Raw genomic sequence first — 50,918 nt, forward strand, 5'->3', positions numbered from 1 at the left:
CGGTGGTGAGCGGCGTGGCGGCGTTGCTCGTCGACACGAGGTCGAGCGAACCATCGGCCTTCTTCACGAGCCATGCCCAGCCCGAGCCGAACGTGCCGACCGCGGTCTTCGCAAACTCTTCCTTGAACTTGTCGAACGAACCCCACTTCGCGTTGATCGCGTCAGCGAGCGCGCCGGTCGGTGCACCGCCACCTTGCGGCGAAAGGCTGTTCCAGAAGAACGTGTGATTCCACACCTGAGCCGAATTGTTGAAGATACCGCCCGACGACTTCTTGACGATCTCTTCCAGCGACAGGTTCTCGAACTCCGTGCCCTTGATCAGATTGTTCAGGTTGGTCACATAGGTCTGGTGATGCTTGCCATAGTGAAACTCGAGCGTCTCTTCCGACATGTGCGGAGCGAGCGCGTTTTTCGCAAACGGCAGCGGCGGGAGCGTATGTTCCATGGTGCTTTCCTTCTCTATATCTGTTGTGGGGAGTCTGCGGATGACGCTATCGAGCACTCGATTGTAGGCGAGTTGGAATAACCCCGCAAACGACCGGCCTTTATGTCCGGCATGTCGAACACGCCGTGCGCAAGGCCCTTCGGAAGGGCGCGCATGGCGCGTGCCCGGGTCGTCGGCAGGCAGGACATGACAGGAGATAGGCGCCACGCGCCCACCCGGCAAAACGTCAGAAGCCGTCAGTCAGACGTGCTTGCACGTCGGCGAGCGCGACGTCGGCCGAGCCTTCGGCGAGATGCATCGTCAAACGACGTCCGGGTTTCAGCGACGACGGCGTGCGGATCGCCCGACCGCTTTGCGCATCGAGCACGGCCGCATAGCCGCGCTCGAGCGTGCGCTGCGGACTCAGCACTTCGAGTCGCGCGCCGAGCATGTCGATGCGCGCGACCTGACGTTCATGCTGGCGCGACAGCGCTGCATTCAGGCGTTGCGCCAGCGTGTGGATGCGCGTGCGCTCGGCCGCGAGATCCGGCCGCCAGCGTTGCCAGCGCATCTGCAAGAGCGAGAATCGGGCTCGGGCGTCGCGCACCGGCCGCGCGCCCGCTGACGCGAGCCGCACGCGCAGTTGCTGCAAATGCGTGCGCTGCCGCGCGAGCCGCTCGGCTGGCGACACGAGCCGGCGCGTCAGCCAGTCGAGCTGCTGCGCGCGCCGCTCCATCATGCGGCCGAACCCGCGCGCGAGCGTCGCGTGCCGATGATCGAGTTCGCGCAGCAGCATGACGCGCTGCGGACTCACGAGTTCGGCAGCCCCGGTCGGCGTCGGCGCACGTACATCGGCGGCGAAATCGGCAATCGTGAAATCGGTCTCGTGGCCGACGCCGCTCACCACGGGTATCACGCTTTCCGCAATCGCGCGCGCGAGCACTTCTTCGTTAAAGGCCCACAGATCTTCGATCGAGCCGCCGCCGCGACACACGATCAGCACGTCGACCTCGCGGCGCGCGCCAGCCGTCTCGACCATCGCCGCCAGCTTCGCGCTGACACCCGCGCCCTGCACCGGCGCCGGATAAACGATCACCGGAATATGCGGCGCGCGGCGCGAGAGCGTCGTCAGCACGTCGCGCAATGCGGCCGCCTGCAAGGACGTGACGATACCGATCGCGCGCGGATGCGTCGGCAGCGCGCGTTTGCGCTCGGCGGCGAACAACCCTTCGGCTTCGAGCTGCGCCTTCAACCGCAGAAACGCTTCATACAGACGCCCCTGACCGGTACGGCGCACCGCTTCGACATTTAGTTGCAATTCACCGCGCGGTTCGTACATCGTCACGAGGGCGCGCACTTCGATGCGATCGCCTTCGCGCGGCATGAATTCGGCGTACTGCGCGCGACCACGGAACATCACACAGCGCATCTGCGCCTGCGCGTCCTTGATCGAGAAATACCAGTGACCACTCGCGGCGCGCGTGAAGTTCGACACTTCGCCCGCAACCCAAACGAGTGGAAACGAGCGTTCGAGCATCGTGCCGATCGCGCGATTGAGCGCGGAGACGGGAACGACGACCTCACCGCCTGGTGTGGCCGCCGAAGCAAAAGGATTTTCGGGGTTCATGCGAGGAATAAATAGCGCTGGCCGGACAGACGATAGACCGAGCGACGAGCGGCGTCCAGCCGGAATCGCAGGATTGTTAAAAGTGTCCACATGGCGGGAACCGCCTGACGAATTCCGCCAGAACGCCCGCCAACGCCAATAGATTCCTGGCAGACCCTTGATTTATATGGCGTTTGCATCTCAATAGAGAGCGAGCACTTCGATCCAAAGCGCACGGAATGGCCCTCCCGGACCATCGGATGGCAGGTTCTCCACAAAGTTATCCACAGACTGTGGGCGACCGCACATAGCATGGACCGGCGTCCATCAAGCCCTGCGCGACTTGCCGGCCGGGACGCCCGCGCGCTAGAGTTGCGGGTTCGACGGCATGCCGATCGCGCGGTGCGCCGGGGAGCTGGCCGGCCTGAGGCCGATAAGCACGAGCCCTTTCGCCGCGCGGTTTGCACCTCATTTTTCGACCGTATTCGCATTCGATTGCCCGGAGAACCGCGTTGATGTTGACCCCGCGTAGTGCGCTCGGCACGCAGTCCTTGCCCGCAACCCGCCCATGAGCGAACTCAGCGACCGTCTCGCAGCGCGCCTCGCGCGCGAATGGCAGCAACGCGGCCCGCTCGCCTGGGCGCTGACGCCGCTCGCCTGCGTGTTCGGCGCGGTCGCGGCCGCGCGCCGCGCCGCGTTTTCGCAAGGCTGGCTGAAGTCGGTGCGCGTCGGCGTGCCGGTGGTGGTGGTCGGCAACGTGACGGTGGGGGGCACCGGCAAGACGCCGACCGTCATAGCGCTCGTCGAAGCGTTGCGCACCGCGGGCTTCACGCCTGGCATCGTGTCGCGCGGCTACGGCGCGCGCGTGAGCACGCCGACCCAGGTCACGCCCGGTTCGTCGGCGCGCGTCGGCGGAGATGAGCCGTTGCTGATCGCGCGCCGCACCGGCGCACCCGTATGGGTCTGTCCGGATCGCGTCGCCGCCGCGCAGGCGCTCTGCGCCGCCCATCGCGACGTCGACGTGATCGTCAGCGACGACGGCTTGCAGCACTATCGCCTCGCGCGCGACGTCGAACTCGTCGTGTTCGATCACCGGCTCGGCGGCAACGGCTTCCTGCTGCCGGCCGGGCCACTGCGCGAGCCGTTGTCGCGCCGCCGGGACGCGACGCTGATCAATGATCCGTACGCGCGCACCCTGCCCGCGTGGCCGAACACGTTCGCACTGCAGCTCGCGCCCGCCGACGCGTGGCATCTCGACAATCCCGCGCTGCGCCGCCCGCTCGCGCAATTCGCCGGTCAACGCGTACTGGCCGCGGCCGGCATCGGCGCGCCGGAACGCTTTTTCGCGACAGTGCGCGCGGCCGGCATCACGCCCACGACGCGCGCACTGCCCGACCACTACGCGTTCGAGCGCAATCCGTTCACCGACGTCGACGCCGACGCGATCCTGATTACCGAAAAGGATGCGGTAAAATTGGGGGCCTGGCACGACGCGCGCATCTGGGTAGTCCCGGTCGAAGCCGCGCTTGATCACCGCCTCACTGCATTAGTTGTGGAGAAAGTCCGTGGACGCTCGCCTGCTTGAAATCCTCGTTTGCCCGATCTGCAAGGGCCCGCTCAGCTACGACCGCGCCGCGCAGGAACTGATCTGCAACGCGGACAAGCTCGCCTATCCGATCCGCGACGGCATTCCCGTGATGCTCGTCGACGAAGCGCGGCAGACCGTCGAAGGCACGCCGGTCGATCTGAATCCCGGCTCGGTCGCCTGACCCGGCGCGGCGCTGCACCGCGGCGCCGTGACGTCTCGCTCGCTCGCGGGTCACCGGGCAAAGCTTCGTCAACGCCAATGCCCGCCCGTATGTGCTCCACGATCGATCCGTAGCCGTTTCTGCCGCTCCGGCTTATGTCCGACTCTGCGTGCGCATCGCGCGCGCAGCCCCTTCCTCCGGCCTGATTGCCGCCCGTTCCCGATCCGATGATCCACACCACCCCTCATCCGTTTATCGCTGTCGTGCCGGCCCGTCTGGCGTCGACGCGTCTGCCCAACAAGCCGCTCGCGGACATCGGCGGCAAACCGATGGTCGTGCGCGTCGCGGAGCGCGCGCGCGAATCGGGCGCGCAGCAGGTGCTGGTCGCGTCGGACGCGCAGGAAGTGCTCGACGCGGCGCACGACCACGGCTTCGACGCAGTACTCACGCGCGCCGACCATCCGTCGGGCACCGACCGCCTCGCGGAAGTGGCGACGCGCTTCGGCTGGAGCGACGACACGATCATCGTCAACGTGCAGGGCGACGAGCCGCTGATCGACCCGGCGCTGGTGCGCGGCGTCGCCGCGCATCTGGCAACGACGGACGACTGCGCGATCGCGACGGCCGCCCATCCGATCACCGATCCCGCCGAAATTTTCAATCCGAACGTCGTCAAGGTCGTGCCCGATGCGCGCGGCGTCGCCCTGTATTTCTCGCGCGCGCCGATCCCGTGGGCGCGCGACGCATGGCAGCCGCACTGGCCCAACGTCGCGTCGATGCCGGCGCCGCCCGCGCCCGCCGCCGTATACCGGCACATCGGCCTGTACGCGTACCGCGCGAAATTTCTGCGCACGTACCCGAGCCTCGCGATCTCGCCGATCGAGCAGGTCGAAGCGCTCGAACAGCTGCGCGCGATGTGGCATGGCGAGCGCATCGCGGTACTGGTCACACATGACGTGCCGTTACCGGGCGTCGATACCCCCGCCGATCTCGCGCGCGTACGGGCTTTATTCGGGTCTTGAGGGCGGGAAGCCGTGGCATAATCGAACGGTTATGCGCGCCTCCCAGCGCAGCGACACTCGGGTTATCCCGGTCGCGCCGTGCGGATCTTGCAGCGCCGTCATTTCGACGTGCAGCGCGAGCTAGCCAACGGTAGCCGATGCGGAACTTGCGAGAATCGCCGGGAAGCCTGCTGCGTAAATAAAGAATTCACATAGATCTGGAGATATCCATGCGTTTGATCCTGTTGGGTGCACCGGGTGCTGGCAAAGGCACTCAGGCCAACTTCATCAAGGAAAAGTTCGGCATCCCGCAAATTTCGACCGGCGACATGTTGCGCGCGGCCGTCAAGGCTGGTACGCCGCTCGGCCTCGAAGCAAAGCGCTTCATGGATGCCGGCGAGCTCGTCACGGATGAGCTGATCATCAACCTCGTGAAGGAACGTCTGCAACAGCCGGACTGCGCGAACGGCTACCTGTTCGACGGCTTCCCGCGCACGATTCCGCAAGCCGAAGCAATGAAGCAGGCCGGTGTCGCGATCGACTACGTGCTCGAGATCGACGTGCCGTTCGACGAGATCATCGTGCGTATGAGCGGGCGCCGCTCGCACCCTGCGTCGGGCCGCACGTATCACGTGACGTTCAACCCGCCGAAGGTCGAGGGCATCGACGACGTGACGGGCGAGCCGCTGATCCAGCGCGACGACGACAAGGAAGAAACGGTCAAGAAGCGTCTGGAAGTGTACGAATCGCAAACCAAGCCGCTGATCGAGTACTACAACAGCTGGGCGAAGAACGGCGATGCGTCGAGCTCGGTGAAAGCGCCCCAATATCGCCGCATTTCGGGCCTCGGCAGCGTCGATGAAATTCGCGCCCGTGCGTTCGACGCGCTGAAGTAAGCTGGATTGATCTAAGATTTCCGCTGTTTGCGTTCGACCGAAACCCGCCCACATTGGGCGGGTTTTTTATTGGCTCAGCGCGCCAACCGCAACGGCAAGCGCTGTGCACGGAACGTCCAGCAGAACCGGTTGGTCTTGCATAGCGCTCGCATTTCCGCCGCCCGCGTCGCTTTCCGCAGCGCAGCACAGCCGCTACAATCGATCGTCGAAAAACGCTTCGATCCAGACTGCACTGAACAACCGTAGCGAAGGAGAAGACATGGAAATTCGTGACAACGTGTTCCTGATCACCGGCGGTGCATCAGGGCTCGGCGCTGCCACCGCGCGCCTGCTGGTCGAGCACGGCGGCAAGGTCGTGCTCGCCGACCTGAATCTGGACGCGGGCGAGGCGCTCGCCAAGGAACTCGGCGGCGTATTCGTCAAATGCGACGTGAGCCGCGAAGAGGACGCGCAACGAGCCGTCGAAGCCGCCGCGAAGCTCGGCACGCTGCGCGGGCTCGTGAACTGCGCGGGCGTCGCGCCGGCCGCGAAGACCGTCGGCAAGGATGGCCCTCATTCGCTCGATCTGTTCACGCGCACGATCTCGATCAACCTGATCGGCACGTTCAACATGATCCGGCTCGCCGCCGTGCAGATGTCGAAGAACGAGCCGAACGTCAATGGCGAACGCGGCGTGATCATCAACACCGCATCGGTCGCCGCGTTCGACGGCCAGATCGGCCAGGCGGCCTACTCCGCGTCGAAAGGCGGCGTGGTCGGCATGACGCTGCCGATCGCGCGCGACCTGTCGCGCAACGCGATCCGCGTGATGACGATTGCACCCGGCATCTTCGAAACGCCGATGCTGCTCGGCATGCCGCAGGAAGTGCAGGACGCGCTCGGCGCGATGGTGCCGTTCCCCCCGCGCCTCGGCAAACCGGCCGAATACGCGATGCTCGCCAAGCAGATCTTCGACAATCCGATGCTGAACGGCGAGGTGATCCGGCTGGACGGCGCGATCCGTATGCAGCCGAAGTGAGGCGCGTGGCGATAAAAAAACGCCTGTACATGTGCGACATGTGCAGGCGTTTGCTTTTTATGCAGCGTGAAAAGCGCGGCGCTATTCGCCGCCGTCGTGCCGCGTGCGCTGCCGCAATTCATGCAGTTGCGATTCGACCACGGTGGCATCTTCCGCATCGGGGCGATCCCCAAGGTAGCTTTCGAGGTCCTCGAGCGCGGGCCGCAGATAATCGAGCCGCGCATACGCGAAACCACGATCACGCACTTCCTCGATATTGTCCGGCAGCAGAATGACGAGCCGCTGCTGCACGGCGAGCAGACGTTGCCAACGCTCGGTTTGCAGATAGATCGCCTTCAGGTTGCGCAGCATCCGCGCGACGATCTCGCGACGCGTGGCCGGTTGCAGCAGCATGCGCAACGCGCGGCCGACCGAATCGCCAGCCGACGCGACGTACGGTTCGAGCATCTCGACCATCTGCGCTTCGGACAGCGAATGACCGGTGGTCGGATCGAGCATCACGTCGCCGTCGGGCGTCGTCACGCGCAGCAGGAAGTGGCCCGGAAACGACACCCCGCGCACCGGAACGCCGAATTGCTCGGCCATCTCCAGATAGAGCACCGCGAGTGAAATCGGAATCCCGCGGCGACGTTTGAGTACGACGTTCAGATGACTGTTGTCGGGGTCGTAGTAATCGTTCAGATTGCTCGCGAAACCGAGTTCACGGAAAAAGAACCGATTGAGGATGCCAACCTTCTGACGGATGTCGGCATCGTCTGGCATGCGGCGGCGCAGCCGCAGCACCAGCTCGTCGATCTCGGCGAGCACCGACTGCAGATCGAGGTCGGGATAGGCGTCCTGCGCGAGCGAGAGCGCCGTCTCGGTCAGCGGCAGGCTCTCGTCTTCGGCGACGAGCGTACTGAAATAATCGAGAACCCGCGACATGGTGATCACTTCACTCGCCTTTTGAAATACGCGTACTTGAAGCCCATCAGCCAAAGCATACCGAAATATAGCGCGGCGAACAGTACGAGACACGCACCGAGCAACACCATGCGGCTAACCGGCTGGGTATGCATGCCGACCCAGTCGAAGCTGATTGCAAGCCAGCGCATCACGCCGGCGAGCACTAAGCACGCACCGAGCAACTGCACGAAAAACTTGAGCCAGCCGCTCGACGGCGTATAAATGCCGCGTTTGCGCAGACCGATGAACAGAAGCAACGCATTCACGCAAGCGCCGAGCCCGACGCTCAGCGTGAGGCCCGCGTGCGCGAACACCGGCACGAGCGCGTAGTTGCACAGCTGCGTGACGACCAGCACGCCGATGCCGATCTTCACCGGCGTCTTGATGTCCTGCTTCGCGTAGAAGCCCGGCGCAAGGATCTTGATCAGGATCAGGCCGATCAGGCCAACGCCGTACGCGGCGAGCGCGCGGCTCACCATCACGACCGCGGTGCCGTCGAACTTGCCGTAGTTGAACAGCACCGCCGTCAGCGGCTGGGCGAAAAAGAACAGCGCGATCGCGCTTGGTGCGGCGAGCAGGAACGTGACGCGCAGTCCCCAGTCGAGCAGCGACGAATACTCGTGCGAATCGGCATCGACATGCGCCTTCGACAGGCTCGGAAGCAGGATCGTGCCCAGCGCGACGCCGAGCAGCGCGGTCGGAAACTCCATCAGCCGGTCGGCGTAGTTGATCCACGACACCGCGCCGGGGCCGATGTGCGATGCAATGTTGGTGTTGATGATCAGGCTGATCTGCGCGACCGAGACCGCGAACATCGCCGGCACCATCTTCGCGAGGACCCGCTTTACGCCGCGATGCGCGAGCGCGTGCAGCGGGTTCAGGCCGATGCGCGGCACCATGTCGATCTTCTTGAGGCCCGGCAGCTGCACCGCGAATTGCAGCACGCCACCGATGATCACCGCCCACGCGAGCGCATAGACCGGCGTTTGCAGGCGCGGCGCGAGAAACAGCGCAGAGACGATGAACGAAACGTTCAACAGCACGGGCGCGAATGCGGGCAACGAAAAGTTCCGGTACGTATTCAGCACGCCCGACGCCAGCGACGTCAGCGAAATGAAAATGATGTACGGGAACATGATGCGCGTCATCGTGACCGCGAGCTGGTATGCGTGGCCCTCGCGCGCAAGGCCCGACGCGACGACGAACACGACGCCCGACGCGCCGACCACGCCGATCACCGACAGCACGGCGAGCGCCCACGCGAGCACGGTCGAGGTCGCGTCGACGAGCGCCTTGGTGGCGTCGTGGCCTTGCTGGTTCTTGAACTCGGCGAGGATCGGCACGAAGGCCTGCGAAAACGCGCCTTCGGCGGAAATGCGGCGCAGCAGGTTCGGAATGCGAAAGGCGACGTAGAAAGCGTCGGTGTATTGACTGGCGCCGAACGCACGGGCGATCAGCGTTTCACGGGCCAGTCCGGTCACGCGCGACAGCAGCGTGAAGCCGCTGACCGTCAGCAGGGCTCGGAATAGATTCATGGGGCGCTTATTATACGGGTCCCGCTAATGCGGGCGACGAGCCGGAACGCGATTCGGACCGATTTGCTGCGCGGACGTTCGCCGCAATCGGCTGAAAAGTGCGATTTTTGTCTTTTCAGCGGCTTTCCGTGCTGTGCCAGCACGTCAGCGTCATCATGACGCCGCTCCCCTTACTGTGACGCGGTCGCGCGTTTCCCGTTGTCACGTGCCTGATTTTGTTGCTATAATCGTCGGTTTCGAAGCTTGCTCAGTTTTCGCACGGTCTTCGGACGGGATTCTCAGGTTGGCGCAGCGCCGCCTGTCAATACATCCGAAGCCTTGAAACACGGGCCCGCCTTCGCGTAGTTCGATCGATTTTTTCGACACTTTTGCGCCCTTGGGCAATCGCTTCCAAGGGTTCGGATCGAGAAGCAGCACCTCGCCTCATCGTTGAAGGCCGGGTACTGGAAACAGGAACAGGATAAGGAACCGTCATGGCTAACTCCGCACAAGCACGCAAGCGCGCCCGCCAGGCCGCGAAGGCAAACTCGCACAACTCGGCACTGCGCTCGAAGTTCCGCACGGCTATCAAGGCTGTCCGCAAGGCAATCGACGCAGGCGACCAAGCCAAGGCCGCCGAAATCTTCAAGGCATCGTCGAAGACCATCGACATCATCGCCGACAAGAACATCATTCACAAGAACAAGGCAGCTCGCCACAAGAGCCGCCTCGCTGCAGCCATCAAGGGTCTGCAAGCGCCCGCAGCGCAGTAATTCCGGTCGGCCCGCTTCGGTGGGCTACCTCCTGTTTCCGCTGCACAAGAAGCCCGCTTTGGCGGGCTTTTTTGATTTGGCTTGGTGACCAGCCACAAAAAAACCCGCTGCTTGCGGGTTTTTGTTTTTGCTTTTGCCGATCCGGCCAGCTTGCGTCAGATCGCATGCCGTTTGGCTTCCGGCGCAGGCGCATGCTCGAGTTCCAGTTCGCACGCCTCGGTGACGAGGAGGTCGTTGTCTTTCGCGAAGTTCAGAACGAAATCGAAGGCCATTGGCTCGATGTCGCGCAGCCGCGAATCGAGAATCACGCATTTGAGATCGCCGATCATGGTTGGCCGCACGTACAGCGAGTACTGCATATAGGCGTTCGGCCCCTTCCTCACGCCGGGCCCGAACGACGACATGACGCCCGCGAGCCGCTCCGACCAGTCGCTCGGCCGAAATCTTTTCCCGGTCGACGTAATGCCCTGAATGAAATATTCGATTGGAGCTGCTTCGGCCATGTAGAAATACCTGTGTGACTGCCCAGCGGACTGACGACCAACCGGCGACACCGATTGCACGCTCGAATTCACTGCAAGCGGCATGCACGGCGAGCGCTTGCAGCCACCTGCGACGTGCGTGGGACCTGGCGCTAACGCAACAATGACGAGCCGCACCACGAGAACCGCTGCGGCGAACCGGCTGAACCGCTCTGGCGCCTGTCATGACGGCCACGCCATGACAGACTTTCCGCGCCGCGCCAGCCGCGTTTCTTGATGCGAAACGCCGGCCTGCTGGGCTATGGGATAACCCTTAAATTATAGCGCAGCGGGCCCTTTTCCGCAGCGCACACAAGTGCCCTCCGATGACCTCGCGCAGCCCGACACAACGCCTTCTACTAGCTTTCTAATTACTTTCACAGCCTTCCAGCTGACTCGTCAAACGGGGCGAAATCCTTTATGCTGGATTGAGTTACCACCAAACCGACGGCGGCGCAGTCCGGCAACCCTGCCGGGTGAGACCGCCGTATTTGTTTCATGACCGCCAAGAAAATTCGCCACTACCTGCAGTTCAAGGACTTCTCGCTGGAAGACTACGAGTACGTGCTGGAACGCGCGCGCATCCTGAAACGCAAATTCAAGAACTACGAGACCTATCATCCGCTGCATGACCGCACGCTGGCGATGATCTTTGAAAAGAATTCGACGCGCACGCGCCTGTCGTTCGAAGCCGGCATCTTCCAGTTGGGCGGCCACGCGGTGTTCATGAGCACGCGCGACACGCAGCTCGGCCGCGGCGAGCCGATCGAAGACGCCGCCCAGGTCATCTCGCGCATGGTGGACATCATCATGATCCGCACGTTCGGCCAGGACATCATCCAGCGCTTCGCCGAAAATTCGCGCGTGCCGGTGATCAACGGGCTCACGAACGAGTATCACCCGTGCCAGGTGCTCGCGGACATCTTCACGTACTTCGAACATCGTGGTCCGATCCGCGACAAGACGGTCGCGTGGGTCGGCGACGCAAACAACATGCTGTACACGTGGATCGAAGCCGCGCAGATCATCGGCTTCAAGCTGCGCCTGTCCACGCCGCCCGGCTACAAGCTCGACCGCGCGCTCGTCGCGGCGGAAAGCGCGCCGTTCTACGAGGAGTTCGACGACCCGAACGAAGCCTGCGCGGGCGCCGATCTCGTCACCACCGACGTGTGGACCAGCATGGGCTTCGAGGCCGAGAACGAAGCGCGCAAGAAGGCCTTCGCCGACTGGTGCGTGGACGCCGACATGATGGCGCGCGCGAATCCCGACGCGCTCTTCATGCACTGCCTGCCCGCCCATCGCGGCGAGGAGGTCAGCGCGGAAGTGATCGACGGACCGCAGAGCGTCGTGTGGGATGAAGCGGAAAACCGTCTGCACGTGCAGAAGGCGTTGATGGAATACCTGCTGCTCGGCAAGCTCAATCACTGAGCGGGCCGCTGACCAGGCACTCGCCGGGACTACGGTACAAAAAAAGGCGCCGGGAGGAAACTCCCGGCGCCTTTTTGCATTCGTCGGTGGTGAAACTCAGCGCCGCACGTCAGCGCGCACAGAGCGCACTTCCGCTCAGAGGCAAACCGGCTCCGCCTCCAGCTCCACGCCAAATTGCTCGAACACTTCGTGCTGGATCGCCCGCGCCAGCGCCAGCACTTCCGTGCCGCTCGCGCCACCGCGATTCACCAGCACCAGCGCCTGGCGTTCATGCACGGCGGCCGCGCCCATCGCGCGGCCCTTCCAGCCGCATCGGTCGATCAGCCAGCCGGCCGCCAGCTTGACCCGGCCATCCGCTTGTGCGTACGACACGATTTCCGGCTCGCGGCGCTTCAGCGCCTCGAACTGCGCGGCCTCGATCACCGGATTTTTGAAGAAGCTCCCCGCATTGCCCAGTTCGAGCGGATCGGGCAGCTTCGCGCGCCGCACGGCGACGACCGCATCGAAAATGGCCTGCGCGGTCGGCTGCAGGGCCGCACCATCGGCTTCCAGTTGGCTTGCCGCGGGACCGCGCGCCGCCAGCTCACGGGCGAGATCCGCGTAGCCCGCGCGCGGCTGCCACGCCTTTGGCAAACGGAACGTGACCGACGTGATCACGAAGCGCTCGCGCCCTTCCCGCTTGAAAAAACTGTCGCGATAGCCGAACCGGCATGCATCGGCGTCGAGTTCGACGGCGTTGCCGGTCGCGAGCTCGATCGCCCTCAGCGATGCGAAGCGTTCGCAGATTTCGAGCCCGTACGCGCCGATGTTCTGGATCGGCGCCGCGCCGACCGTGCCCGGTATCAGCGCGAGATTCTCGAGGCCGGGCATGCCTTGGGCCAACGTCCACGCGACGAACTCGTGCCACGGCTCGCCGCCGGCCGCCTCGACATACCACGCATGCTGATCCTCGCGCACCACGCGGCGGCCGCGCAGCGCCACCAGCAGCACGAGCCCGGCGAAGTCGCCGGTCAGCACGACGTTGCTGCCGCCACCGAGCACGAGGCGCGGCAGGCCCGCGACGCGCGGATCGCGCACCGCAGCGGGTAATTGCTCCTCACGCTCGATCAGGCACGCGAACTGCGCGCGCACGTCGAAGCCGAACGTGTTGTGGGCCTTCAGCGAATAGCCGGCCATGAGAGACGCGACGACGGGAGCGGCAAGAGCGGATTGGGGCATCGGAATGGCAACAGGGCAACAACGGGAAGCAACAGCAAACAACGAAAAACGACCAATACCGCGCCTGACTACACGAGCAGCGCCGCGCGGCGGCCTTGGGCAAAAGAGAGCGGCGTCGGTAAAATGACGTCCGGTCCGTGATTATAGCGAGTGCCTCGCGCGCAGCCGTCCGGCCGCGTCGCGCACTGCCGCACTATTGGGAGAATGCAATGCCATCGTTTGACGTCGTCTGCGAAGCGAACATGATCGAAGTCAAGAACGCGATCGAGCAGTCCAACAAGGAAATTTCGACGCGTTTCGACTTCAAGGGGTCCGACGCGCGCGTCGAGCACAAGGAAAACGAAATCACCGCGTACGCCGACGACGACTTCAAGCTCGGCCAGGTGAAGGACGTGCTGCTGTCGAAAATGGCCAAGCGCAACGTCGACGTGCGCTTCCTCGACTACGGCAAGATCGAGAAGATCGGCGGCGACAAGGTCAAGCAGGTCATCAAGATCAAGAAGGGCGTGTCGGGCGATCTGTCGAAGAAAATCGTGCGTCTGGTGAAGGACAGCAAGATCAAGGTTCAGGCGAGCATTCAGGGCGACGCGGTGCGCATCACGGGTGCGAAGCGCGACGATCTGCAAAGCGTGATCGCGATGCTGCGCAAGGACGTGACCGACACGCCCCTCGACTTCAACAACTTCCGCGACTAAGCAGTACGGCGCGCGAGGCTTGCAACGCAACGCGCGGCGCCGCGCCCAAAGTCTTCGAGCCGCTTCGCCTCAGGCCGGGCGATACGGCTCAGCCCACTTCAAAGATCGTTGCCGGCCGCCGGACTGGCGGCCTTCTTTTTGTCGCCGATACGGCTCTCCTGCCCCTTCATCAGCTTCGCGATGTTGCCGCGATGTCGCCACACGAGCAGCAGGCTCATCACCAGAACCGCGAGCGCAACGATGCGCGGCCCGAACAGAAACACGTAGAAAAGCGGCGCGAACAGCGCCGAGCACAGCGCCGCCAGCGACGAATAGCGCGTGAAGAACGCGACGATGATCCAGGTCAGCAAGGTCGCGACGCCGAGCGTCGGGTTGATCGCGAGCAGCACGCCCGCAGCGGTCGCGACACCCTTGCCGCCCTTGAAGCGGAAGAAGACCGGATACAGGTGACCGAGAAACACCGCGAGCGACGCAATCGCGATCGAGCGCTCGTCGAGCCCGTAGCGTGCACCGAATTGCACGACCAGCCACACCGGCAGCCAGCCCTTGAAGGCGTCGCCGATCAGCGTCAGAATCGCGGCCTTCTTGCTGCCGCTGCGCAGCACATTGGTGGCGCCCGGGTTGCCCGAGCCGTACGAGCGCGGGTCGTCGAGACCCATCGCGGCGCTCACGATCACGGCAAACGACAACGAACCGATCAGATAGGCAACGACAGCGACGATCAGGTTTTGCATCTAGGACTCTTATAAGGATCGCGGTCTGACATTCGATACCCCAACCGCAACAGGGTACGCCCGTCGAAACGAGGCGGCGCACATTTTACCGAAGGCGTCCGCGCGAAAAACATTCAGGCAAACGTCAACTCGCCCGTCGGCGTCAGTCCTCGCTCGCGCACTGCACCGGCTTCGCCGCGAGCAGATCCGAGAGCACTTTCGGCTCGATGCTGACGAGAAAACCGCGCCGCCCTCCGTTCAACCAGATTTTGTCCATCTCGAGAATGGTCGACTCGACATACACCGGCATCTGCTTGCGCGTGCCGAACGGCGAGGTGCCGCCGATCAGATAACCCGAATGCCGGTTCGCGACTTCGGGCTTGCACGGCTCGACGCGCTTCGCGCCGATCTGCCGCGCGAGGTTCTTGGTGCTGACGGTGCGATCGCCATGCATCAGCACGATCAACGGCTTCGCGTGCTCGTCTTCCATCACCAGCGTCTTCACGACATGATGCTCGTCGACGCCGAGCTGGCGCGCCGATTCCGCGGTACCGCCATGCTCGACGTAGTCGTAAGGATGTTCGCCGAACGTGACGCCGTGACGGCGCAGCAGTTGCGTGGCGGGGGTTTCGGACACGTGTCTGGATTTGCTCATCGGCGCATTGTAATGGCGAGATTGCACAACGGCTATTTGCCGAACCGGCAATTGTGCGGGTTCGACGCTTGTGGCACGATCGTTCGAAATTATGCCGGCAGGATGCGAAATAGTACGCGCAGAGCTACGAATTTAGTCTTGCAATCAATTGCATGGGACCAGAGGAGACAGCGTTGAACCAGGCTTCATCCATCCGTTCCACAATCGACATCCCCGCGCTGCTCGCCGCCCTACCCGCGCGCATCAGCGACATTCCGGCGCTCGCCGCCGCACGCGATCCGCGGCATGTCGCGCTGATCGAAGATGCGCGCCGCCTGACCAACGAGCAACTGCTAGAGGCCGTCGATGCCGCCGCCGCGCTGCTGCGCGAATGGGGCGTGCGCGGCGGCGATCGCGTGATGATCGTCGCGGAGAACAGCATCGCGCAGGTCGTGCTGCTGTTCGCGACCGCCAGGCTCGACGCGTGGGCGCTGGTATCGAACGCGCGCCTGTCGGCCGCCGAACTCGATTCGATCCGCGCGCATGCACAACCGCGCGTCGTCGCGTATGCGGTCGAAAGCTCGCCCGACGCGCGCCAGCAGGCTGAGCGTCATCGAGCGACACCGGCACCTGCGCTGTCGCCGGACATCGGCGCATGGTCATACGCGTTGGACGGCAGCGTGCAGGCCGAAGCGGTCGAAGCCGCCAGCGACCACCAATGCGCGGCGCTGATCTACACGACCGGCACCACCGGCGCACCGAAGGGCGTGATGCTGTCGCATCGCAATCTGCTGTACATCGCGGCCGTGTCGAGCCGGCTGCGCCAGGTCGGACCTGAAGACGTCGTCTATGCGGTGCTGCCGATCTCGCATGTGTACGGCTTCGCATCGGTATGCCTCGGCAGCCTGCATGCGGGCGCGACGTTGCGGCTCGCGCCGCGCTTCGTGCCGGAAGCGGTGCGCCGCGCCCTCGCCGACGAGCACGTGTCGATCTTCCAGGGCGTGCCGGCGATGCACGCGAAGCTGCTCGAACATCTGCACACGCACGGCCACGCATGGTCCGCGCCGCAACTGCGCTTCGCGTACTCGGGCGGCTCGCCGCTCGACGCCGCGTTGAAGTCGCAGGCAGAAACCGTGTACGGTCTGCCGCTGCACAACGGCTACGGCATGACCGAAAGCAGCCCGACCGTGTCACAGACGATGGTCGACGCACCGCGCGCCGATTGCTCGGTCGGCGAAGTCATTCCGGGCGTCGAAGTGAAGTTCGTCGGACTCGACGGAGTCGAAGCCGCGCCGGGCGAGATCGGCGAGCTGTGGGTGCGCGGCCCGAACGTGATGCTCGGCTACTACCGCAACCCCGAGCAGACCCGCGCGACCGTCACCGAGAATGGCTGGCTGAAGACCGGCGACCTCGCGCGCCGGGACGCGGACGGTGCATTGCATATCGTCGGGCGCAGCAAGGAACTGATCATCCGCTCGGGCTTCAACGTGTATCCGGCCGAGGTCGAGCACGTGCTGAACGCGCATCCGCAGGTCGTGCAGTCGGCGGTGATCGGGCGCGCGGTCGAGGGCAACGAGGAGGTGATCGCGTTCGTCGAGCTGATTGCCGGCGCCGCAGTCGCGCCCGCGGAGTTGATCGCGTGGTGCGGCGAGCGGCTCGCGCCGTATAAGCGGCCTGCCGAGGTGAAGGTGCTCGCGTCGCTGCCGGCCGCATCGACCGGCAAGATTCTCAAGCACCGGTTGCGCGAGTTGGTGTGAAGCGAGCGCAGGCCCGCGCGCTTCACACCGTGCTCAGCCGCGCGGATGATGCTGCGCGTGCAGCGATTTCAGACGTTCTCGCGCGACGTGCGTGTAGATCTGCGTCGTCGAGATATCGGTGTGGCCGAGCAGCAATTGCACGACCCGCAGATCGGCACCGTGATTGAGCAGATGCGTCGCGAACGCATGCCGCAACGTATGCGGCGACAACGGCGCATGCACACCCGCCGCCTGCGCGTGTCGCTTGATGATGTTCCAGAACTGCTGGCGCGTCATGCCTTCGGCGCGTGCCGTCACGAATAGCGCGTCGGCCGCGCGCGGGCCGAGCAGCGCCGGGCGCGCCTCGCGAAGATAGCGCTCGATCCACGCGTGCGCCTCTTCGCCGAACGGCACCAACCGCTCCTTCGAGCCCTTGCCGGTGACGCGCACGACGCCTTCGTTGAGTCCCACCTCGACGGTCTTCAGCGTGACCAGTTCGGTCACGCGCAAGCCGCTCGCGTACATCAGTTCGAGCATCGTGCGATCGCGCAAGCCGAGCGGCGTGCCGAGGTCGGGCGCGCCGAGCAGCGCTTCGACCTGCGCTTCGCTCAAGGTCGACGGAAAACGCGGCGGCTGCTTCGCCGAGCGGATGCGCAACGTGGGATCGGCGGCCGCGCGATGCTCGCGCACCGCCCACGCGTAATAGCGGCGAAACACCGACAGCCGGCGGTTCGCCGAGGTCGCCTTGTCCTTTTGCCGCGCCGCGCTGTAGGCGCTCAGGTCGGCTTCGCTCGCGGTGTCGAGTGACGCATTGCGCGTGTGCGCGAGCCATTCGCAGAACAGGCGCAAGTCGCGGCGATACGCGTCGAGCGTGTTGCGCGACAGGCCGTGTTCGAGCCACAGCGCGTCGCAAAAGGCGTCGATCGATGCGGCGCTGGTCAGCAGCAGCGGCGATACGGCGGCTGTGTCTTCGACGTGTTCAGCGGTATCGGGGGTCGTGCTCATACGTACGGCACACCTTCATGCGCGAGCAGCCAGCGCTTCACGTCGCGAAAGAAGCCATCGCCGCCATCGTGCGCGAAGCCGCCGATGCCGCTCGCACTCACCACGCGGTGACACGGAATCACGATCGGAAAGAAATTCGCGCCGCACGCCTGGCCGACCGCGCGCGGCACGCTGCCGAGCTGCTTCGCGAGTTGTCCGTAAGTCAGCACGACACCGGGCGGGATGTCGCAGATCGCCTGCCACACGCGCCGCTGGAACGCGGTGCCGCACACGGCGAGCGGCAACTCGAACTTCGCGGACGCGCTCTCGAAGTAACGCTCGATCTGCTCGGCCGCCTCGCGTGCGAGCGGCGTCTCGGGCGCGACGTTGCGCGTCGAGTCGGGCAGATAGACGATCTCGCGCACCGCCTCGCCTTCGAGCCGGATGCCGACCTTGCCGAACGGCGCATCGATCACTGCGTTGAACATGATTGCCTGCTCCTCTAGCGTGCCGGATTGCCGGCACCGAATTGCCACGACTTTACGCCGCTTCCAGCGCCCACTCCACATGCTCGCGCACGAGCGCCGACGGATCGTCGGCTCGCTGCTTCAACGCCCGCACGATCGCGTCGCGCGCATCGGCGTCGAGAGCTCCGGGCGCGGCGCGCAATGCGTTGCCCATGCCGACCGCGAGATTGCGCAGCCAGCACTCGTAGCCGATGCGGCGAATCGCGCTGCCCTGCATGCGCGTATCGAACTCCTGCGCGCTCCACGCGAACAGTTCGACCAGCGACGCGCGATCGAGCCCGTGCCGCACATCGAAATCGGCGACCGGCGCGGCCTGCGCGAACTTGTTCCACGGACACACGAGCTGGCAATCATCACAGCCATACACCCGATTGCCGATCAGCGGCCGCAGCTCGAGCGGAATGCTGCCCTTCAGCTCGATCGTCAGATACGAGATGCAGCGCCGCGCGTCGACCTTATACGGCGCGACGATCGCGCCGGTCGGACAGGCGCCGATGCAGCGCGCGCAGCTGCCGCAATGCGAGCCCGGCGTTTCGGGCGCGACCTCGGGCGAGGTTTCGGAGTCGGTCGGCAGCGGGATGTCGACATAGATCTCGCCGAGGAAAAACAGCGAGCCGGCGTCGCGCTGCAAAAGCAAGGTGTGCTTGCCGCGCCAGCCGATGCCGGCCTTCTGCGCGAGTTCGACTTCGAGCACTGGCGCCGAATCGGTGAACACGCGATAGCCGAACGGCCCGGTCGCCGCTTCGATCCGGTCGGCCAGTTGTTGCAGGCGCTGACGCATCACCTTGTGATAGTCGCGGCCGCGCGCATAGATCGATACGACCGCCGTCGATGGGTCCGCGAGCCTCGCATGCTCGGCCGCGCGCCAGTCGCGCGCGCGGGGTGTCGCGCGTGAGACAGGTGGCGTTGCGTCTTGCTGCATGCTTTCAGGGGCGGCTTCATGCGCCCCTTCATACGCACCCTTGGCCACCTCACCTTCCAGCGTCCGCGCAGGCAAATAGGCGATGCGCACGGTGATCACGCGTCGCGTGCCGGCCACAAGCTCGGCGGGCCTCGCGCGTTTCATGCCGTGTTTGGCCATATAATCCATCTCGCCGTGGCAACCCGCTTCGAGCCATGCTGCAAGCGGCGCTTCGGCGGCCGACAGATCGGTATCGCTAATGCCGATCGCCCCGAAACCGAGTTCACGGCCCCACGTCTTGATGTCGAGCGCGAGCGCACGAAGCGCCGCCTCATCGAAACGGGACGTTGCATCAGAAGCTCGCACGGTATCATCGGCCGATGCGGGCGTGCAGGAAACAGGGGACTTCGGACTTCGGTTCATCACGTCATTTTACGAGAATGCCCGTCAATCCCGATCACGCGACCCTACCGTCCGCCCCGGTGCTGCTCGAACGCTCTTTCGCGCTCGCGGACGAAGCCGCGACGCAGACGTTCGGCGCGCGCTTCGCACAGGCGATCGAAAGCGTGCGCGCGGCCTCGCAGCAGGCGCAGTCAGCACAGCCCGGCGCCGCAAGCGACCTCGCATTCCACGGCCTGCAAGTCCAACTCGTCGGCGATCTCGGCGCCGGCAAAACCACGCTCGTGCGCGCGACCTTGCGCGGCCTCGGCCACACCGGCCGCGTGCGCAGTCCGACCTACACGCTCGTCGAACCGTATGTGCTCGCGCGGCCCGCTGGGGAACTCGCGCTCTATCACTTCGATCTGTACAGATTCTCCGATCCGGCCGAATGGGCCGACGCGGGCTTTCGCGAATATTTCGATAGCGGCGCGGTCTGTCTCGTCGAATGGCCGCAACGCGCGGGACCGCTGCTCGGCGTACCGGATCTCGTCTTCTCGCTCGGGCTCGTCGGCAACATGGACGCAAACGCGGACGCACGCGTACTCGTCGCACGCGCTTATAGCGAATCAGGAAAGGCATGTCTCGAAAGATGTTAATCAAACCGTTCCATTCGATCGAATCGGCAGCGGGCGCAACGCATAACTGGCGGCGCCGGCAGATCCTGCGCGCGGGCGCGTCGACGCTGGTGCTCGGCCTCGTCGCGCCGCGTCTCGCGTTTGCGAGCTCGGTGCTCGGCGTGCGCGTGTGGCCCGCGCGCGACTACACGCGCGTGACGATCGAATCCGATCAGCCGCTGCAGAACACGCAGCAACTGCTGCAGGGACCGGACCGGCTCGTCGTCGATCTGAACGGCCTCGATCTCGATCAGGCGCTCAAGGAACTGGTGTCGAAGATCACGCCGAACGATCCGCAGATTTCGTCGGTGCGGGTCGGGCAGTATCAGCCGCACGTGGTGCGCATGGTGTTCGACCTGAAGGGCTCGGTGAAGCCGCAGGTGTTCGCGCTGCCGCCGGTCGGCGCGTACAAGTACCGGCTGGTGTTCGACCTGTATCCCGCTGTCGCGCCCGATCCCCTGATGGACCTGCTCGCGCAGACCGAGCGCAAGCAGCAGGCGCTCAACGAAGAAAACAGCGCGCCCCCCGCGACGCTGTCCGGTCCCAGTACGCCGCCGCCCGTCGACAACAGCGAGGCGTTCTTCGAGCATTACGCGCAGAACGGTGGCGCGGGTAGTGGCGCAGGCAACGGCGCCGCGGGCGTACCTCGTCCGCCCGCGCGTGGCACGCCGGCGCCGTCAGCGCCGGCGATTGCCGGCAGGCAGCCCACACCCTCTGCGCCGTCCGCGCCGCCGAGCGCGATCGCCCGCAACAAGGGTGGCAACGCCAATAGCAACAGCACCGCACGCGGCCTCGACAGCAACAACGACAACCTCGGCGAGAACGGCGACACCTACGCATTCACCACGCCGAAGTCGGGCCGCAGCAACACCGTGCGACTGCTCACCGTCGCGATCGATCCGGGTCACGGCGGCGAAGACCCGGGCGCGATCGGCGGCTCAGGCACCTACGAGAAGCACGTCGCGCTCGACATCGCGAAGAAGCTGCGCGCGAAGATCGACGCGCAGCCGAACATGCGCGCGATGATGACGCGCGACGCCGACTTCTTTGTGCCGCTGAACGTGCGCGTGCAGAAGGCGCGGCGCGTCGGCGCGGACCTGTTCGTGTCGATCCACGCGGACGCGTTCACGACGCCCGAGGCGAAGGGTTCGTCGGTGTTCGCGCTGTCGGAGCACGGCGCGTCGAGCGCGGCCGCGCGCTGGATGGCGAACAAGGAGAACTCGTCGGACCTGATCGGCGGCATCAACATCAAATCCGACGACGCCACCGTGAACCGCGCGCTATTCGACATGTCGACCACCGCGCAGATTCGCGACTCGATGCGCTACGGCAACTTCGTGCTCAAGGAGATCGGCGACATCAACAAGCTGCACAAGGGCTCGGTCGAGCAGGCCGGCTTCGCGGTGCTGAAGGCGCCGGACATTCCGTCGATCCTCGTCGAGACCGCGTTCATCAGCAATCCGGATGAAGAGCACCGCCTGAACGACGACGCGTATCGCGACAAGATGGCCAACGCGATTCTGACCGGCATCAAGCGCTATTTCGCGGCGAATCCGCCGCTCGCGAAGAGCCGCATGACGTGATGTCGGCACGCACTCACCGCCTCCAGCACGTATTGGCGTTGGCTGGAATGATGAAATGCCGGCTCTCGCCGCGTGAAGCCTCTGATGGAGTCGCGCCGACGCCTGGCGAAGATCGGGAGGCCTGATACGGCGCGGTCTTTTTCGCATGAAGAAGCCCCGCGGACGGTCCGGGCACAGGTGCGTCCGGGCCGGTTTTCATTGGGAAGTTGCTTGAGCCGCGCACGCAAGCGTTTGAGCCACGCGGGCAGTTTGCCGTATCAGCGTGTCACGTCCGCCCAAGCCATTTCGCACTGATTGGTGTGGAACGCGCGGATCAAGCTCAGCGCTTCCGGAGCGTGTGCCTGGCTTGCGGGTAGCAGACGCCGCCGTACGCTGCCGCTGGCCCAACAGTTGCTCAGCGCGCCGGCATAAAGCGCTGCACGACCCAGCCGCCGAACACGTTGACCGCGAGCCCCGCCATCACGAGCAATGCGCCCGCCACCTGCATCGCCGACAATTGCTCGCCGAGCAGCAGCGACGCCGACGCGAGTCCGACGATCGGCACCAGCAGCGAGAACGGCGCGACCTGGCTCGCCGGATAGCGCGACAGCAGACGGCTCCACAAGCCATAGCCGACCAGGGTCGCGATAAACGCCAGATAGACGATCGCGAAGATCGACAACGCGCTGATACCGGTCAGCGCGGCGGCGATCTCGCGCGGCCCCTCGAATACGAACGACGCGGCGAAGAACGGCAGCGGCGGAATCAGGCTGCCCCACACGACGAGTCCGACCAGATCGACCGTGCCGACCTTCTTCGTGACGATATTGCCGAGCGCCCACATGCACGCGGCGCACAGCGTCAGCAGGAATCCGACCAGCGACATCGTGTGGCCGCCTTGCAGACCGATCACCGCGAGCCCCGCCGCGGCGATCAGCAGACCCGCGACATTCGGCAATCGGAAGCGTTCGTGCAGAAACAGCGCCGCGAAAATCAGCGTGAAAAACGCCTGCGCCTGCAGTACCAGCGACGCGAGCCCCGCCGGCATGCCGACATACATCGCCGAGAACAGGAACGCGAATTGCCCGAACGAGATCGTCGCGCCGTAGGCGAACAGCCACCGCCACGGCATCTGCGGCCGCTTGACGAAAAACACCGCCGGCACCGCAGCGAGCGCAAAGCGCAGCGCGCCGAGCAGCATCGGCGGCACACCATGCAGGCCGACCTTGATCACGACGAAATTGACACCCCACGCGACCACGACGATCAGCGCGAGCAGCAAGTCCCTGGGCGACATCCAGGTCTCCAGTGAAATGGTTCGATCCGGCAGTGTAGCCGAGCCTGCGATCCCGGTTCATCGCGCCCGCTGATGGCGAGCGTGCACCGTTGCCGTCGGCCGCGCGCGACGCGCAGTAGAATCGTCCATTCCAGCGTTCTTCTTCCACTTTCACGTCGAGCCTGCCCATGACCTCCTCGATCAAAGCCGTCCTCACACCGCACGTACGCGACATCGGCAATCTGGCCGTGCGGCGCGTACTGCCGGCGATGGCGGCGCGCCTCGTCGGCCCGTTCATCTTCTTCGACCACATGGGCCCAGCAACCCTCGAACCCGGCACCGGCCTCGACGTGCGCCCGCATCCGCATATCGGCCTCGCGACCGTCACCTATCTGTTCGACGGCGCGATCATGCATCGGGACAGTCTCGGCTCCGAGCAGAAGATCGTCCCCGGCGACGTCAACTGGATGACGGCCGGGCGCGGCATCGTCCATTCGGAGCGCACGCCGGCCGAAGACCGCGCACGCGGCCAGAGAATTCACGGCATCCAGACCTGGGTCGCGCTGCCGCTCGCCGATGAAGACGCCGAGCCGTCGTTCGCGCATCATGCGGCGGCGACCTTGCCGGTCGTCGAGCGCAATGGCGTGACGCTGCATGTGATCGCGGGCACCGCGTTCGGCGCGGTGTCGCCGGTCGCGACGTTCTCGGGCACGCTGTACGTGGCCGCCGACTTCACGCCGGGCAGCGCGTTCGCGCTCGAACCGGAGCACGAGGAGCGCGGCGTATATCTGGTGGAAGGCGATCTGGAGATCGACGGCACCACGCTCGAAGCCGGCCAGATGGCCGTGCTCGCGCTGGACGAAACCGTCACGCTCGCGAGCACCCACGGCGCGCGCGTGATGCTGCTCGGCGGCGAGAAGCTAGACGGCGAGCGCTTCATCGAATGGAATTTCGTCGCGAGTTCACGCGAGAAGATCGAAGCCGCGAAGCTCGCGTGGACGAATCAGGAAATGGGCCACGTGCCCGGCGAAACCGAATGGGTTCCGCTGCCGCAGCGCAAGTAACGGCGCCCGGGCCGCACGCGCAGGACCGCATTGAAATCGCGCGATTCGGCCCCAGCTAGCCACAAACCGTTTCTATCGACGAGGACGCAATGGACACCACTCTGGCCACTTTCGAACAGGACGTCATCAAGGCGTCGATGCTGGCCCCGGTGCTGGTGGATTTCTGGGCGCCGTGGTGCGGCCCCTGCAAGAGTCTCGGCCCAATGCTCGAAAAGCTCGAGGCCGAAGCCGCCGGCAAATGGAAGCTCGTGAAGGTCAACGTGGACGAGAACCACGAACTGGCCGCGCACTTCCAGGTGCGCAGCATTCCGCACGTGATCGCGTTCGCCGACGGCCAGGCCGTCGATCAGTTCATCGGCGTGCTGACGGAAGGACAGCTGCGCGAGTTCCTCGACCGGCTCGTGCCGCAGGGCGCGCCGGGAGCGCGCATCGAAGCGCAAACCGCGCTCGCCGAAGGCCGCCGCGACGACGCCTACGACCTGCTGCAAGCGGCGCTCGCGTACGACCCGGGCTTCGACGACGCGCGCATGGACCGCATCGAGTTGCTGCTCGAAGACAACCGCATCGACGAGGCGCGCAACGAAGTCGATCTGCTGTCGCCGAAAACCACGCAAGGCATCGACGCGCGTTTCAACGCGATCAAAACCAGGCTCGACGCGGTGGACGCCGCCGCGGACCTGCCGCCCACCGATGCGCTCGAAGCGCGCGTCGCGGGCAATCCCGACGATCTCGAAGCGCGCTTCGATCTCGCGAATGCGTTTATCGCGCGGCACAAATATGCGCAGGCGCTCGAACATCTGCTCGCGATCGTGCAGCGCGACCGCGGGTTCCGCGAAGATATCGGCCGCAAGACGATGTTGTCGGTGTTCGATCTCGCCGCGCATCAGCCGGAGCTGGTGGCGCAGTGGCGGCGCAAGCTGAGCGCCTCGTTGAACTGATCGTTTGCGATGTTTTGCCCGATGGCGGCCTGGGTCGGAGCGGTTGAAACCGTCGCCCAGGCTGTCACCTAAACCGTCGCCTTCTTCGCCAGCTCCCGCAACACATACGCCGCGGCCGCGAAACCAAAGCTCGCGGTCACACACACGCTCGATCCAAACCCCGCGCAGTTCAAGCCGACCGGCCCCGTATGTCCGGGCGACGTGCTCACGTGCTCGGCTTCTTCATCGATATCGCAAACGGCCGCTTCCGGATAGATCAGCGGCTCGTCGGAATACACGGCGCTCACCTTGAACTTCGCTTTCGGCCCACGCGGAAAGCCGTGCTGCTTGCGCAACTGCCCGCGCACCTTCGACAGCAGCGGGTCCTGGATCGTCAGCGCCAGATCGTCGATGCGGATACGCGTCGGGTCGAGCTGACCGCCCGCCCCGCCGACCGTGATCAGCGGCTGCTTGCGCTCGACGCACCACGCGATCAGCGCGGTCTTCGTGCGCACGCTGTCGATCGCGTCGATCACATAGTCGAAACCGCCGCCGAGCGTCGCCGCGAAATTGTCCGGCTCGACGAAGTCTTCGATCAGGCGCACGTCGCAGTACGGATTGATCGCCTTGATGCGCTCGGCCATCGCTTCGACCTTCGGTTTTCCGTAGTTGCCGTCGAGCGCGTGAATCTGCCGGTTAGTGTTGCTTTCCGCGACGTTGTCCAGATCGATCAGCGTCAGCGTGCCGAGCGCGCTGCGCGCAAGCGCCTCCGCGACCCACGACCCCACCCCGCCGATGCCGATCACCGCGACGTGCGCACCCTCGAACGCGGCGAGCGCGGGCGCGCCATACAGACGGGCGATGCCGCCGAACCGGCGGGCGCGGTCGGCGGTTTCGTTCGCGTCGAGGCTGGTAGTAAGATCGGATTGCGCGGTGGTGCTGGACATGATGGCAGGGCTCGAAAACACAGGCGGAAAGTAACAGGCGGCGGCGCATTGGCAATTCGCTTTGGCCAATCTGGCGCGCAGCCCGTATTTTGCCTTAACACGTGAAGGCAGCCGCGCAGGACCCCGAGCCGCGACCCAACGTTGCAGGCCTGGCGCTCGCAACATGCGGCCGCCATACGTTGATCCGCTCGCGCGCAAAAACCCGGCGCCTTAGCTATACTTGGCCCACTGTAGCGTTCGCATAAGAACATGATCTCACTCGCCGAGCTTCGGAAAAACTACTCGCTAGGCTCACTGGACGTTGCCGACGTCAACCACGATCCGTTCCGTCAATTCGACACGTGGTTCCAGCAGGCCATCGACGCCAAGCTGCCCGAGCCGAATGCGATGACGCTTGCCACGGTCGACGCGCGCGGCCGGCCTTCGGCACGCATCGTGCTCATCAAGGGCGTCGACGAGCGTGGTTTCGTGTTCTTCACCAACTACGAAAGCCGCAAGGGCCGCGAACTGAGCGCGAACCCCTACGCGAGCCTGCTGTTTCACTGGATCGAACTCGAACGCCAGGTGCGCATCGAGGGCCGCGTCGTCAAAACGAGCGAGGCAGAAAGTGACGCGTATTTCGCATCGCGTCCGCTCGGCTCGCGGATCGGCGCATGGGCATCGAATCAGAGTCAGGTAATTGAAAGCCGCTCGCAGCTCGAAGTACGCGAACGCGAAATCAGCCTGCAATACGGCGAAAATCCTCCGCGTCCGCCGCACTGGGGTGGCTACCGTCTGGTGCCCGACGCGATCGAATTCTGGCAGGGGCGGCCATCGCGGCTGCACGATCGTCTGCTTTATACGCGCGCGGAAGACAGCGCGAACTGGCTGATCGCACGCCTGCAACCCTGACCGGACGATGATGGGACGAATGACGCCGGCCGCGCCGCCATCGTAGCGGCGCGCGTCGGCGGGATTGCGTTGCGCGGCCCGCGGAATGCGCCGCACGCTGTCGCGATCCACATAGCTTTGCTTTAAATCAACGAACACGGAGAGATCACATGTTCTGGGAGAAAAAGCTGGCGCAGTGGGTTGAAGATGTCAAAAGCACAGCTAACCTGCCCGCACGCCTCGTGCTGTGGGACGGTCAGCAACACGACTTCGGGCAGTTCGCCGCGCCCCAGGTCACGCTACACGTGAAGAGCGCAACCGCGCTGCCCTACCTGCTCGAACCGAGCCTCGACAATCTCGGCGAAGCCTATGTCAAAGGCAAGATTGACATCGAGGGCAAGCTGTCGGACATCATCAATATCGGCTATCAGCTCGCGCGCAGTACCGTAACGAGCGCCGGCAAGCTCGCGCGCGTGCGGCGCTACTTCAATCATTCGAAGACGTCGGATAAGAAAGCCATTCAGTACCACTACGACGTGTCGAACGAGTTCTACAAGCTGTGGCTCGACGAGAACATGGTCTACTCGTGCGCGTACTTCGAGACCGGCACCGAAGACCTCGCGACCGCGCAGCTGAAGAAAATCGATCACATTCTGACCAAAATCCAGTTGCAGCCCGGCCAGCGTCTGCTCGACATCGGCTGCGGCTGGGGTGCACTCGTGCTGCGCGCCGCGCAGAAGTTCGGCGCGAAGTGCGTCGGCGTCACGCTGTCGCAGAACCAGTTCGATCTCGCCACCGCGCGCGTCAAAGCGGCCGGGCTCGAGAACCAGATCGAAATCCGCCTGCAGGACTATCGCGACATCCCGGGGCAGTTCGACCGCATCACGAGCGTCGGCATGTTCGAGCACGTCGGCCGCAAGAACCTGCCCGGCTATTTCCAGAAGATCCACGATCTGCTCGCCGACGACGGCATCGCGATGAACCACGGCATCACGTCGAGCGACGCCGATAGCGGCGAAACCGCGCTCGGCGGCGGCGAGTTCATCGACCGCTACGTGTTCCCGGACGGCGAGCTGCCGCATATCAGCCTCGCGCTCGAATCGATGCAGCGCGGCGGACTCGAACCGATTGACGTCGAAAGCCTGCGCCGTCACTATGCGCACACGCTCGACATCTGGGCGGAAAATTTCGAAGCCCACGCGGATCAGGCGCGCAAGCTCGTCGACGACGAAAAATTCCGCATCTGGCGCGTGTATCTGGCCGGCTGCGCCTATGCGTTCGAAAACGACGACGTGTCGATCTTCCAGGTGGTGTGCCGCAAAGCCGGCCGCAGCGCGAAAACCCTGCCGTGGTCGCGCCGCTACATGTACGAAAAACCGCTGTGACCGTGCCGTGACCGGTTGCGCCGCGGCGGCGTGCATGAAGCGCGCGCCGCGGCGCAATTCTGATCAACAGCAGGCCGGACATTGATGGACCACAGCAGGACGAGTGACATTGAAAAGCCGTTGAACGGCAAGAACGGCAGCGCGGACGATGCGGCGCACGACGCCACGCAGCAGTTCGATCTGTTCGGGATGCCGGTCGAGGCTGCGGCAGAAGCGCCGGCCATGTCCACGAGCGAGGCCGATTCCATCGCGAGCACTGCCGCGCAGCCAGAGCGCAAGCGCGCGCCGAAAACCGCAAAAGCAAACGCCGCCGCGTCGCTGTTCGAAGACGACGCCGCGCCCGACAGCCCCGCTGCTGAACCAGCCTCCGCACCCGCCGCCACCGACGCCCCGAAAAAACGCCGCGGCCGCGACGTGCTCGCCGCGCCGCCGTCGCCCGAATTGCTCGCGCTTGCGGCGCAACTGCCGCCGCAGATCCATCTCGGCACGTCGACATGGTCGTTCCCGGGCTGGAGCGGCATCGTCTATGGCGACAACTACAGCAACAGCAAACTGTCGCGCGAGGGCTTGAGCGCGTACGGCGCGCATCCGCTGCTGAAGACGGTCAGCATCGACCGCTCGTTCTACCAGGCGCTGACGGTCACCGAATACCTGCGCTACGCGCAGCAGGTGCCCGAGCACTTCCGCTTCATCGTCAAGGCGCCGATGACGATCACCGACGCCACCGTGCGCGCCGAGCGCGGCGAGCCGGTGTCGATGAACCCGTGCTTCCTGAACGCGCAGATGGCGATCGACGATTTCGTCACGCCCTGTGTCGAAGGCCTCGGTGCAAAGGCCGGCGCGCTGGTGTTCCAGTTCTCGCCGCTGCCGGATCAGATGCTCGCGCAGCCGGCGGTGTTCATCGAGCGTCTGGGAGAGTTTTTCGGCGCGCTGCCGAGGCTGCCCGACGGCAGTTGCTATGCGGTCGAGATTCGCGACGCGAGCCTGCTCACGCCACGCTTCATCCGCATGCTGAAGACGGCGGGCGTGCGCTACTGCGTCGGCATTCATGCGCGGATGCCGGATCCGCTGCGCCAGGCCGCGGCGCTCGCGCTGCTCGACGGCGAGCCGGCCGGTCCGCTGATCGTGCGCTGGAGCCTGCACGGCGGCTTCAAATACGAACAGGCGAAAGCGAAGTACGAGCCGTTCAACCAGCTGGTCGACGAAGACCCGGCGACCCGCGCGTCGCTCGCCGAACTGGCCGCGCGCTACGCGCTCGCCGGCCAGCCGGTGGTGATCGCGGTCAACAACAAGGCGGAAGGATCGGCGCCGCTCAGCTGCGTGAAGCTGGCCGAAGAGATCGTCGAAGCCTGTGTGCGTGTCACTCAGGGACGCGGGAATAGTGGCGCTGGCGCTGATGATGCGCGATCGCAGGCACAGGAACCGCAGTGACGAACAGCAGCCGGCGGCCATGCGTATCCGCCCGCTGCCGACTCCGATCCTCGCGCTGCGCCGTTAGCGCGCCTTGATCCGATGCGCGAACTTCTGGCGGAATTTCGCGACCTTCGGTGCGACCACGAACGAGCAGTAGCCCTGATTCGGATGCTGCGCGAAATAGTTCTGGTGGTAAGCCTCGGCAGGCCAGTAATTGTCGCCGAGCGGCAGCACCTCGGTCACGATCTTGCCGTCGTAGATGCCCTGTTCGCCGATCTCGCGAATCGCCTGCAGCGCGGTTTCGCGCTGCGCATCGGAATGCGTGAAGATCACCGAGCGGTATTGCGTGCCGACGTCGTTGCCCTGCCGGTTCACCTGGGTCGGATCGTGGATTGCGAAGAAGATGTCGAGAATCTCGCGATAGCTGATCTTCGCCGGATCGAAGTCGACCTTGACCACTTCCGCGTGACCGGTGTCGCCGTCGCAGACCTGCTCGTAGCTCGGACGGCGCGTATGACCGCCCGCGTACCCCGACTCCACCGCATTGACGCCCTCGACGTCCAGATACACCGCTTCGAGGCACCAGAAACATCCACCGCCGAGCGTTGCCGTCTCGTTCATAAGCTTCACCCCAGGATCAGATCCACACAATGATCGGCAGTCGGCCTGCGTAGCGCCGCCGGGTCTGCCACCGCATCCGAATATATGGCCGAAAACGCGGACTAAAAGGCACAACCGATGCACCCGTCGCGCGGCGCCGCTTGCAACGCGTCGCGCAATTCCACGCGAATCCCGCAGTGCAGATATCGAGTATAGAAAGGCCGTCGCGCGACGGGTGAATAACCATGCAGCACAACAGCAAGCGCCGCGCCCACTCGATCGCATGCCCAGCGAAGCGAAGCGAAAAATGCGGCGAGACGAGGCATGACGATCGGCGTGTCCGCACGAAACACTGCGGCCGGTCCGTGCTGGACTGTGAGCGAGCTGACGCCGGAGCACGCACCGTACGCAACGCCGTGCGGCGCACGCGGCGATTACAGTTAAAATTGGCGGAAATCGATGATTTTCACCATGACTTTCGAAACATCCGCTGCCAGCCGCACATATCCGCGTTGTTATCCGCGCCTCGATTCGCGCTTTAGTCCGTCTTTCACACGGCGCGCGCCGGGGACCCTGCCCCGATGAAGAGCGCGAGCCCACCCAACTTCGACCAGTCCGCGTTCAGACAGGCGCTCAGCCAGTTCGCGACCGGCGTCACCGTGATCACGACACGCGCCGCGTCCGGCCAGTTGATCGGCATCACGGCCAGTTCGTTCAACTCGGTTTCGCTCTCTCCGCCACTCGTGCTGTGGAGTCTCGCGACGCGCTCGGCGTCGATGCCGGTGTTCCGCGCCAACAGTCACTACGTGATCAACGTGCTGTCTTCGACGCAGCTCGATCTGTGCAAGCGCTTCGCGACCGTGAAGGGCGACCGCTTCGAGGGGGTATCGCACGCGGCGGGTGACAGCGGGATGCCGGTGCTCGACGGCGCGCTCGCGTGGTTCGAATGTCATAACCGCAGCCGCTACGACGAAGGCGACCACGTGATTTTCGTCGGTGAAGTGGAGCGCTGCGGCGTGCACGAAAATGCCGCGGACATGCTGCCGCTGGTGTTCCAGAGCGGACAGTTCCACGGCCTGAAGCCGCTTTGAGCGGCGCGGCGCGTCCCTCGCGCCGGTAGTGCGGATCGGTCTGACGCGCCGGAAATGGCGCGCCCCTCGTCAGCCTCAACGGTCGCTATGCGTGGCCCCGTGCCCGCTGCTCTTCTTCACCAGTGACACCGGCACGCCCGAGTCTTCCTTCAGCGTTTCGAGCACGATGTTCGAGCGGATGTCCATCACGCCCGGCGCCTTGTACAGGCGGTTGAGCACGAAATCCGAATAGTGCTTGAGGTTGTGCGCGAGCACGCGCAGCAGATAGTGGGTTTCGCCGGTCACGACGAACGCGCCGACCACTTCGGGCCAGTCGCGCAACGCCTCGGCAAAGCGCTCGTGCCAGTTCTGCTGGTCGTTGCGCATCGATACCTGCACGAACGCTTCCAGCTCGAACCCCAAAACTTCGCGGTTCAGACACGCGCGGTAGTGTTCGATGACGCCCTGCTCCTCCAGCAGACGCAGGCGCCGCAGACAGGCTGATGGCGACAGCGAGATACGCTCCGCCAAGTCGAGATTGCTGATCCGTCCTTCCTGCTGAAGCACCGTCAAGATACGGCAATCGGTGGCGTCGAGCGAGATCGCGTTCATATTCGGTCTCCCTTTCCTGTTTGGCTCAAATTATGTTCCAAGACACGGCTGGTTAGGAGATTTTTTCGCAATCACATTTCACGGCTTGACCTCTATCATTTAGAGATAGTCACCTTCCGTCGAAACCGTCATGCGAGCACTCTGGGACATCACCCCCGCCGTCGATCCCGCCACGCCCGTCTGGCCGGGCGACACGCCGGTCGGCATCGAGCGCGTCTGGCGCATGGAGGCTGGCTCGCCGGTCAATGTCGCGCGTCTGACGATGTCGCCGCACACCGGCGCGCATACCGACGCGCCACTGCACTACGACGCCGAAGGCGCCGCGATCGGCGACGTGCCGCTCGACGCGTATCTCGGTTTGTGCAGAGTGATCGACTGTATCGGCGCGTCGCCTGTTGTGACGCCACAACACCTGACCGGCTCGCTCGACGATCTGCCGCCGCGAGTCTTACTGCGCACTTACAGAAATGCGCCAACGCGCGAGTGGGATAGCGCGTTCTGCGCGGTCGCGCCCGAGACCGTCGATCTGCTCGCCGCGCGCGGCGTGAAGCTGATCGGCATCGATACGCCATCGCTCGATCCCCAGGAATCGAAGACGATGGACGCGCATCACCGCATTCGCGCGCACCGGATGGCGATTCTCGAAGGCATCGTGCTCGACGCGGTCGAACCCGGCGACTACGAACTGATCGCGCTGCCGCTCAAGCTGACCACGCTCGACGCAAGCCCGGTACGCGCGGTGCTGCGCGCACTGCACGGCTCTCGCTAAGCCACGCGACTCGGCGAGCCAACAACCCGACAACCCAACCCTCGAACCACCATGAACCATCGTGACGAAGCCGTGGCGCTCGACAGCGCCGACCCGCTCGCAGCGCTGCGCGACCAGTTCGCGCTGTCGCCGACGACCATCTATCTCGACGGCAACTCGCTCGGCGTACCGCCGGCCGCCGCGGCGCAGCGCGCGCAAACCGTGATCGCCGCCGAATGGGGCGAAGGGCTGATCCGCAGCTGGAACAAATCCGGCTGGTTCGTGCTGCCGCGCCGGCTCGGCAACAAGCTCGCGCCGTTGATCGGCGCGGCCCAAGACGAAGTCGTGATCACCGACACGATCTCGATCAACCTGTTCAAGCTGCTGTCGGCCGCGCTGCGGCTTGCGAATGCGCGCGATCCGCAGCGTCGCGTGATCGTGTCCGAGCGCTCGAACTTCCCGAGCGATCTGTATATCGCGCAGGGTTTGATCGAGCAGCTCGATCGCGGCTACGAGCTGCGCCTCGTCGACGATCCGTCCGAGCTGCCCGACGCGATCGGCGCGGACACCGCGATCGCGATGATCACCCACGTGAACTATCGCACCGGCTACATGCACGACATGGCCGCGCTGACGAAGCTGATTCACGACAGGGGCGCGCTCGCGCTATGGGACCTCGCGCATTCGGCGGGCGCGGTGCCGGTCGATCTGAACGGCGCCGGCGCCGACTACGCGGTCGGCTGCACCTACAAGTATCTGAACGGCGGCCCCGGTTCGCCCGCGTTCGTGTGGGTGCCCAAGCGCCACCAGAACGAGTTCGCGCAACCGCTGTCGGGCTGGTGGGGGCATCGCGCGCCGTTCGAGATGAATCCGACGTATCAGCCCGACGACGGCGTGGGCCGCTTCCTGTGCGGCACGCAGCCGATGGTGTCGATGGCGCTCGTCGAATGCGGGCTCGACGTGTTCCTGCAAACCAACATGCAGGCGGTTCGCGAGAAGTCGCTCGCGCTGACCGATCTGTTCATCGAACTGGTCGAGACGCGTTGCAGCGAATTTCCACTGAAGCTCGTGACGCCGCGCGAGCACGCGCAGCGCGGCTCGCATGCGAGCTTCGAACATCCGCACGGCTACGAGGTGATGCAGGCGCTGATCGCGCGTGGCGTGATCGGCGACTATCGCGAGCCGCACGTGCTGCGCTTTGGATTCACGCCGCTGTACACGCGCTTCGTCGACGTATGGGACGCCGTCGAAACCTTGCGCGACGTGCTCACCCGCGAGGCCTGGAAAGCTCCTGAATTCGCCCAGCGCGGCGCCGTTACCTGAGGACGACAGAATGACCGATCACATGCACACGCCGGGCTTGCCAGAAGAACCGGCGGCACAAGGCTGCCCGTTCGGGCACGGGCGGACGGCTTGGGCGCCGGCCGCTAGTGCCACGACCGCCTCCGCGAGCACGGCCGATAGCGGCTGGCACGACGCGCAGCTCGACTTCTCGGAGTCGATGAGCTACGGCGACTATCTGTCGCTCGGCACGGTGCTGGACGCGCAGCATCCGTTGTCGCCGGATCACAACGAGATGCTGTTCATCATCCAGCATCAGACGAGCGAGCTTTGGATGAAGCTCGCGTTGTACGAGTTGCGCGCGGCGCTCGCGGCCGTGCATCGCGATGAGCTGCCGCCCGCGTTCAAGATGCTCGCACGCGTGTCGCGGATCATGGAGCAACTGGTGCAGGCGTGGAGTGTGCTCGCGACGATGACGCCGTCTGAATACACGGCGATGCGGCCGTACCTCGGCAGTTCGTCGGGCTTCCAGTCGTATCAGTATCGGCAGATCGAATTCCTGCTCGGCAACAAGAACGAGCAGATGCTGAAGCCGCACGCGCATCGCGCCGACGTGTACGAGCAAGTGAAGGCATCGCTCGAAGCGCCGTCGTTCTACGACGAAGTGGTGCGGCTGCTTGCGCGTCGCGGCTTCAAGATTTCGCCCGCGCGGCTCGAACGCGACTGGACCAGGCCGACCGAACATGATGCGTCGGTGGAATCCGCGTGGCTCGAGGTGTATCGCAATCCGTCGGAGCATTGGGAGCTGTACGAGATGGCGGAAGAACTCGTCGATCTCGAGGATGCGTTCCGCCAATGGCGCTTCCGCCACGTGACGACCGTCGAGCGCATCATCGGCTTCAAGCAGGGCACCGGCGGCACCAGCGGCGCGCCGTATCTGCGCAAGATGCTCGATGTCGTGCTGTTCCCCGAGTTGTGGCATGTGCGGACGATGTTGTAACGGTTGGCGCGTGTCAGACAGGGAATGACCGGAAATCACGGCAAGCATGATGCCGCGGTTGTTCCCGCTCGTTGCAGAACAGGCACCGTTCATCGGGCTGAGGAAAGTTCGGAGTTCTCCGAATCTTGAGAGATGGTCAGCATGCCAGCATCGGAACCCCATAAAAAACATCAGAGGGTTTCGATATGCCCGGTGTCGATAACGCCGAAGGAGTGAAGGTTGTACTGAGTGCCCCGCAACTCGCGGCCGTGCTGTCCCGGCAGTCGATCAGTCAGGCGGAGATGCTTTCCAACCGGCTTTGGGGCGGGTTACAGGTCGTCGGCGGCGTGCTGGAAATGGTCGGCGCAGGTGTGCTGTGCGCTTTGCCAGATCCGACGATGGCGAGCAAAGCCGGGTGTGTCGTGTTCGGGGTACATGGCTCGGACTCGGCGGCGGCTGGCCTGCGGCAGGTCTGGACTGGTCGGGACACCGCCACGCTGACCCAGCGGGGCGCGACGAAACTCGCTGAAGCGATGCGGGCGAGCCCTGACATGGCGAACAATATCGGCCTGTCCCTCGATATCGCCGTGCCGTTCGGATTTGCTGGCTCGATCAAGGCGGCGCGCGCTGCGCGTGTCACGATGGGCCGGATCAGGCTGAACATGCATGAGGCGAAGGCGGGAAGCCGGATTGGTGGACATACGCTTTTGAAACATGTCGGGAGGACTGAGGCGCAGTTGCGGGAGAGGCTCAGGCTGGAGCCGAAAAGAACTGAAGTATCGTCTTTCGCAAATCTTCAGGAGGCGGAGTGGGCCATATCAGAAACGATGCTTGCAAATGCCTCAAAGATCCGAAAATGGACAACAACATCAAAACGAACTCTGACGCTCGAGAAGGATGTTGGAAGAAAAGTAGGCTATGTATTGACCCAGAAGACTGACACCCTAGTGGACAGCAGTAAAGTGAAGGTCATCTTGAAGTACGGGACGTACAACGGGATGCCATACTACATTCTCACGGCTATGATCGAAGGCTGAATTTCACATGGATATTGATATATGAGATACGAAAATTTGTATCAATTGATTTGTGGCCGCTTCCATGAAGACTTCGACCTTTTTGGCAACACAATCGAGGAATTGGTCTTGTCTTTTACATGCGAGTGCACACCGGAAGAGATTAATGCGACGGTGGCCGAGATAGACCGATTCAAGAGCGATCATGCTGGGAATCTCGACGCCGCGTTTGAGGAAAATTTTGGCTACCAGTGCGATCCGACTGTGTGGGAGCAAACCACCGAGGCTTTTCTCGACAAACTTAAGAGTCTTCTCCTGAGCGAGTAGCCTGATTTTCCTCGCACTGGACGGCGATACATGACATACGACGATCTGGATCAATTGATCGGTGTCTACTTCAATGAGGCTTCCGACTACTGGGGAAACACAATTGAAGAGTTGGTGCGGGCTTGTGCAAGCGGATGCACGCCAGAAATGATTAACGCAAAGGTGGCCGACATAGATCGGTTCAAGAGAGATCACGCTGGAAATCTCGGCGCTGCCTTCGAAGAGGAATTCGGCAGCCAGTTCGTTCCGACGCTGTGGGGTCGCACCGCCGAATCTTTTCTTGATGGGCTTAAACGTCTTCTTCTGAGTGAGTAGCCTGCACTTCCGCCCGCCGGACGGCCCCGCCGTCTGGCGGGGCTTCCGTCTACTTTCATTTCACCAGGCAACCGACGGCGCTTGACACCCCCTAGCGCGCGGTATACCCACCATCAATCGGCAAACACACCCCGCTAACCATCGACGCCGCATCGCTCAACAAAAACAGGATCGGCGCCGCGACCTCGGCGGACTCAGCAAAGCGCCTGAGCGGAATCGCCTGCAACGCAGGATCGCGTTTGACAGGATCGCTCCACGCCAGCACCGCCATCGGCGTCAGCGTGATCGTCGGGTTCACGCTATTCACGCGAATCCCGTGCGGCCCCAGCTCGATGCACAACGCGCGCGTGACCGCATCGAGCGCCGCCTTCGACGCCGAATAGCTCAGATGATCGTCGAGCGCGACGAGCGCGGCCTGGCTCGACACGTTGACGATGCTGCCCGCGCGACCCGCGTCGAGCATGCCACGCGCGACGTGCTTCGCGACCAGCACCGCGCCGCGCGTATTCACCGCCATCACGCGATCGAAGCTCGCGGCCGTGGTATCCACCGCGCGTTCGAGCAACGCGATGCCCGCGCAATTGACGAGACCGTCGAACGGTTCGAGCGACGCGAATGCTTCGTCGATCGCGGCTTCGTCGCTGACGTCGAGCTGCAACGGCTCGCAGCCGGTTTCCTCGGCGAGCCGCGCGAGCTCGTTCACGTTGCGCGCGGCCGCGACGACCGATGCGCCGCTCGCGCACAGCGCCTCGACCGTCGCGCGGCCGATGCCGCTGGAGGCGCCCGTCACCAGAATCGAGCGACCGGAAAAATCGAAAGTAGCGTTCATGATGATTGCAAGCGATGCATGACCGGCTTCAACGCCGGATAGAGATCCACGTACACGCCGAAGCGCTGCTCGTATAACGCCATGCGCCGTGCGTCGGGCTGCGCGCGCTCGATCAGCGTGACCCAGCCGTCTTGCGCCGCTTCGCGCGACACGAGGCCGACGCCGACCGCGGCGAGCAACGCCGCGCCCATCGCGGCTTCGACGTCCTGCTCGATCGTGTAGACCGGATAGCCGGTGACATCGGCGATGATCTGCATCCACAGGTCCGAATGCGCGGCGCCGCCCACGACGATCAACTTGTCGTCGAGCGATTGCGCGCCTTTGCGCCCCGCCTCGATGTTGTGCTTCAGCGCGAACGACACCCCTTCGAGCACCGCGCGATACAGATGCGCGCGCGTATGAAACAGCGACAACCCGACGAACGCGCCACTCGCCTTCGCATCCCACACCGGACTTCGCTCGCCCATCAGATACGGCAGGAACAGCACGCCGTCGGCGCCGGCCGGCACTTGCGCGGCCGCTTCTTCGAGCAGCCGATGCGGATCGCCATGCGGTGTCGCGCGCGCGGTCTCGATCTCCGCCTGACAGAACTGCTCGCGATACCAGCTGACCGACGCGCCCGCGGTAATCGCGCCGCCGAATACGTAGATATCGTGCTGCCCGTTGAAAACGTGCGGCATGCTGACCAAACCGTGTCGCGCGTCGACACGCTGATTGATGTAACCCCAGCACATGCTGGTGCCGATCATCGCGACGTGCTGTCCCGCGCGCGTGACGCCGGCCGCGAACGTCGCCATCGCCGCATCGACGCCGCCCGCGACGATCGCCGTGCCCGCTTCCAGTCCGAGCTGCGCGGTCCATTGCGACAACAAGCCGCCCACCACCTCCGACGATTCGACGAGCCGCTCCGGCATCATCGTCGCGGGAATGCCGAGCATATCGAGCGCTTCGTCCGACCAGTCGCGCCGCGCGATATCGTAGACGCCGCCGATATTGCCAGCCGAGCTGTGATCAACGGCGACCTCGCCGGTCAGCATGTAGATCACGTACGCGTTCGGCGGCAGGAAATAGCGCGTATGCGCCCACACGTCCGGCTCGTTCTCGCGCAGCCACAGCATCTTCGTGTAGCCGTAGTAGCTGTCCACCCCATTACCGGTGATCGAATAGAGCCGCTCGAGATCGACGTTCTCGCGCACCCAGTCGACCTCTGCGGTCGCGCGCCGGTCCATCCAGATCAGGCACGGCGCGAGCGGCCGCATGTCGTTGTCGACCGGGATGCCCGAGCCGCCGTACAGGCTGCTCACGCACAGCGCCTTGATCGCACGCGGCGCGATGCCGGCCGCCTTCGCATCGCCGACGCACGCGGCCACGCATTCGACCACGGCCTTAAGCCACACTGCGGGCCACTGCTCGGCCCACAACGGCTTCGGCGTGTCGGGTTGATAGCTCGACGCATGCTGCGCGACGATCGCACCGTGCTGGTCGACCAGCAACGCCTTCGTGCTCTGCGTGCCGATATCGACGCCGATGACGTAGTTCATAGAGTCTCCGTTGAAAAGCCACGCACGCGATTTACGCGCGCGGCTTCATCAGCACCTTGATCGAGTCGAGCGAGTTCGCGATCCTGATCGCTTCGTCCCATTCTTCCAACGAAAAGCCGTGCGTGACGATGCCCTTCGACGTAACGAGTCCACGCGCGAGCAGATCGATCGCGATCGGATAGCAATAGGGTCCAAGATGCGCGCCGCGCACATCGAGCTCCTTGCGATCGCCGATCACCGACCAATCGAGTGTCGTATCCGCGCCGAACACCGAAAATTCGACGAAGCGTCCGAGCTTGCGGATCAGGTCCATCCCCTGGTTCACGCCGATCGGCGCGCCGGTCGTTTCAATATAGACGTCGCAACCGTAGCCGTCAGTCAGTGAACGAATGATCGCGAGCGCGTCGTCCTTCTGAGGATTGATCGTCACGTCCGCGCCATATTCGCGCGCGAGCGCGAGCCGCTCTTCGACGAGATCGATCACGACGAGCTTCTTCGGCGTCTTCAGATGCGCGACCTGCGTCATCATCAGACCGAGCGGCCCCGCGCCCGCGATCACGACGACGTCGTCGAGTTGCAGATCGCCGCGATTGACCGTGTGAATCGCGCAGGCGAGCGGCTCGATGATCGCGGCGTCTTCGAGCGAGATGCCGTCGGGAATCTTGTGGACGATCGCGGTCGGCGGAATTCGCATGTACTCCGCCATGCCGCCGTCCGCGACCTCGCGCTGAAAGCCGAAGATGTTGTGCACTTCGCACATCCAGTACTGGCCGGATTTGCAGTAGCGGCACTTGCCGCACGGCACGATCTGCTCGGCGATCACGCGCTCGCCTTTTTGCACGCCGAAGTGCTCGGCCGCGCCCTCGCCCAGTTCCTCGACATAGCCGAAGAACTCGTGGCCCGGAATCACCGGCGCCTTGACCCACGGGCTCGGGCCGCCCCAGAACATCTTCGCGCCCGAATGGCATTTGCAGTCGCTCGCGCAGATGCCGCACGCGGCGATGCGGATCACGAGTTCGTGCGCGCGGGCGCGTGGCTTCTGCACCTGCTCGACGCGATAGTCTTTCGGTGCATGACAGACGATGGCGGTCATGTTCTGCTGGTCGGATGGAGTCGTCATTGCATGGTCCTGCGATAAGAGGGATGTGGGGAAGTGAGCGTTACTTTCTGCGGTCGCGGCTGATATAGATCGCGAGCAGAATGATTCCGCCCTTGATCACGTTCTGCACGTATGGATTGACGCCGACCATGTTCAGGCCGTTATTCAGCACACCGAGTAACAGCGCGCCGATCAGCGTGCCGATGATCGAGCCGCGTCCACCGGAGATAGATGTGCCGCCCATCACGACGGCGGCGATTGCGTCGAGTTCGAAGCCAACGCCCGCGTTCGGCTGGCCGCTCATCAGACGCGCGGTCAGCACGATCGCGGCGAACGCGGACGTCAAGCCGACGAGCGTGTAGACGATCATCTTCACGCGCGCGACACGCACGCCGGACAAGCGCGTCGCCTGCTCGTTGCCGCCGATTGCATACACGTAGCGGCCGAACGGCATCCGTTCGAGCAGCACCCACGCGATCACATAGATCACCGCCATGATCACGACGGGCGCCTGGATGCCGAGTATCTTGCCGCTGCCGAAGAAGCTGACCCAGTCGGGCAGACCGTCGATCGGGTAGCCGCCGGTGTAGATCAGCGCGAGGCCGCGGGCGATACCCATCGTCGCGAGCGTGACGATGATCGGCGGCATACCGGCGAACGCGACGAAGAAACCGTTGGCCGCGCCGAAGCCGAGACCGACCGCGAGCCCGACCGCCAGCGCGGCCACCGCATTCATGCCCGCGACCATCAGCCCGGCCGACAGCGTGCCCGCGAGCGCCATCACCGAGCCGACCGACAGATCGATGCCGCCCGTCAGGATTACGCAGGTCATGCCGACCGCGATGATCGCGTTGATCGACACCTGGCGCAGCACGTTCTCGATGTTCGCGGCCGACAGAAAGCTGTCGCTCGCGAACACCATCACGATGCAGACCACCAGCAGGCCGATGAACGGATAGAACAGCGTCGAGCGTTTCAGCGCGGCCCACGTGAAGCGCACCGGCGCGCCCGGCGTGTCGCTGCTGACGGTCGAGGTTTTCGGCGAAGAGGAAGGATTAGGCATGTTCATGAGAAGCTCCAAGCGAACCGGCGGTCGCATAGGTCATCACGGCATTCGATTCGATCGCGTCGCCTTCGAGCAGCGCTTCGATGCGGCCCTGCCGGAACACGGCGACGCGGTCGCACATACCCACGATCTCCGGCAACTCGGACGAGATCATGATGATCGAGTAGCCGCGCGAGGTCAGTTCGCGCATCAGCAGATAGATTTCGGCCTTCGCGCCGACGTCGATGCCGCGAGTCGGTTCGTCGAAGATCAGGATGTTGGTGTGGTGATTGAGCCAGCGCGCGATCACGACCTTCTGCTGATTGCCGCCCGACAGCGTCGCGACTTCGGTGTGCATCGTCGGCGCCTTCACGCCGACGCGCTTCATGATGTCGGCGGTCGCGCGTGCCTCGCTGCGCTGGTCGATGAAGAAACGCAGCGAGCGGTACTTGCCGAGGTTGTTGATCGAGATGTTCTGCTTGATCGAGAAGTCCGTAATGAGCCCTTCCGTCTTGCGGCTCTCGGGCAGAATGCCGACGCCCGCGCGCAGCGCATCGGCCGGATCTGCAAGCTTCGCGGCCGTGCCGTTCACGCGAATTTCCTTCACGTACGCGCGCTCCGCGCCGATCACCGCGAGCGCGGTCTCGGTGCGCCCCGAGCCGACGAGCCCCGCGAAGCCGAGAATCTCGCCTTCGCGCAGCGTGAAGCTCAACTCGGGGCTGTCTTTGAACAACTGCAGGCGCACGACGTCGAGCACGACCTTCGCATCGGCGCGCGGCGCCGGCTTCGGCGGAAAGCTGCTTTCGATGCGGCGTCCCACCATCATCTGCACGAGCCGGCTCACGTCGGATTGCACGACCTCGGTCATGCCGACGTACTGGCCGTCGCGCAGCACCGTGATGCGGTCGCACACCTCGAAAATCTCTTCGAGGTGGTGCGAGATGAAGATCATCGCGACGCCCTGCTGCTTCAGTTCGCGCATGATCGTGAACAGAAGCGCTGCTTCGGCCGGCGTCAGCGTCGCGGTCGGTTCGTCGAGGATCAGCACGCGCGCATCGAGCGACAACGCCTTGCCGATTTCGACGAACTGCTGCTGCGCAACGGACAGTTCCCGGATCGGCACCGACAGATCGATCTCGACGCCAAGCCGCTGAAATATCGCGGCCGCCGCGCGCCGCATCCTGGCGCGTTCGAGCAGGCCGAAGCGGTTGCGCATTTCACGGCCGAGAAACATGTTCTCCACCGCGTTCAGATACGGAATCAGGCTGAATTCCTGAAACACGATACCGACACCTGCGGCCACCGCGTCGTGATAGTTCGCGAAGTGGCGTTGCTCGCCGTCGAGCGTGATCGTGCCTTCGTCCGGCTGATAGATGCCGCACAGAATTTTCATCAGCGTCGACTTGCCCGCGCCGTTCTCGCCGAGCAGCGCGTGAATCTCGCCGCGCGCGATCTCGAGGTGAATGCCTTGCAGCGCCTTCACACCGGGAAAGCTCTTGCTGATGTTGTCGAGCTTCAGAATCGTGTCCATCGCGTGTTCCTCTGCCGCGCACCGCCGCGCATGATCGTCACGCGCGGCGGCCTGCGTTTGCATTACCAGCTGAAGCCCTTCGCGTTGCTCCTGTCGATCATTTTCACGTCGACCGGAATCGCTTTCGGCACATTGGCGCCCCACTTCTTCGCGAGCGCGATGCCGAGCGCGATGCGCACCTGATCGGCCGGGAATTGCGCCGACGTCTCGACGAATTTCGAATTCGGCTTCTGGATCGCGGCGATCGCTTCAGGCGCACCGTCGACGCTCGTCAGCTTGATGTCCTTGCCCGACGATTCGATCGCCGACAGCGCACCCATCGAGCCGCCGTCATTCACGCTGAACACGCCCTTCAGGTTCGGATGCGCCTGGATCATGTTCTCGGTGACGGACAGCGCGGTCGCGCGTTCCTGCTTGCCGTTCTGCGTATCGACGAGCTTCACGCCCGGCGATTTCGCCAGCGCCGCCTTGCAGCCCCGCACGCGTTCGAGAATCGGCACGACCGGAATGCCGTCGAGAATCGCCACTTCGCCGCTGCCGCCGATCGACTTCGCGAGGTAGTCGCAAGCCATCACGCCCGCGTCGTAGTTCTTCGAGCCGACGAACGAATCGACCGGACCGTTCGCGTTCGCATCGACCGCGACCACGACGACGCCCGCCTTCTTCGCCGACGTGACCGCCGACTGGATGCCGGTCGAGTCGGTCGGATTGACGAGCAGGATGTCGATCTTCTTTTGCAGCATGTCTTCGACGTCGCTGACCTGCTTGCTGACGTCGTGATGCGCGTCGGTGACGACGACCGTCGCGCCGGTCGACGCGGCCGCGTCGTTCAGCGCTTTTTGCATCGTCACGAAGTACGGGTTGTTGAGTTCCTGGAACGTCATGCCGATTTTCAGCGGCGCGGCCTGCGCGGTCTGCGCAGCCGACACGGCGGCGAGCGACAAGCCGAACGCGAGCGCGGCGACGCGCCGCGCGACCATCATCGAAGGATTGAGCGAAAGAGTAGACGGCTTCATGGTTGTCTCCATTTTTTGAAGTGAGCACGCCCCCTCGCGCTGTGGGTGCACAGCGCGATCGATGCGTGTTGAAACGCGAGTGGACAAAAACAGCGGACTACCGGGCGGGCACTAGGTGACCGGATACGCGACGCCGCTACGCGGCAAGCCCGGCGCGAGCACGATCGCCGGCGCGTTGTCGATGCCCCGGCCACGCGCGGCCGCCTGCTCGGAAGCGTCGCGGCTCGCATCGTTGAGTTGCTGATAACGGCGGAACGTCGATGGCGCCATGCCCTTCATCGCGAGGAACTGCCGGTTGAAATTCGACAGGTTATTGAAGCCCGCCTTGAAGCAGATGTCGGTCACGCTCAGTTCGCCGTCGGTCAGCAACTGGCACGCGAGATTGATGCGCATGCGGTTCACGTACTGCACGAAAGGCAGCCCGGTATGGCGGCGGAAATAACGCGAAAAAGCGCTGACGCTCTGGCCGGCGAGTTGCGCAAGCTCCGACTCGCGCAATTCGTTCGAGAGGTTCTTGCCGATATACGCGAGCACATGATTGATGCGGGTTGCCGCGAAGCTGGTCGGGTCGGCCTGATACGCGGGACTCGCGAGCGTGTCGCGGTCCGACGCGTTCATCAGGATCTCGAGCATCGACATGAACAGCACGAGCCGGCGCAGTCCGCGCGCCGCGAGCAGTTCGAGAAAGAGCGGCTTGATTTGCGCCGAGGTCTCATGACCGAACGACAGGCCGCGACGCGCGTCGGCGAGCAGCGCCTCGACCTGCCGCCATTCCGGGAAACTCTCGAGACAGTTCGATACGAACTCCTGGCCGAACTGCACGACCAGATTGCGCTGCGCGACGCTCTCGCCTTCGGGCACGTCGCTGACCCAGTTGTGCGGCAGGTTCGGCCCCATCAGCACGAGATTGCCGGGCGCGAAGCTGCCGATGTGATCGCCGACGAACATCTTGCCGGTCGTCGCGACGATCAGATGGATCTCGTACTCCGGATGAAAGTGCCAGCGCACCGTGCGATACGGATAGCCATGCGACCACACTTTGAACGACTCGTCGTGACGTACGGCCACGATTTCGAGATCAGGTTGCACTGTCTGCCTCCATGGAGCGGCACGGGTGAGGCGCCGCCGATCTTGATCTTGTAAAGCGAAAAGTAACCGCCAAACGCGTTGGCGACCACTTAAAAAGAAACCGCGGACCGATACTTTTTTGCACTGGGGTTAATCCCGACGCGCGCAAGGTCAAATTTGATGCAATGCAATATGCGAGGCCCAGCGCGTTTTCGACCCTTCGGACGCCCGACGCTGCCGCAGCCCGCATGCCGCGCTGCGCCATCAAAACCCAGTTCCGTTGCCTTGACTTTCGTTTCGCCGGGTACGATCATTCGCTCACATACAGAGCAAATGCTCTGAACGCACAAAAACCCGCGCCACGAGCGCGGTGGACGTTTGCAACTACGTTGCATGGGACCAGAGCAAGCGCTGAAGCGCTAACTCTGGCCGACACCGGAGACACGACATGAACAGCGGGCAAGGCAGCGGCGCGGCCGCACACGTGATCCTGCACATCGGCGCGGGATCGTTTCATCGCGCGCATCAGGCGTGGTATCTGCATCGGCTGAACGAAGCGAGCGCGGCCAGCGAGCCGCACTGGTCGCTGACCGTCGGCAATATTCGCGGCGACATGAACCCGGTGCTCGAAGCACTCGCCGCGCAGAACGGCGTCTACACGCTCGAAACGGTCACGCCGCAAGGCCAGCGCGCGTACGAGACGATCCGCTCGATCGAGCGCGTATTGCCGTGGAGCGAAAGCCTCGACGGGCTGATCGAAGCGGGCTCCAACCCGGCCTGCAAGATCATCGCGTTCACCGTGACCGAAGGCGGCTACTACCTCGACGAACACGACCGGCTCGACACCGCGAACCCCGATCTCGCCGCCGACCTCGCCGGCGGCCACAAGACGATCTACGGCGCGCTCGCGGCGATTCTCGACGCGCGCGTGAAACGCGGCGCGGGCCCTGTCACGCTGCAGACCTGCGACAACCTGCGCAGCAACGGCGAGCGCTTTCATGCGGGCATGAGCGAGTTTCTCGAACGACGCGGTGCGAACGAACTCGCGCAATGGTTCGATGACAACACCTCGTGCCCGTGCTCGATGGTCGATCGCATCACGCCGCGTCCGACGCCCGACGTGCGCGAGCGCGTGAAGGCCGCGACCGGCGTCGACGACGCGAGTCCGGTGATGGGCGAAGCGTTCATCCAGTGGGTGATCGAAGACCGCTTCATCGCGGGACGGCCGGCCTGGGAGAAGGTCGGCGCGGAACTCGTCGATTCGGTGCTGCCGTACGAGGAAGCGAAGATCCGCATTCTCAACGCGACGCATAGCTGCATCGCGTGGGCGGGCACGCTGGTCGGCCTGAACTACATCCATGAGGGCACGCTCGACGCCGATATCCGCCAGTTCGCGTACGACTACGTGACCGAGGACGTGATCCCGTCTCTGACACCGAGCCCGCTCGATCTAGAACGCTATCGCGACGTCGTGCTCGAGCGCTTCAGCAATCCGCATATTCTCGATACGAACCAGCGCGTCGCCGCCGATGGCTTCTCGAAGCTGCCCGGCTTCATCGCGCCGACACTCGCGGAATGCTTCGAGCGCGGCGTTACGCCGGCGGCGACCGCGATGCTGCCCGCGTTGTTCTTCCGCTTTCTGGAGCGCTGGCACACGGGCAAGCTGCTCTATGCGTATCAGGACGGCGTGATGGACGAGCGCGTCGCGCACGGCTTTTTCACGGCGCCCGACCCGCTGCGCGCATTCGCGGCCGACCGGCTGCTGTGGGGCGGCATGGCGCAGACGCCCGAACTCGAAGCGGCGCTCGCGGGCGCGCTCGCGCGTGTCGACGCATGGCTCGCGAAACGCGGCGCGGCTTGACGAGCCAGGCTTAATGCGCATGACAGCGCGCGCGATGTGCGGATAAAGTAGCGCATCTCCAACGACGAAGGTTTCGCTCCCATGTACCTAGGCATCGACCTCGGCACGTCCGAAGTGAAAGTTCTGCTGCTCGCCTCCGATGGCCGCGTGATCGGCACCGCAGGCTCGCCGTTCACCGTTTCGCGTCCGCACCAGCGCTGGGCCGAGCAGAATCCCGAAGACTGGTGGGCGGGCACGCGCAGCGCGCTCGCCGGGTTGCGCGCGCGTCATCCCGACGAGTTCGCGCAGATTCGCGGCATCGGCCTTTCAGGGCAGATGCACGGCGCGGTGCTGCTCGATGCGGAGAATCGCGTGCTGCGGCCCGCGATCCTGTGGAACGACATGCGCAGCGACAAGGAATGCGCGGAGCTGACCGAGCGCGCGCCGGATCTACACAGCGTCGCCGGCAATCTGGCGATGCCCGGTTTCACCGCGCCGAAGCTGCTGTGGGTCGCGCGTCACGAACCGGAGATCTTCGCGAAAACCGCCTGCGTGCTGCTGCCGAAAGACTATCTGCGGCTGCAACTGACGGGCGGCAAGGTGTCCGATCCGTCGGACGCGGCCGGCACGCTGTGGCTCGACGTCGCGAAACGCGATTGGTCGGATTCGCTGCTCGCAGCCTGCAACATGACGCGCGCGCAGATGCCGGCGCTGCGCGAAGGCAGCGCGCCGGCCGGCACGCTGCTGCCGGAACTCGCGCGCGAATTCGGCCTGCGCGACGACGTGATCGTCGCGGCCGGCGGCGGCGACAATGCGACCAGCGCGATCGGCATCGGCGCGACGCAACCGGGCGACGGCTTCGTATCGCTGGGTACGTCGGGCGTGCTGTGCGTGGTCGGCGACAGCTTCCGGCCGAACCCGGCCTCCGCCGTGCACGCGTTCTGTCATGCGATCCCGGATCGCTGGCATCAGATGAGCGTGGTGCTGTCGGCGGCGAGTTGTTTGCGCTGGGTCTGCAAGCTCACGTCGACCGACGAGCCGACGCTGCTCGCCGAAATCGAGGCGCTGCCCGCCGAGGCCTTGACCACCGCGCCGCTCTTTTTGCCGTATCTGTCTGGCGAGCGCACGCCGCACAACGACCCCTACGCTCAAGGCGTGTTCTTCGGCATGACTCACGCCACCGACCGCGCGCTGCTGGGCTACGCGGTGCTCGAAGGCGTGACGCTCGCGCTGACCGACGGCCTCGACGCGCTGCGCGCGGCCGGCACCGAAGCGAAGGTGCTGTCGCTGCTCGGCGGCGGCGCACGCAGCGATTACTGGGCCCAGTTGCTCGCCGATGCGCTCGACACCGTCACCGTCAAGCATGGCGGCGGCGAAACCGGCGCGGCGCTGGGCGCGGCGCGTCTCGGCTGGCTCGCGGCAGGTGGCGAGCCGGCCACCGTGCTGACCAAGCCGCCCGTCGAAAAGGAGTTCACGCCGAATCCGCGTCGCCACGCGGAATTGCGCACGCGCCTCGAAGCGTATCGCGCGCTGTATCGCCACGTACGGCCGCTGTTCGATCCCGCGCGGGCACCGCTCGCCTGAGCGTCATCCGCGGCCGGCCTGCGCGACAGACGCGCCGCCGGCCGCTATCATCGGCACACTTCAAGCGAAATCTCATCGTGCCCAGGTCCACAGAAAAACTCGATCTTGCCACGCGCGCCGCGTGGCTTTACTACGTCGCGGGCAACACCCAGAACGAAATCGCCGAGAAGCTGCAGGTGTCGCGGCCAGTCGCGCAGCGGCTCGTCGCATTCGCCGTCGAAAAGAACCTGATCCGCGTGCGGGTCGATCACAAGCTCGCCGATTGTCTGTCGCTCGCCGATCAGCTGTCGAAGCGCTACGGCCTCAGCATGTGCGAGGTCGTGCCGATCGACGGCGATACACCCGAGGAACTCGACCGCAAGCTCGCGGTGGCCGGCGCGCAGGTGATGGAGCGTTATCTGACCGCGGAAAAGCCGATGGTCGTCGCGGTCAGCAGCGGGCGCACGCTGAAAGCCGCGGTCGATCAGATCGCGCAGCTGGACCGTCCGCAGCACCGCTTGGTATCGATGGTCGGCGCGATCGCGCAGGACGGCTCCTCGAACCGCTACGACGTCGCGCTGCACATTTCTGAAAAGACCGGTGGCAAGCATTTCCTGCTGCCCGCGCCGCTGCTCGCCGACAGCGAGGCCGAGCGCGCGCAGTGGTGCAATCACCGTCTTTATCGGATCGTCGAGTCACTGTCCGCGCAGGCCGACGTCGCGTTCGTCGGCATCGGCAACATCGGCATGACCTGTCCGTTGCACGAGGACGGCTTTATCACGGAAGGCGAGGTGAAGGAGTTGATGCACAACGGCGCGGTCGCGGAAATGCTGGGCCTGCCGATCGATGCGGCCGGCGCGCACGTCGAATCGCCGACCGGCCGGCGCGTGACGAGCATCGCGCTCGACGCGCCGCCACGCCGGCCGACCATCGGGTTTGCGGGCGGACAGCGCAAGCGTGAGGCGTTGATCGCGGTGCTCAAGGGTGGGTGGTTGTCGGGGCTCGTGACTGATGAGTTGTGTGCGCGGGCGGCGTTGGAGGCTTGAGGGGGATGAGTGGTGGTCGCGCATATCGCATCAACCCTCGAAAGCACCTCTAGCGTTTGCCGATCACAAAAAGGCACCACCCGGGCTGCGCAACAAGGGCCCGAAAAGGCAATTACCCAAGAAGACACAAAGGAGAAAAAAGCAATTTCTTCATCGTTTTAATCAGCTGCTAACGCCGCAACATGAAATCGAGGCTCGCTCCCCGCGTAGTACCGAAAGAGCATGACACATGTTCTGCGAGAAAAAGTATAGTTGTCATCGCGCGCCACGTGATTCATTCGTGCTGCACCTTGTCGAAATATGTTTCATCCTCGGGTGCGAGATTTTAACGACATTCGCATAAGCGATATTCAGCCGTTTGTTTTGCGTCGCAATCTCCGCCGCAAGAAAGCACTCCAACTGGTTAGTTGGTGCTCGTTACGTATTTCTCTCCGTCAAAAAAGTAACGCTTACGAACACTCTCCTCGGCAGTTCCGAAATCAATGTAAATGCCGACAAAGCCTCCGCGTGATTTCCCGGCAATCGCCACACTATAGCCACCAGTCGAAAGCATGAGTGACGGATTGCCTGTTGACGTTTTTTTCACTAGCCATATGGGACCCAGTGCCGCCCCCCATCCACAAGCCTGACTAGTCGTGACAAACCACGTAGATACCGAACTATCCGATGACAGTGGAATTTTTTTCCCTTGCATTTTGCAATTCAGCGACCCATAAGGTCTGAAGGAGATGTCTGATTCGATGGCTGAGCGAATTACTTCAGGGACCGGCCCAAGGTCTTGACTCTCCACGGATGCAAGAGGTTCGGAAGCGGATGCAAAACAGTTTGCACAGACCATCGCAAGAATTATCAGCATTGCTTTCATTGGCTACCTCGGTCCGCCACGTTAGAGCATATGTTATTCAGGATAAGATCAAATACTGGCATAACATGGGCCTCCGAAATTTCCTTTCCACCATAAGCCAGACTGGGGCCATCATGGTGATACGCGTAGGTCATCACAAAAACATTTCTGCCAATGGCCCCGGCGGCAATCGCAAGTCGCTTATTTTCCAAATAATGCCTCACCATCGCATCAGCACCTTGTTCTGCATCGAAACGCTGACTGTTTGTATCGATTCCATAGGCACTTGCTGTTCGGTCAACAAATTGACCCAATCCTGAAGCGGAAGTCGTTCCTGCGGCAGCATCTGGATTGAAGCCAGATTCGTGACGAGTCATTGCCAAAACCATCGCAATATCGTCCCTGCTCAAGCGATACTGACGACCTTTTTGAACCAAAAGATTTATGACCTTAATTTGAGATATTTTTGATGCATCTCCGCCCCTTCGGCTATTACCGGCAATTCGACCCGGCGAGATATCAATTGGGAGTCGATAGTGACTCCAACTCACGATTTGATTATCTTTATATGCCGGCGCCGGGTGAGGCACCCAAATCGCATCATAGTTGATACAACCACATGATTGCGTATTGATAAAATTCCCCACCAACCCGATCGGATTGATGTGATACACATCCGATCCGGGGAAGCCAGGGACGCCCGCCGCCACCTCGTCCCACCACACCAGCTTCGCGATGCGCTTCTTCTCCTCTTCATGCTCAGGCCTGTGTCCGGTG

50 protein-coding genes (1 of these 50 cut by a window edge) are annotated in these 50,918 nt (G+C 64.0%); 26 read left to right on the forward strand and 24 right to left on the reverse strand.

Annotation, left to right across the window (positions count from 1 at the left end):
• On the reverse strand, positions 1-445 hold the 5' portion of the coding sequence (gene sodB / locus VSR82_RS32495) for a superoxide dismutase [Fe] (protein ID WP_013090345.1). It extends 134 nt beyond the left edge of the window; only the first 445 of its 579 coding nucleotides appear in the window; it begins with the start codon at positions 443-445; the stop codon falls past the left edge of the window.
• A gap of 226 nt (positions 446-671) precedes the next feature.
• Positions 672-2,051, reverse strand: coding sequence for an exodeoxyribonuclease VII large subunit (xseA, locus tag VSR82_RS32500; protein WP_410848532.1), 1,380 nt, complete (start codon positions 2,049-2,051; stop codon positions 672-674).
• 547 nt (positions 2,052-2,598) lie between these two features.
• Between xseA and lpxK the strand changes: the two genes are divergently transcribed.
• The 5 genes from lpxK (at position 2,599) to VSR82_RS32525 (ending at position 6,693) form a co-directional block, all read left to right on the forward strand.
• Positions 2,599-3,615, forward strand: a complete 1,017-nt coding sequence (gene lpxK / locus VSR82_RS32505) for a tetraacyldisaccharide 4'-kinase (RefSeq protein WP_368584759.1) — start codon at positions 2,599-2,601, stop codon at positions 3,613-3,615.
• Positions 3,596-3,799, forward strand: a complete 204-nt coding sequence (locus VSR82_RS32510) for a Trm112 family protein (RefSeq protein WP_007180583.1) — start codon at positions 3,596-3,598, stop codon at positions 3,797-3,799. Before lpxK ends, VSR82_RS32510 begins: the two co-directional genes overlap by 20 nt.
• A 206-nt stretch (positions 3,800-4,005) precedes the next feature.
• Entirely contained in the window at positions 4,006-4,800 is a 795-nt protein-coding gene (kdsB, locus tag VSR82_RS32515; protein WP_429458113.1) for a 3-deoxy-manno-octulosonate cytidylyltransferase, read from the forward strand.
• Positions 4,801-5,009: 209 nt separating this feature from the next.
• On the forward strand, positions 5,010-5,675 hold the full coding sequence (gene adk / locus VSR82_RS32520; protein WP_176121699.1) for an adenylate kinase: 666 nt from the start codon (positions 5,010-5,012) through the stop codon (positions 5,673-5,675).
• A gap of 259 nt (positions 5,676-5,934) precedes the next feature.
• Positions 5,935-6,693, forward strand: coding sequence for a 3-hydroxyacyl-CoA dehydrogenase (locus tag VSR82_RS32525; RefSeq protein ID WP_429458111.1), 759 nt, complete (start codon positions 5,935-5,937; stop codon positions 6,691-6,693).
• Between the two features lie 81 nt (positions 6,694-6,774).
• Here the strand turns inward: VSR82_RS32525 and VSR82_RS32530 are convergent, their stop codons facing one another.
• Together VSR82_RS32530 and murJ are read right to left on the reverse strand one after the other, a co-directional pair.
• Positions 6,775-7,617, reverse strand: a complete 843-nt coding sequence (locus VSR82_RS32530) for a SirB1 family protein (protein WP_176110260.1) — start codon at positions 7,615-7,617, stop codon at positions 6,775-6,777.
• Positions 7,618-7,622: 5 nt separating this feature from the next.
• The gene (gene murJ / locus VSR82_RS32535; protein WP_429458109.1) at positions 7,623-9,173 is read right to left on the reverse strand and encodes a murein biosynthesis integral membrane protein MurJ; all 1,551 of its coding nucleotides are present in this window, start codon (positions 9,171-9,173) and stop codon (positions 7,623-7,625) included.
• Between the two features lie 473 nt (positions 9,174-9,646).
• On the opposite strand from murJ, the gene rpsT reads away from it, so the two are divergent.
• Entirely contained in the window at positions 9,647-9,925 is a 279-nt protein-coding gene (rpsT, locus tag VSR82_RS32540; protein WP_013090353.1) for a 30S ribosomal protein S20, read from the forward strand.
• A 155-nt stretch (positions 9,926-10,080) separates the two neighbouring features.
• On the opposite strand, the gene VSR82_RS32545 is transcribed toward rpsT, so the two are convergent.
• Positions 10,081-10,428: a DUF3579 domain-containing protein gene (locus tag VSR82_RS32545; protein ID WP_368584755.1), complete on the reverse strand. Its 348-nt coding sequence runs from the start codon at positions 10,426-10,428 to the stop codon at positions 10,081-10,083.
• A gap of 516 nt (positions 10,429-10,944) precedes the next feature.
• On the opposite strand from VSR82_RS32545, the gene argF reads away from it, so the two are divergent.
• Positions 10,945-11,874: an ornithine carbamoyltransferase gene (gene argF / locus VSR82_RS32550; protein WP_429458107.1), complete on the forward strand. Its 930-nt coding sequence runs from the start codon at positions 10,945-10,947 to the stop codon at positions 11,872-11,874.
• Positions 11,875-12,009: 135 nt separating this feature from the next.
• Here the strand turns inward: argF and murB are convergent, their stop codons facing one another.
• On the reverse strand, positions 12,010-13,050 hold the full coding sequence (murB, locus tag VSR82_RS32555; RefSeq protein ID WP_410848534.1) for a UDP-N-acetylmuramate dehydrogenase: 1,041 nt from the start codon (positions 13,048-13,050) through the stop codon (positions 12,010-12,012).
• Positions 13,051-13,301: 251 nt separating this feature from the next.
• Here murB and VSR82_RS32560 point away from each other — a divergent pair, with 251 nt between their 5' ends.
• Positions 13,302-13,787 (forward strand): YajQ family cyclic di-GMP-binding protein, encoded by a 486-nt coding sequence (locus VSR82_RS32560; RefSeq protein WP_018421633.1) that lies wholly within the window; start codon positions 13,302-13,304, stop codon positions 13,785-13,787.
• 98 nt (positions 13,788-13,885) lie between these two features.
• Here the strand turns inward: VSR82_RS32560 and plsY are convergent, their stop codons facing one another.
• Positions 13,886-14,521, reverse strand: a complete 636-nt coding sequence (gene plsY, locus VSR82_RS32565; RefSeq protein WP_368584753.1) for a glycerol-3-phosphate 1-O-acyltransferase PlsY — start codon at positions 14,519-14,521, stop codon at positions 13,886-13,888.
• Positions 14,522-14,663: 142 nt separating this feature from the next.
• The gene (gene ybaK / locus VSR82_RS32570) at positions 14,664-15,155 is read right to left on the reverse strand and encodes a Cys-tRNA(Pro) deacylase (protein WP_498858392.1); all 492 of its coding nucleotides are present in this window, start codon (positions 15,153-15,155) and stop codon (positions 14,664-14,666) included.
• A gap of 152 nt (positions 15,156-15,307) precedes the next feature.
• Here ybaK and VSR82_RS32575 point away from each other — a divergent pair, with 152 nt between their 5' ends.
• Positions 15,308-16,891, forward strand: coding sequence for a class I adenylate-forming enzyme family protein (locus tag VSR82_RS32575; protein WP_498858393.1), 1,584 nt, complete (start codon positions 15,308-15,310; stop codon positions 16,889-16,891).
• A 33-nt stretch (positions 16,892-16,924) separates the two neighbouring features.
• Here the strand turns inward: VSR82_RS32575 and xerD are convergent, their stop codons facing one another.
• The 3 genes from xerD to queG are packed head-to-tail and all read right to left on the reverse strand — an operon-like array spanning position 16,925 to position 19,705.
• Positions 16,925-17,875: a site-specific tyrosine recombinase XerD gene (gene xerD, locus VSR82_RS32580; RefSeq protein ID WP_429458103.1), complete on the reverse strand. Its 951-nt coding sequence runs from the start codon at positions 17,873-17,875 to the stop codon at positions 16,925-16,927.
• The gene (locus tag VSR82_RS32585) at positions 17,872-18,342 is read right to left on the reverse strand and encodes a methylated-DNA--[protein]-cysteine S-methyltransferase (protein ID WP_368584749.1); all 471 of its coding nucleotides are present in this window, start codon (positions 18,340-18,342) and stop codon (positions 17,872-17,874) included. Before VSR82_RS32585 ends, xerD begins: the two co-directional genes overlap by 4 nt.
• A 52-nt stretch (positions 18,343-18,394) precedes the next feature.
• Positions 18,395-19,705, reverse strand: coding sequence for a tRNA epoxyqueuosine(34) reductase QueG (gene queG, locus VSR82_RS32590; RefSeq protein ID WP_429458099.1), 1,311 nt, complete (start codon positions 19,703-19,705; stop codon positions 18,395-18,397).
• Positions 19,706-19,722: 17 nt separating this feature from the next.
• Here queG and tsaE point away from each other — a divergent pair, with 17 nt between their 5' ends.
• Together tsaE and VSR82_RS32600 are read left to right on the forward strand one after the other, a co-directional pair.
• Positions 19,723-20,319: a tRNA (adenosine(37)-N6)-threonylcarbamoyltransferase complex ATPase subunit type 1 TsaE gene (gene tsaE, locus VSR82_RS32595; RefSeq protein ID WP_410848537.1), complete on the forward strand. Its 597-nt coding sequence runs from the start codon at positions 19,723-19,725 to the stop codon at positions 20,317-20,319.
• Positions 20,313-21,920, forward strand: coding sequence for an N-acetylmuramoyl-L-alanine amidase (locus tag VSR82_RS32600; protein ID WP_498858394.1), 1,608 nt, complete (start codon positions 20,313-20,315; stop codon positions 21,918-21,920). Before tsaE ends, VSR82_RS32600 begins: the two co-directional genes overlap by 7 nt.
• A gap of 394 nt (positions 21,921-22,314) precedes the next feature.
• Here the strand turns inward: VSR82_RS32600 and VSR82_RS32605 are convergent, their stop codons facing one another.
• The gene (locus tag VSR82_RS32605) at positions 22,315-23,196 is read right to left on the reverse strand and encodes an EamA family transporter (protein ID WP_368584745.1); all 882 of its coding nucleotides are present in this window, start codon (positions 23,194-23,196) and stop codon (positions 22,315-22,317) included.
• 167 nt (positions 23,197-23,363) lie between these two features.
• On the opposite strand from VSR82_RS32605, the gene VSR82_RS32610 reads away from it, so the two are divergent.
• Positions 23,364-24,239 (forward strand): pirin family protein, encoded by an 876-nt coding sequence (locus VSR82_RS32610; RefSeq protein WP_368584744.1) that lies wholly within the window; start codon positions 23,364-23,366, stop codon positions 24,237-24,239.
• A gap of 89 nt (positions 24,240-24,328) precedes the next feature.
• Complete coding sequence (trxA, locus tag VSR82_RS32615; protein ID WP_429458091.1) at positions 24,329-25,177, forward strand: thioredoxin; 849 nt, start codon at positions 24,329-24,331, stop codon at positions 25,175-25,177.
• Between the two features lie 68 nt (positions 25,178-25,245).
• Here trxA and tcdA read toward each other — a convergent pair whose 3' ends face one another.
• Positions 25,246-26,103, reverse strand: coding sequence for a tRNA cyclic N6-threonylcarbamoyladenosine(37) synthase TcdA (gene tcdA, locus VSR82_RS32620; RefSeq protein ID WP_410848540.1), 858 nt, complete (start codon positions 26,101-26,103; stop codon positions 25,246-25,248).
• Between the two features lie 249 nt (positions 26,104-26,352).
• On the opposite strand from tcdA, the gene pdxH reads away from it, so the two are divergent.
• From pdxH to VSR82_RS32635, 3 genes are all read left to right on the forward strand, one after another.
• Positions 26,353-26,994 (forward strand): pyridoxamine 5'-phosphate oxidase, encoded by a 642-nt coding sequence (pdxH, locus tag VSR82_RS32625; protein WP_429458088.1) that lies wholly within the window; start codon positions 26,353-26,355, stop codon positions 26,992-26,994.
• Between the two features lie 149 nt (positions 26,995-27,143).
• A complete protein-coding gene (locus VSR82_RS32630; protein ID WP_368584741.1) occupies positions 27,144-28,358 on the forward strand; it encodes a class I SAM-dependent methyltransferase in 1,215 nt (404 codons plus the stop codon).
• An 84-nt stretch (positions 28,359-28,442) separates the two neighbouring features.
• Positions 28,443-29,789, forward strand: coding sequence for a DUF72 domain-containing protein (locus VSR82_RS32635; RefSeq protein WP_429458085.1), 1,347 nt, complete (start codon positions 28,443-28,445; stop codon positions 29,787-29,789).
• 63 nt (positions 29,790-29,852) lie between these two features.
• Here VSR82_RS32635 and msrA read toward each other — a convergent pair whose 3' ends face one another.
• Positions 29,853-30,392 carry a peptide-methionine (S)-S-oxide reductase MsrA gene (gene msrA, locus VSR82_RS32640; RefSeq protein ID WP_429458083.1) on the reverse strand — a complete coding sequence of 180 codons (540 nt, stop codon included), beginning with the start codon at positions 30,390-30,392 and terminating at the stop codon, positions 29,853-29,855.
• 560 nt (positions 30,393-30,952) lie between these two features.
• Between msrA and VSR82_RS32645 the strand changes: the two genes are divergently transcribed.
• Positions 30,953-31,462, forward strand: a complete 510-nt coding sequence (locus tag VSR82_RS32645) for a flavin reductase family protein (RefSeq protein ID WP_429458081.1) — start codon at positions 30,953-30,955, stop codon at positions 31,460-31,462.
• Positions 31,463-31,537: 75 nt separating this feature from the next.
• Here the strand turns inward: VSR82_RS32645 and VSR82_RS32650 are convergent, their stop codons facing one another.
• Positions 31,538-32,053: an Lrp/AsnC family transcriptional regulator gene (locus tag VSR82_RS32650; RefSeq protein ID WP_176105186.1), complete on the reverse strand. Its 516-nt coding sequence runs from the start codon at positions 32,051-32,053 to the stop codon at positions 31,538-31,540.
• 130 nt (positions 32,054-32,183) lie between these two features.
• Between VSR82_RS32650 and kynB the strand changes: the two genes are divergently transcribed.
• From kynB to VSR82_RS32680, 6 genes are all read left to right on the forward strand, one after another.
• A complete protein-coding gene (gene kynB / locus VSR82_RS32655; RefSeq protein ID WP_368584738.1) occupies positions 32,184-32,822 on the forward strand; it encodes an arylformamidase in 639 nt (212 codons plus the stop codon).
• 51 nt (positions 32,823-32,873) lie between these two features.
• The gene (kynU, locus tag VSR82_RS32660; protein ID WP_368584737.1) at positions 32,874-34,124 is read left to right on the forward strand and encodes a kynureninase; all 1,251 of its coding nucleotides are present in this window, start codon (positions 32,874-32,876) and stop codon (positions 34,122-34,124) included.
• A 10-nt stretch (positions 34,125-34,134) separates the two neighbouring features.
• A complete protein-coding gene (gene kynA / locus VSR82_RS32665) occupies positions 34,135-35,082 on the forward strand; it encodes a tryptophan 2,3-dioxygenase (protein WP_429458077.1) in 948 nt (315 codons plus the stop codon).
• Positions 35,083-35,267: 185 nt separating this feature from the next.
• Entirely contained in the window at positions 35,268-36,098 is an 831-nt protein-coding gene (locus tag VSR82_RS32670; RefSeq protein WP_429458075.1) for an RNase A-like domain-containing protein, read from the forward strand.
• 21 nt (positions 36,099-36,119) lie between these two features.
• Positions 36,120-36,404 (forward strand): contact-dependent growth inhibition system immunity protein, encoded by a 285-nt coding sequence (locus tag VSR82_RS32675; protein WP_368584734.1) that lies wholly within the window; start codon positions 36,120-36,122, stop codon positions 36,402-36,404.
• A 30-nt stretch (positions 36,405-36,434) separates the two neighbouring features.
• The gene (locus VSR82_RS32680; protein ID WP_410848546.1) at positions 36,435-36,719 is read left to right on the forward strand and encodes a contact-dependent growth inhibition system immunity protein; all 285 of its coding nucleotides are present in this window, start codon (positions 36,435-36,437) and stop codon (positions 36,717-36,719) included.
• 91 nt (positions 36,720-36,810) lie between these two features.
• Here the strand turns inward: VSR82_RS32680 and VSR82_RS32685 are convergent, their stop codons facing one another.
• The 7 genes from VSR82_RS32685 to VSR82_RS32715 all read right to left on the reverse strand — a co-directional run bounded on the left by VSR82_RS32685 (position 36,811) and on the right by VSR82_RS32715 (position 44,869).
• Positions 36,811-37,548: an SDR family oxidoreductase gene (locus tag VSR82_RS32685; RefSeq protein ID WP_429458072.1), complete on the reverse strand. Its 738-nt coding sequence runs from the start codon at positions 37,546-37,548 to the stop codon at positions 36,811-36,813.
• Entirely contained in the window at positions 37,545-39,089 is a 1,545-nt protein-coding gene (locus VSR82_RS32690) for an FGGY-family carbohydrate kinase (RefSeq protein WP_429458070.1), read from the reverse strand. Before VSR82_RS32690 ends, VSR82_RS32685 begins: the two co-directional genes overlap by 4 nt.
• A gap of 31 nt (positions 39,090-39,120) precedes the next feature.
• On the reverse strand, positions 39,121-40,209 hold the full coding sequence (locus VSR82_RS32695) for an alcohol dehydrogenase catalytic domain-containing protein (RefSeq protein ID WP_176105179.1): 1,089 nt from the start codon (positions 40,207-40,209) through the stop codon (positions 39,121-39,123).
• Between the two features lie 40 nt (positions 40,210-40,249).
• Positions 40,250-41,257 carry an ABC transporter permease gene (locus VSR82_RS32700; RefSeq protein WP_498858395.1) on the reverse strand — a complete coding sequence of 336 codons (1,008 nt, stop codon included), beginning with the start codon at positions 41,255-41,257 and terminating at the stop codon, positions 40,250-40,252.
• The gene (locus VSR82_RS32705) at positions 41,244-42,764 is read right to left on the reverse strand and encodes a sugar ABC transporter ATP-binding protein (protein ID WP_498858396.1); all 1,521 of its coding nucleotides are present in this window, start codon (positions 42,762-42,764) and stop codon (positions 41,244-41,246) included. The genes VSR82_RS32700 and VSR82_RS32705 overlap by 14 nt, the downstream gene beginning before the upstream one ends.
• A gap of 62 nt (positions 42,765-42,826) precedes the next feature.
• Positions 42,827-43,780, reverse strand: coding sequence for a substrate-binding domain-containing protein (locus VSR82_RS32710; protein WP_429458064.1), 954 nt, complete (start codon positions 43,778-43,780; stop codon positions 42,827-42,829).
• 111 nt (positions 43,781-43,891) lie between these two features.
• Positions 43,892-44,869 carry an AraC family transcriptional regulator gene (locus VSR82_RS32715; protein WP_410848552.1) on the reverse strand — a complete coding sequence of 326 codons (978 nt, stop codon included), beginning with the start codon at positions 44,867-44,869 and terminating at the stop codon, positions 43,892-43,894.
• A gap of 427 nt (positions 44,870-45,296) precedes the next feature.
• Here VSR82_RS32715 and dalD point away from each other — a divergent pair, with 427 nt between their 5' ends.
• The 3 genes from dalD to VSR82_RS32730 all read left to right on the forward strand — a co-directional run bounded on the left by dalD (position 45,297) and on the right by VSR82_RS32730 (position 49,297).
• A complete protein-coding gene (dalD, locus tag VSR82_RS32720; protein WP_429458060.1) occupies positions 45,297-46,709 on the forward strand; it encodes a D-arabinitol 4-dehydrogenase in 1,413 nt (470 codons plus the stop codon).
• Between the two features lie 81 nt (positions 46,710-46,790).
• A complete protein-coding gene (gene xylB, locus VSR82_RS32725) occupies positions 46,791-48,272 on the forward strand; it encodes a xylulokinase (protein ID WP_429458058.1) in 1,482 nt (493 codons plus the stop codon).
• Positions 48,273-48,349: 77 nt separating this feature from the next.
• Positions 48,350-49,297 (forward strand): sugar-binding transcriptional regulator, encoded by a 948-nt coding sequence (locus VSR82_RS32730; protein WP_176105172.1) that lies wholly within the window; start codon positions 48,350-48,352, stop codon positions 49,295-49,297.
• A gap of 403 nt (positions 49,298-49,700) precedes the next feature.
• Here the strand turns inward: VSR82_RS32730 and VSR82_RS32735 are convergent, their stop codons facing one another.
• Both VSR82_RS32735 and VSR82_RS32740 read right to left on the reverse strand, forming a co-directional pair.
• On the reverse strand, positions 49,701-50,162 hold the full coding sequence (locus tag VSR82_RS32735; protein WP_368584724.1) for a hypothetical protein: 462 nt from the start codon (positions 50,160-50,162) through the stop codon (positions 49,701-49,703).
• Positions 50,159-50,918, reverse strand: a 760-nt coding sequence (locus tag VSR82_RS32740; RefSeq protein WP_498858397.1) for a lytic transglycosylase domain-containing protein, incomplete at its 5' end; no start/stop codon positions are given. The genes VSR82_RS32735 and VSR82_RS32740, both read right to left, overlap by 4 nt.

The sequence above is a fragment of the Burkholderia sp. JPY481 genome (assembly GCF_038900515.1).
GTDB lineage: Bacteria > Pseudomonadota > Gammaproteobacteria > Burkholderiales > Burkholderiaceae > Paraburkholderia > Paraburkholderia youngii.

Excerpts from the sequence above, each read along its gene's own strand:
- xseA (WP_410848532.1), bottom strand. The coding sequence starts at position 2,051 with ATGAACCCCGAAAATCCTTTTGCTTCGGCGGCCACACCAGGCGGTGAG.
- lpxK (WP_368584759.1), top strand. The coding sequence starts at position 2,599 with ATGAGCGAACTCAGCGACCGTCTCGCAGCGCGCCTCGCGCGCGAATGG.
- kdsB (WP_429458113.1), top strand. The coding sequence starts at position 4,006 with ATGATCCACACCACCCCTCATCCGTTTATCGCTGTCGTGCCGGCCCGT.
- adk (WP_176121699.1), top strand. The coding sequence starts at position 5,010 with ATGCGTTTGATCCTGTTGGGTGCACCGGGTGCTGGCAAAGGCACTCAG.
- VSR82_RS32525 (WP_429458111.1), top strand. The coding sequence starts at position 5,935 with ATGGAAATTCGTGACAACGTGTTCCTGATCACCGGCGGTGCATCAGGG.
- VSR82_RS32530 (WP_176110260.1), bottom strand. The coding sequence starts at position 7,617 with ATGTCGCGGGTTCTCGATTATTTCAGTACGCTCGTCGCCGAAGACGAG.
- murJ (WP_429458109.1), bottom strand. The coding sequence starts at position 9,173 with ATGAATCTATTCCGAGCCCTGCTGACGGTCAGCGGCTTCACGCTGCTG.
- rpsT (WP_013090353.1), top strand. The coding sequence starts at position 9,647 with ATGGCTAACTCCGCACAAGCACGCAAGCGCGCCCGCCAGGCCGCGAAG.
- VSR82_RS32545 (WP_368584755.1), bottom strand. The coding sequence starts at position 10,428 with ATGGCCGAAGCAGCTCCAATCGAATATTTCATTCAGGGCATTACGTCG.
- argF (WP_429458107.1), top strand. The coding sequence starts at position 10,945 with ATGACCGCCAAGAAAATTCGCCACTACCTGCAGTTCAAGGACTTCTCG.
- murB (WP_410848534.1), bottom strand. The coding sequence starts at position 13,050 with ATGGCCGGCTATTCGCTGAAGGCCCACAACACGTTCGGCTTCGACGTG.
- VSR82_RS32560 (WP_018421633.1), top strand. The coding sequence starts at position 13,302 with ATGCCATCGTTTGACGTCGTCTGCGAAGCGAACATGATCGAAGTCAAG.
- plsY (WP_368584753.1), bottom strand. The coding sequence starts at position 14,521 with ATGCAAAACCTGATCGTCGCTGTCGTTGCCTATCTGATCGGTTCGTTG.
- ybaK (WP_498858392.1), bottom strand. The coding sequence starts at position 15,155 with ATGAGCAAATCCAGACACGTGTCCGAAACCCCCGCCACGCAACTGCTG.
- VSR82_RS32575 (WP_498858393.1), top strand. The coding sequence starts at position 15,308 with ATGGGACCAGAGGAGACAGCGTTGAACCAGGCTTCATCCATCCGTTCC.
- xerD (WP_429458103.1), bottom strand. The coding sequence starts at position 17,875 with ATGAGCACGACCCCCGATACCGCTGAACACGTCGAAGACACAGCCGCC.
- VSR82_RS32585 (WP_368584749.1), bottom strand. The coding sequence starts at position 18,342 with ATGTTCAACGCAGTGATCGATGCGCCGTTCGGCAAGGTCGGCATCCGG.
- queG (WP_429458099.1), bottom strand. The coding sequence starts at position 19,705 with ATGAACCGAAGTCCGAAGTCCCCTGTTTCCTGCACGCCCGCATCGGCC.
- tsaE (WP_410848537.1), top strand. The coding sequence starts at position 19,723 with ATGCCCGTCAATCCCGATCACGCGACCCTACCGTCCGCCCCGGTGCTG.
- VSR82_RS32600 (WP_498858394.1), top strand. The coding sequence starts at position 20,313 with ATGTTAATCAAACCGTTCCATTCGATCGAATCGGCAGCGGGCGCAACG.
- VSR82_RS32605 (WP_368584745.1), bottom strand. The coding sequence starts at position 23,196 with ATGTCGCCCAGGGACTTGCTGCTCGCGCTGATCGTCGTGGTCGCGTGG.
- VSR82_RS32610 (WP_368584744.1), top strand. The coding sequence starts at position 23,364 with ATGACCTCCTCGATCAAAGCCGTCCTCACACCGCACGTACGCGACATC.
- trxA (WP_429458091.1), top strand. The coding sequence starts at position 24,329 with ATGGACACCACTCTGGCCACTTTCGAACAGGACGTCATCAAGGCGTCG.
- tcdA (WP_410848540.1), bottom strand. The coding sequence starts at position 26,103 with ATGTCCAGCACCACCGCGCAATCCGATCTTACTACCAGCCTCGACGCG.
- pdxH (WP_429458088.1), top strand. The coding sequence starts at position 26,353 with ATGATCTCACTCGCCGAGCTTCGGAAAAACTACTCGCTAGGCTCACTG.
- VSR82_RS32630 (WP_368584741.1), top strand. The coding sequence starts at position 27,144 with ATGTTCTGGGAGAAAAAGCTGGCGCAGTGGGTTGAAGATGTCAAAAGC.
- VSR82_RS32635 (WP_429458085.1), top strand. The coding sequence starts at position 28,443 with ATGGACCACAGCAGGACGAGTGACATTGAAAAGCCGTTGAACGGCAAG.
- msrA (WP_429458083.1), bottom strand. The coding sequence starts at position 30,392 with ATGAACGAGACGGCAACGCTCGGCGGTGGATGTTTCTGGTGCCTCGAA.
- VSR82_RS32645 (WP_429458081.1), top strand. The coding sequence starts at position 30,953 with ATGAAGAGCGCGAGCCCACCCAACTTCGACCAGTCCGCGTTCAGACAG.
- VSR82_RS32650 (WP_176105186.1), bottom strand. The coding sequence starts at position 32,053 with ATGAACGCGATCTCGCTCGACGCCACCGATTGCCGTATCTTGACGGTG.
- kynB (WP_368584738.1), top strand. The coding sequence starts at position 32,184 with ATGCGAGCACTCTGGGACATCACCCCCGCCGTCGATCCCGCCACGCCC.
- kynU (WP_368584737.1), top strand. The coding sequence starts at position 32,874 with ATGAACCATCGTGACGAAGCCGTGGCGCTCGACAGCGCCGACCCGCTC.
- kynA (WP_429458077.1), top strand. The coding sequence starts at position 34,135 with ATGACCGATCACATGCACACGCCGGGCTTGCCAGAAGAACCGGCGGCA.
- VSR82_RS32670 (WP_429458075.1), top strand. The coding sequence starts at position 35,268 with ATGCCCGGTGTCGATAACGCCGAAGGAGTGAAGGTTGTACTGAGTGCC.
- VSR82_RS32675 (WP_368584734.1), top strand. The coding sequence starts at position 36,120 with ATGAGATACGAAAATTTGTATCAATTGATTTGTGGCCGCTTCCATGAA.
- VSR82_RS32680 (WP_410848546.1), top strand. The coding sequence starts at position 36,435 with ATGACATACGACGATCTGGATCAATTGATCGGTGTCTACTTCAATGAG.
- VSR82_RS32685 (WP_429458072.1), bottom strand. The coding sequence starts at position 37,548 with ATGAACGCTACTTTCGATTTTTCCGGTCGCTCGATTCTGGTGACGGGC.
- VSR82_RS32690 (WP_429458070.1), bottom strand. The coding sequence starts at position 39,089 with ATGAACTACGTCATCGGCGTCGATATCGGCACGCAGAGCACGAAGGCG.
- VSR82_RS32695 (WP_176105179.1), bottom strand. The coding sequence starts at position 40,209 with ATGACGACTCCATCCGACCAGCAGAACATGACCGCCATCGTCTGTCAT.
- VSR82_RS32700 (WP_498858395.1), bottom strand. The coding sequence starts at position 41,257 with ATGAACATGCCTAATCCTTCCTCTTCGCCGAAAACCTCGACCGTCAGC.
- VSR82_RS32705 (WP_498858396.1), bottom strand. The coding sequence starts at position 42,764 with ATGGACACGATTCTGAAGCTCGACAACATCAGCAAGAGCTTTCCCGGT.
- VSR82_RS32710 (WP_429458064.1), bottom strand. The coding sequence starts at position 43,780 with ATGAAGCCGTCTACTCTTTCGCTCAATCCTTCGATGATGGTCGCGCGG.
- dalD (WP_429458060.1), top strand. The coding sequence starts at position 45,297 with ATGAACAGCGGGCAAGGCAGCGGCGCGGCCGCACACGTGATCCTGCAC.
- xylB (WP_429458058.1), top strand. The coding sequence starts at position 46,791 with ATGTACCTAGGCATCGACCTCGGCACGTCCGAAGTGAAAGTTCTGCTG.
- VSR82_RS32735 (WP_368584724.1), bottom strand. The coding sequence starts at position 50,162 with ATGAAAGCAATGCTGATAATTCTTGCGATGGTCTGTGCAAACTGTTTT.